This window comes from Streptomyces sp. P9-A4 (assembly GCF_036634195.1).
Taxonomy (GTDB): Bacteria; Actinomycetota; Actinomycetes; order Streptomycetales; family Streptomycetaceae; genus Streptomyces.
In genome coordinates this window covers 1399028-1455168 of the sequence record NZ_JAZIFY010000001.1, presented here as the reverse complement: position 1 = coordinate 1455168, position 56141 = coordinate 1399028, and the positions used below count along the sequence as shown (strand labels likewise).

Sequence of the window (56141 nt, the reverse complement as noted above, 5' to 3'; positions counted from 1 at the left end):
TCGCCAAGGTCCTCCAGCGGACCCCCCGCGAGGTCGCGGACGCCCTGCGCGAGCTGGCCGACGAGTACACCGTCCAGGGCCGCGGCTTCGAGCTGCGGCGGGTGGCCGGCGGCTGGCGCTACTACACCCGCGCCGAGCACGCCGCGGCCGTCGAGGCCTTCGTCCTTGAGGGCCAGCAGGCCCGGCTCACCCAGGCGGCCCTGGAGACGCTGGCGGTGGTCGCGTACCGCCAGCCGGTCAGTCGTTCCCGGGTCTCCGCGGTCCGCGGGGTCAACTGCGACGGCGTGATGCGGACCCTCCTGCAGCGGGGTCTGGTGGAGGAGGCGGGCGCGGAACCCGAAACAAGTGCGATCCTGTACAGGACGACGAACTACTTCCTGGAGCGGATGGGCCTGCGTGGCCTGGACGAGCTCCCCGAGCTGGCGCCCTTCCTCCCCGAGGCGGAGGCGGTCGAGCCGGACTCGCTGGAAGGGATCCCGTCGTTCGATCCGGATGCACCGGATCGTGAGGACGACGACGACAAGACGGAAGTTTGATGCGAAGCAGCAGCGGCAGGAACAGCAGCGGAAACAACGGCGGGAGCCGTGGTGGCAACAGCGGCGGCCGCGGCGGCAGCAGCGGCGGCGGTAGCCGTGGTGGCAGCGGCGGCGGCGGTGGCCGCGGCGGCGCCGGCGGCGGTGGCGGCTACCGGGGCGGCAGCGGTGGCGGCTCCGGCTCCGGTGGCGGTTACCGGGGCGGCTCGGGTGGCGGCTCCGGCTCCGGTGGCGGTTACCGGGGCGGCAGCGGTGGCGGCTCCAGCAGCGGTGGCGGTTACCGGGGCGGCAGCAGCGGTGGCGGCTCCGGCGGCGGTGGCGGTTACCGGGGCGGCAGCAGCGGTGGTGGCGGCGGCTACCAGGGCGGTGGCGGCGGCGGTGGCTACCAGGGCGGCGGTCGTGACGACCAGAAGCACCCGAGCAGCCCGCGCCGGCCTCGCCCCGAGGAGCGCTCCTACGACGTGAGCCCGCCCGCGGAGGCCCCGAAGAAGGGCCGCGGCTCCGCGGCCCGCGGTGGCGCCAAGGGCGGCCCCAAGTCCCCCCAGGGCGGTACCCCGCCCCGTCGCGGCCCGCACGGCCAGCGGCAGGCGCCGGCCCGCTCGCGCGAGCTCGAGGCGAAGATCGAGCAGCGCAACCGGGAGCGGTACGAGGGCCGCCCGGAGATCAAGACCCCGAAGACCTTCCCGGGCGCCGAGCAGGAGGGCGAGCGGCTGCAGAAGGTCCTCGCCCGCGCCGGCATGGGCTCGCGGCGCGCCTGTGAGGAGCTGATCGAGCAGGCCCGCGTCGAGGTCAACGGCGAGATCGTCCTGGAGCAGGGCAAGCGCGTCGACCCGGAGAAGGACGAGATCAAGGTGGACGGCCTGACCGTCGCCACCCAGTCGCACCTGTTCTTCGCGCTGAACAAGCCGGCCGGTGTCGTCTCCACCATGGAGGACCCGGACGGCCGCCAGTGCCTCGGCGACTACGTCAACAACCGTGAGACCCGACTCTTCCACGTCGGCCGGCTCGACACGGAGACCGAGGGCATCATCCTGCTCACCAACCACGGTGAGCTGGCGCACCGCCTCACGCACCCGAAGTACGGCGTGAAGAAGACCTACCTGGCCGCCATCACCGGCCCGCTGCCCCGCGAGGTCGGCAAGCGGCTCAAGGACGGCATCCAGCTGGAGGACGGCTACGCCAAGGCCGACCACTTCCGCGTGGTCGAGCAGACCGGCAAGAACTACCTGGTCGAGGTCACGCTGCACGAGGGCCGCAAGCACATCGTGCGCCGCATGCTGGCCGAGGCCGGCTTCCCGGTCGAGAAGCTGGTCCGTACGGCCTTCGGTCCGATCGGTCTGGGCGACCAGAAGTCGGGCTGGCTGCGCCGCCTCACCAACACGGAGGTCGGCATGCTGATGAAGGAAGTCGGCATGTAAGGCCCAGGCCTGCCGTACGCCGTAGGCCGTACGCGAGAAGCCCGTGACCGCCCCGGTGGTCACGGGCTTCTTCGTGTTCCGGGGCTCCGGGGTTTCCCGCCTCCGTCGCCCGCAGGTTTTCGGTCTTGTGGCCGGAGCCCGCCCCCTTTATAGTCAACGTGACTCTTAAGGAGGCGGGCGTGAGCCTCGCAAGCATGCTTGAACCCCTGCAACAGCCGCTCTTCACCGTCCTGGACACCCCGGTCAGCTGGACCGAGGTCCTCGGATTCGGCAGCGGCGCGCTCTGCGTCTGGCTCGTCGCCCGGCAGCACCTGGCCAACTGGCCCATCGGCATCGCCAACAACCTGTTCTTCGTCCTGCTCTTCACGCAGGCGGGGCTCTACGCCGACGCCGGCCTCCAGATCGTCTTCATCACCCTCGCCGCGTACGGCTGGTGGACCTGGACCCACGGGGGTGGACCAGGCTCCGACGCCCTCCCGGTGCGCCGCACCACGCGCACCGAGTGGACGTGGCTGCTCGCGGCGGGGGTGGTGGGGACCCTCGCGCTCACCCTGCTGCTCGACCGTGTCACCGACTCCACCGTCCCCTTCTGGGACGCCCTGACGACCGCGCTCTCCCTCATGGCGACCTACGGCCAGTGCCGCAAGCGCCTGGAGTCCTGGTGGCTGTGGATCGCCGCCGACCTCGTCTACGTACCGCTGTACGCGTACAAGGAGCTGTACCTGACCTCCCTGCTGTACGTCGGCTTCATGACGCTCTGCGTGCTCGGCCTGCGCGGCTGGACCAAGGACCTCACCGCGCGCCAGGCCCTCCCGGTGGGAGCGACCGCGTGAAGCGCTACGGACACGGCCTGGTCCTCGGCAAGTTCTATCCGCCGCACGCCGGTCACCACCATCTCGTCGAGACCGCCCGCGCGCGCTGCGAACGCCTCACCGTCCTCGTCTGCGCCTCCTCCGTGGAATCCGTACCCCTCGACGAACGCGTCGCCTGGATGCGCGAGATCCACCCCGACGCCCTCGTCGTCGGCGCCGTCGACGACATCCCCGTCGACCTCCACGACCCCGACGTCTGGGCCGCCCACATGGCCGTCTTCCGGGCCGCCGTACCCGAACCCGTCGACGCCGTCTTCACCTCGGAGCCGTACGGGGACGAACTCGGCCGCCGCTTCGGCGCCGAGTCCGTCTGCGTCGACCCCGACCGCACCCGCTTCCCCGTCTCCGGCACCGCCGTCCGCGCGGACCCCGTCGCCTGCTGGGACTTCCTCGAACCCCCGGTACGGGCCGCGCTCACCCGGCGGATCGTCGTCCTCGGCGCCGAGTCCACCGGCACCACCACCATGGCCCTCGCCCTCGCCGACCACTACCGGGGGCGCGGCGGGATCTGGGCCCGCACCCGGTACGTAGCGGAGTACGGACGCGAGTACAGCGAAATCAAACTCGCCGAACTCCGCGCCGAACGCCCCGGCGCCGACTGGTCCGACGTCACCTTCCACTCCTCCGACTTCCCCGTCATCGCCCAGCGCCAGGCCGAACTGGAGGAGGAGGCGGCCCGCGACGGCTCGCCCGTGCTCTTCTGCGACACCGACGCCTTCGCCACCACCATCTGGCACGAGCGCTACATGGGCACCGCCAGCACCGCCACGGGCGAGGTCGCCGCCCACGGCCGCCAGCACCTCTGGCTGCTCACCGACCACCGGGGCGTCGACTTCGAGGACGACGGACTCCGCGACGGGGAGCACCTGCGCCCCTGGATGACCGCTCGCTTCCTCACCCAGCTCGCCCACACCGGCCGCCGCACGGCCGTCCTCAGCGGCCCCCACGAGGAGCGGCTCGCGGCGGCCGTCGCCGCCGTCGACGGGCTGCTCGCCGAGGGCTGGGGCTTCACCGACCCGCTGCCGGAACGCCGATGAACGCCGACCGGAAGCCCCCGACGGCCCCTTCGCCGGCAACGCCCCCTTCGCCCCCGACGGCCGCGAGTCCCGAGGGGTACGACAAGTACGCCTTCGAGCCCTTCGCCGTCACCGTCGACCTCGCCGTCCTCACCGTCCGCGAGGAACGCCTCCACGTCCTCCTCGTCGAACGCGGTCAGGAACCGTACGCCGGCGCCTGGGCGCTCCCCGGCGGATTCGTCCTGCCCCACGAGTCCGCCGAGCGGGCCGCCCGCCGTGAACTCGCCGAGGAGACCGGGCTCTCCGAGGCCACCGTCGCCGGACTCCACCTCGAACAGCTCCGCACCTACAGCGAACCCGACCGCGACCCGAGGATGCGGGTCGTCTCCGTCGCCTTCGCCGCCCTCGTACCCGACCTGCCCGAGCCGCGCGGCGGCGGCGACGCGGCCCAGGCGCGCTGGACGCCGTACGACACGGTCGGGGGCCTCGCCTTCGACCACGACCGCATCCTCGCCGACGCCCGCGAACGGGTCGGCGCCAAGCTGGAGTACACCTGCCTCGCGACCGCCTTCTGCCCGCCCGAGTTCACCCTCGGCGAGCTGCGGCAGGTCTACGAGACGGTCTGGGGCGTCCCGCTCGACCGCCCCAACTTCCGGCGCAAGGTCCTCACCACCCCCGGCTTCGTCCAGGCCGTGGAAGGACCTCCGCGCCTCACCGGCGGACGGGGGAAACCGGCCGCCCTCTACCGGGCGGGCGGGGCCACCACCCTCCACCCGCCCCTCCTGCGACCGGAAGGACGCCCCGCATGAACCTCGCACACCCCGCCACCAAGCAGGCCGCGACCGGCTCCCTGATCGGACTGGCGCTGGGCGACGCGCTGGGATTCCCGACCGAGTTCAACGACGTGCCGGCGATCCTCGCCAAGGTCGGCCCCTGGCGGACGATGGCCCTGCCCGTCAGCGGCGGGAAGGCGTACGTCACCGACGACACCCAGATGACCCTCGCCTTCGCCCGGGGCATCCGCACGGCCATGGACCGGGGTGTGCTCGCCCCGCTGCGGCTCGCCAGGCCCGTCCGCGACGAGTTCGTCGACTGGTACCACTCCCCGGAGAACAACCGGGCCCCCGGGCGCACCTGCCTGGTCGCCTGTCAGCTGCTGGCGACGGACCGGCTCTGGCAGGACGCCGGCCAGATCCACTCCAAGGGCTGCGGCGCCAACATGCGGGTCGCGCCCATCGGGCTCGTGCCCGGACTCAGCGAGGAGCAGCGGGCGGGCGCCGCGCAGCTCCAGTCGGGCCTGACCCACGGGCACCCCACCGCGCTCGCCGCCTCCGACCTCACCGCCCGTGCCGTGTATCTGCTCGCGCGGGGCGTGGACCCGGCCGGGCTCGTCGGACAGCTGCGCTCGTACGCGTACGAGAACCGCGACCGCTACCACGAGCACTGGCTCGGCGACCTGTGGACCCGCTCCCAGGACCCCTCGGCCCTCTCCTTCATCCGGCGGGGCTGGGACGAGTGCCTGGCGGTCCTTGAGCGGCTGGACGCCGTCCAGCGCACGGCCGACCCTGAGCTCGACCCCTGCGAGTACACCGGCGACGGCTGGATCGCCGAGGAGGCCCTCGCGACCGGCCTCCTCTGCTTCCTGCTCTTCCCCGAGGAGCCCCTCACCGCCCTGCGCCGCGCGGCCTGCACCCGCGGCGACTCCGACTCGATCGCGGCCCTGGCGGGCGCCTTCGCCGGAGCCCACCTCGGGGCCGCGGCCTGGCCGAAGGAATGGGAGGAACGCATCGAGTACCGGAGCGACCTGCTGACCTTCGGCGCCCTCTGGGACGCTTGACCCATGACGCTCACTCCCGACCTCTCCCGGGGCGCGGACGTCTCCGCCGTCGTGGCCGAACAGCCCGACCCGAGGTGCTCACCTCCCACCACTACCGGGGCTTCGCCGGGACTCAGTGGCGGCTCTTCGAGAGCAGCGGTGAACTCAAGCCGCTGCTCTACACCTACCGGGCGCTGCTCACCGGCATCCATCTGATGCGTTCGGGCGAGGTGCAGGCCCATCTGCCGACCCTGGCCGAGGAGGTGACCGAGGCCCCGGCCCGGCTGCCCGACCTCGTCGCGGCGAAGGTGGCGGCGGAGCACGGGCTCGCGGACCTGGCGATCGAGGACGTTCGGGCGGAGACGGAGGCCCTGCACGGGGTCCTGGACGAGGCGCAGGCCGCGTCCGCTCTGCGGGAGACGGCCGTACGTGCCCACGACCTGCTCCACGACCTCGTCGTACGGGCCCGGCTGACGGGTCGCTAGGGAAGCACGTCCAGGGCCGAGGCGCGGCGGGCGTGGATCAGGAAGTCCTGTACGCGCGCGTGGTCCGGGGTTTCCGGGAGTGGGGTCGCGTCGTGGGCGCGGTCGGCCTCCTCGTGGAGGCGGTTCATCCAGGACTCGACCTCGGGCCAGGTCGCCTCGCCGCGCTTGACCGCGAGGAACCGGTCGCGCTCCTCGCCGACGTCGATCCGCAGCTCGCCCGTGCGGAGCAGGTCCCGGCAGCTGGTCAGGAGGCGCAGCAGGTGCATGGCGTGCTTCCAGCGCGGGTGGCCGTACTGGCGTACGTCCGCCTCCAGCTTGCGGCGCTGGCCGCCCGCGTACCGGACGAAGGTCTGGTGGGCCCGCCGGGACAGGAAGGCGCCGCGCAGTGAGAGCAGCTCGCGGCCCAGCTCGTCGGCGTGCCGGACGAGGGGGGAGTGGAGGGACTCCAGGACGTTCGGGTTGTTGCGCAGGGCCAGCTCGCAGAAGCGTTCCAGCTCCCAGCTGAACTGCTCCTCGCCGGGCCCCTCCACATGCGCCGGGGGCTTGTCGAAGTGCCAGAACAGCGGCGTCGGGGCCAGGTACACGCCCCGGACGTCCGTGTCGCTGTCCTCGGTCGCGAGGCCGAAGGCGCGCGAGCCCATCACACAGGAGTAGATCGTGTGCTCGCGCACCAGCTCGTCCGGAGTCATGCCGGGCAGGTTACGCGAGGGTGATCGTTTCCCCCGAGACGATGATCTGCTGGGCCGGCAGCGAGCGGGGAGCCGGTCCGGCCGCCACCGCGCCGTCCGCGACCCGGTACTTCGAGCCGTGGCAGGGGCAGTCGATGGTGCCGTCCGCGACCTTGTTCACCAGGCAGCCCTGGTGGGTGCAGACCGCGGAGAACGCCTTGAACTCCCCGGCCGTCGGCTGTGTGACGACGACCTTCTCCCGCGCGAAGACCGCGCCGCCGCCGACCGGGATGTCCGAGGTCCTGGCCAGGGCGGACCCGGCGGGGGACGCGGTGCCGCTCGGATCCGCGCTCGCGGTGCCCGTACCGCCGTCCGAGCCGCAGCCCGCCGTCAGGGCCGCCGTGGAGGCGATCAGGACGGTACGGCGATTCGTGGCGCGTGACGTCATACGGTCCAGCTTGGCGTCGTGCCGCGGCCGGTTCCCGCAACACGCCGCGCGGGCCGGGCGCGACTTTCCGGCCCCGCGAGCCCGGCATGATCCGGAAGACAGGCCCTAAGCCCAGGGGGCCAGCTCCCTCGCCCGGCCGTCCGCGTCCCGCCGTACCTCCAGGACCGAGGTCACCGCGTCCCGTTCGATCGGCCCGTACACATGCGGGAAGAGCACACCCCCCGAGCCCTCGTGGCGGACCTCGCCGCTGAGCCGGGTCTCGTCGATGACGAGCACCAGGAGCGGGCCCGCGGCGTCCCGGTAGTGGGCGTCGGCGATCGCGAGGGCCGCGGACTCGTCCGGGGAGCAGTGGACGAAGCCCTCGGCGGCGAGGGACGCGGGGGCGTAGGGGGCGTCCGGGACGGCGGGGGAGGCCGACCAGTCGGCCAGCGGTACGACGTGCAGCAACATGTCGACAGTTCTACCGCGCGGGGCCGGTACGGCGGCCCTTTACCCCGAGTGGCGGAACATGACAGTTCGGGTGACATTGGGCGTGCCTCCGTACCGGACGAAAGGCAGGACCATGGTGGGCGGTCGCTGCCGCAGGCCGTCGCCAAGCCGACCCCGAACGGCTCGGTGCCCCAGGGATCCCTGGAGGACCTGATCCGCCGGCAGCAGCTCTGACCGTCGTGAGGCGGCAGCGGCTCCGGCCGTCCGGGGCGCCCGCCCTCCGTCTCGGAGGGCGGGCGCCGCGACACGTCCTCCCCGGCGCTGACTAGGCTGAACGGAGCACTGACGCAGGCGAAGGAGCACGACGTGGCGGTACGAGCGGTCCGAGGAGCCGTCCAGCTGGAGCGGGACGAGGCCGGGCACATGCGCGAGCAGGTCGAGGAGCTGCTCACCGCCGTCCTCGGACGCAACGGGCTCACCGCCGACGACCTCATCAGCATCTGGTTCACGGCCACGCCCGACCTGCACAGCGACTTCCCCGCCGCCGCCGCGCGTGACCTGGGGATCGTCGACGTGCCCCTGATCTGCGCACAGGAACTCGACATCGAAGGCGCGATGCCCAGGGTCGTCCGGCTCCTCGCCCACATCGAGACCGAACTGCCAAAGTCCCGGATCGCGCACGTCTACCTCGGCGCCGCGGCCGCCCTGCGCAAGGACATCGCCCAGTGAGAACAGCGCTCGTCATCGGCACCGGACTGATCGGCACCTCCGCCGCGATCGCCCTCGCGGGCCGGGGCGTCACCGTCCACCTCCGCGACCACGACGCGGGGCGCGCACGCACGGCCGCCGCGCTCGGCGCCGGCACCGACGAGGCCCCCGAGGGCCCCGTGGACCTCGTCATCGTCGCCGTGCCCCCCGCGCACGTGGCCGGCACTCTCGCCGAGGCCATGAGCGCCGGGCTGGGCCGCGGCTACCTGGACGTGGCCAGCGTGAAGGGCGGCCCGAAGCGCGACCTGGAGGCGCGGGGCCTCGACCTCTCCGCGTACATCGGTACGCACCCCATGGCCGGCAAGGAACGCTCCGGGCCCCTCGCGGCCACCGCCGACCTCTTCGAGGGCCGGCCCTGGGTCCTCACCCCGACCCGGGACACCGACACCGAGGTCCTCAACCTCGCCCTGGAACTCGTCGCGCTCTGCCGGGCCGTCCCCGTCGTCATGGACGCCGACGCCCACGACCGGGCGGTCGCCCTGGTCTCCCACACTCCGCAGTTGGTGTCCTCCATGGTCGCCGCGCGGCTGGAGGAGGCCGAGGAGTCCGCCGTACGGCTCTGCGGGCAGGGCATCCGTGACGTCACCCGGATCGCGGCCTCCGACCCCCGTATGTGGATCGACATCCTCTCCGCCAACCCGGGGCCCGTCGCCGACGTGCTCTCCGGTGTCGCCGCCGACCTCGACGAGACCGTGCGGGCGCTGCGGTCCCTCCAGTCCGCCGACGAGGAGAAGCGGCGGGACGGCGTCTCGGGCGTCGAGGACGTCCTGCGGCGCGGCAACGCGGGGCGGGCGCGGGTCCCCGGCAAGCACGGTGCCGCCCCCACGGTCTACGAGACCGTCGCCGTCCTCATCAGCGACCGGCCGGGCGAGCTGGCCCGCATCTTCGCGGACGCGGGGCGCGCGGGGGTCAACGTCGAGGACGTCCGCATCGAGCACGCGACGGGGCAGCAGGCGGGTCTGGTCCAGCTGATGGTGGAACCGTCGGCGGCGCCGGTGCTGGGGGCGGCGCTGCAGGAACGGGGCTGGTCGCTGCGCACGACGTGAGGGGCCGCGGCCCGCTCGCCGCGGGCGCGGCCATGCCGCGGCGCCCCCGCGTCGCGCGCGCTGCCCCGCCGTCGCGTCCCCGCCCGTGCGGGCGGGGCCGAACGGGTGCCGTGGACTCGGTAACCTTGTGGGGGTCCCCGCATCCCGCCGGGCCCGCCGCACACCCCAGGAAGGTGTTCCCACCGTGGAATCCGTGATCGTCGCCATCGACGGGCCCTCCGGCACGGGCAAGTCCAGCACCTCGAAGGCGGTCGCCGCCAAGCTGGGGCTGAGCTACCTCGACACCGGCGCCCAGTACCGGGCGATCACCTGGTGGATGATCAGCAACGGCGTCGACGTCACCGACGCCGACGCCGTGGCCAACGCCGCCGCCAAGCCGGTCATCGTCTCCGGTACGGACCCGGCCCGGCCCACCATCACCGTCGACGGCGCGGACGCGGCCGGCCCCATCCGTACCGAAGAGGTCACCTCCAAGGTCAGCGCCGTCAGCGCCGTCCCCGAGGTGCGGAGCCTGATCACGGAGCTCCAGCGGTCCATCGCCCGCGGCGCCGAGAACGGCATCGTCGTCGAGGGCCGGGACATCGGCACCACCGTCCTGCCCGACGCCGACCTCAAGATCTTCCTCACCGCCTCGCCCGAGGCCCGTGCCGCCCGCCGCTCCGGCGAGCTCAAGGGCGTCGACGTCCACGCGACGAAGGAAGCCCTGATCAAGCGGGACACGGCCGACTCCAGCCGTAGGACCTCCCCGCTCGCCAAGGCCGACGACGCCGTCGAGGTCGACACCACGGACCTCACCCTGGACCAGGTCATCGAGTGCGTGGTCACCCTGGTGGACGAGCGGCGGGTGGCCGCCAAGTGACCCTGCCCTCCGCGAAGGGCGCCGTCGTCGGCCGCCGCATCGGGATCGGCCTGATGTACGGTTTCTGGAAGCCGCGCGTCCTCGGCGCCTGGCGGGTGCCGGCCTCCGGTCCCGCCATCCTCGCCGTGAACCACGCGCACAACATCGACGGCCCCATGCTCATGGGCACCGCCCCGCGCCCCGTGCACTTCCTCATCAAGAAGGAAGCGTTCGTCGGACCCCTGGGGCCCTTCCTGGAGGGCATCGGGCAGGTCAAGGTCGACCGCGACAGCACCGACCGCAACGCGATAGGCAACGCGCTGGGCGTCCTGGAGCAGGGCGGCGTCCTCGGGATCTTCCCCGAGGGCACCCGGGGCGACGGAGACTTCGCGTCGCTCCGCGCGGGCCTGGCCTACTTCGCCGTCCGCAGCGGCGCGCCGATCGTCCCGGTCGCCGTCCTGGGCAGCACCGAGCGCCGCGGACGGCTGGTCAAGGCGCTGCCTCCGCTGCGCGGCCGGGTCGACATCGTCTTCGGGGACGCCTTCGAGGCGGGCGACGGCTCGGGCCGCCGCACCCGCAAGGCACTGGACGAGGCCACCGTACGGATCCAGGGCAAGCTCACCGAGCACCTGGAAAACGCCAGGCGCCTCACCGGGCGCTGAGCGAGACTCCCAGTAGTGGGCCCCGCGGCCCGGGGACCCACCGACCACGAATGATCAAGGAACGGACTTCATGAACGACCAGCACGACCACGGGGCACTTGGCGACGCCGAGTACGCGGAGTTCATGGAGCTCGCCTCCGAAGAGGGCTTCGACGTCGAAGAGGTCGAGGGCGCGATCGAGGAGGCCGGCCACGGCCCGCTTCCCGTCCTCGCCGTCGTCGGCCGCCCGAACGTCGGCAAGTCGACCCTGGTGAACCGCATCATCGGCCGCCGCGAGGCCGTCGTCGAGGACAAGCCGGGCGTCACCCGCGACCGCGTCACCTACGAGGCCGAATGGGCCGGGCGCCGCTTCAAGGTCGTCGACACCGGCGGCTGGGAGCAGGACGTCCTCGGCATCGACGCCTCCGTCGCCGCCCAGGCCGAGTACGCCATCGAGGCCGCCGACGCCTGCCTCTTCGTCGTGGACGCCACCGTCGGCGCCACCGACACCGACGAGGCCGTCGTCAAGCTGCTGCGCCGCGCCGGCAAGCCGGTCGTCCTCGCCGCCAACAAGGTCGACGGCCAGTCCGGCGAGGCCGACGCCACCGTGCTGTGGTCGCTGGGCCTCGGCGAGCCGTTCCCCGTCTCCTCGCTGCACGGCCGCGGCACCGGCGACCTCCTCGACGAGGTCCTGAAGAAGCTGCCCGAGGCCCCCGAGCAGCGCTTCGGCAACGCCGTCGGCGGCCCGCGCCGCATCGCCCTCATCGGCCGCCCGAACGTCGGCAAGTCCTCGCTCCTGAACAAGGTCGCCAACGAGGAACGCGTCGTCGTCAACGAGCTGGCCGGCACCACCCGCGACCCGGTCGACGAGCTGATCGAGCTCGGCGGCGTGACGTGGAAGTTCGTCGACACGGCCGGCATCCGCAAGAAGGTCCACCTCCAGGAGGGCGCGGACTACTACGCCTCCCTGCGGACCGCGGCCGCGATCGAGAAGGCGGAGGTGGCCGTCATCCTCATCGACACCACCGACAACATCTCGGTCCAGGACCAGCGCATCATCACGACGGCGGTCGAGTCGGGCCGCGCCATCGTCATCGCCTACAACAAGTGGGACGAGCTCGACGAGGAGCGCCGCTACTACCTCGAGCGCGAGATCGAGACCGAGATGCAGCAGGTCTCCTGGGCGCCCCGGGTCAACGTCTCCGCCAAGACCGGCCGCCACATGGAGAAGCTGGTCCCGGCCATCGAGACCGCCCTCGCCGGCTGGGAGACCCGCGTCCCCACCGGCCGGCTGAACGCCTTCCTCGGTGAGATCGTCGCGGCCCACCCGCACCCGATCCGCGGCGGCAAGCAGCCCCGCATCCTCTTCGGCACGCAGGCCGGCACCAAGCCGCCCCGCTTCGTGCTCTTCGCCTCGGGCTTCCTCGAGGCCGGCTACCGCCGCTTCATCGAGCGCCGCCTCCGCGAGGAGTTCGGCTTCGAGGGCACCCCGATCCACATCTCGGTCCGCGTACGCGAGAAGCGCAGCCGCAAGAAGTAGCACCCACGAGGTGGCACCCATGTGGTGACACCCACGAGGTGACGAACGGCGGAGGGCCGGGGCGATCGCGCCCCGGCCCTCCGCCGTTCGTACCCCCCGGTGATGCCGCTAGACGCCCCTGCGGGGCCCCGGTGGCAGCGCGGCCCGCGTGGGGGAGTGCCGCGCCGACCAGGCCGTCGGGTACGCGCCCGCGTACCGGTGGCCCTGCCCGTTCCCGTACACCCCCGTGCTCGCCGCCGTGCCGAAGGCCCGGAAGCTCAGTTCCTCCTCGCCGCTGCGGTCACCCGGCAGCGTGCGGAACGACCTGCGGTACTCCGAGTACAGGGCGTCGTAGATCGGCGTGGGCGAGCCCGCCGTGACGTCCCGCGCGGGGCGCATCGCAGGGATCTGACTCGGATGCGGGGGGAGGAAGGGGTCGTATGAGTGCACGTAGGTGCCAACGACCCCGCCGCCCGTCGGATGCGGGCGGCTCTCCGAAAGCGGCGCCGACCTCGGCCGCGGCACGGTCGGAGCCCCTGTCCCGCCGGGCCCCGCGGCCGATGCCGGGGTACCGGGCGGTACGCCGGTGATCCGGGCCCGCCCTATGCCCGGGCGGCCGTCCTCCATCAGGTACCGGCCAGCGGCATCGCGGCGGCGACCAGGCGACCGTTCGCCGCGGCCTTCTCCAGCGCGTCGCGCAGCAGGTCCTCGCGCGGCTGCTGGCCGATCGAGCCCACCGGGGCCGCGAAGACCAGCACCGTGTGCGACTTGTTGGCCGCCGCGCGCCAGCCCTCGGTGACCTGGAGCGGCTGGTGCGCCTGCCACCAGGCGGCCTGCCCGGCGCCGCCGGGGCCCGGCTGGAGCACCGAGTGCAGCTGCCCCATGGCGACCAGGACCGACCAGCCCGGGAGCGCCGCCGGCTTCTGTTCGAGGTCCATGACCTGATGGAAGCCCTGCTCGGCGAGGAGCGGCAGGAACTCGTCGGTGAGGCCGTCCGTACCCGGGCGGGACACCGGGGCGGTCGGCTCCACGACCAGCGCCGGGTGCAGCTCGCCCTGGATCAGGACCAGACCGCTGGTGACGCCGAGCACGGCCTGCTCGGGGTGGGCGGCGGTGAGCGCGTCGGCGGTGTCCGCCGCCGTGATGGAGGCGACGGCGCCCTGGAGCTGCTCCTCGGCGACCCGGACGACCTGCGACGGAATGCAGCTGGCGTGGGCGAACGCGAGGACCGCGGTCTCGTCGCCGACGAACAGCACCGTGCTGGTGCGCTCCTGCTCGGAGTCTCCCGGCGTGCGGCATGAGGTGCAGTCGTAGCTGCCCGGGGCGTGGTCGCCGGCGAGCAGCCGGTCCGCTTCTTCGTCGCCGATCTCGGCGCGTACGTCCTCGCTGACGTCGAGCATGCGCGGCACGGGGGCTCCCTGGACTCGGTGCGGGTGGACGCCGGGCCGTTCCCGGGCGTCTCATGCCGAGTTCAACGGGTCAGGCTCGGCCGGGGTCACGCGTGGAAGCGAGGCAACTTGCCACCGGCTTGTGCGGCGGGGCCCGTCAGGGGCCGTGACTCCGACCGGGTGGGATGTGAACAGTGTTCCGCGCGGCACGGTCCGGGGCCGTCGGGGGGCTGCCTAGCCTGCCCCGATGTCGAAGATCCGATTCTGGACAGCCGGTTCCCTCGTGGCGTCGTCGGCGGCCGTGCTGCTGGCCCTTGCCGCCCCGGCGCCCGCCGTGGCCCGGGACGTGTCCGACACGTCCGCCGCCGGGGCGCCGGACGCGTCCACGGTGCTGCGGGACGTCTCCGACGGGCTTCGGGCGGCTGCCGCGGTGCCCTCGTACCCCTGCGCGGCCGACCAGTGGCCCTGGGGCTGCGTCGCGGAGTGCGAGAGCAGCGGCGACTGGCACGTCAACTCCGGCAACGGCTTCTACGGCGGGCTCCAGTTCTGGCAGCCGACCTGGGTCGAGCACGGCGGAGAGAAGTTCGCCCGGCGCGCCGACCTGGCGACCCGGCCGCAGCAGATCACCGTCGCCGAGGAGGTGCTCCGCACCCAGGGCTGGGGGGCCTGGCCCGTCTGCTCTAAGCGGTACGGCCTGAGCGGGCGCGTCCACACCGTCCGGACCGGCGACACCCTCAGCTCGATCGCCCGCCGCTTCGGCGTCAAGGGCGGCTGGCAGGCCCTGTACACGGCGAACCGGGACCTGATCGGGGCCGATCCGAACAGGGTCGTCGTCGGGACGATGCTGCGGATCGACCCGCTGTGAGGGCATCCCTTCCGGTCAGCCGAGTTCCGCCGGCTCCCCGCTGAACACGAGGGAGCCGCGCCGCAGCTCGTGCACGAGCGTCCCGGGCGGCAGCCCGCGCGGTACGCGCTGCTCGGCCAGGACCACCGCCGCGCCGCCCGCCACGGCGAGCGCCACCAGACTCCGGTACGTCCGTGCCGCGACCGGCGGGGCCAGGCCGAGCGCCGGTTCGTCGACCAGCACCACGCGCGCGCGTGGCGCGAGCAGCGCGCGGGAGAGGGCCAGCATCCGGCGCTCCCCGCCGGAGAGGGTTCCGGCGGGGCGGCCGAGGAGGGGGACGAGTTCCGGGTACGGGGCCGTGGCGCCGGGGGCGGTGAGGGCGAGGTTCTCGGCGACGGTCAGGCTCGGGTACACCGCCTCCAGGTCCGGTACGAAGCACAGCCCGCGCCGTACGCGCGCGTGGGCCGGGAGACGGGTGACGTCGGCGCCGCGCCACACGACCCGGCCCGCGGAGAGCCGTGCCGTGCCCGCGAGCGCGCGCAGCGCCGTCGTACGGCCCGAGCCGTTGCGTCCCAGGAGAACGGTGACCGTACCGGCCGGGACGGGCAGGTCCAGGCCGTGCAGGGCCTCCAGGGGGCCGTAGCGGACCCGTGCGGCGCGCAGGGCGATCTCGATGCTCATGACACGATCCGGCCGCCCTCCATGGTGTGCACGGTGTGGGCGATGCCCGCGACGAGGTCCGGGTCGTGCTCGACGACCAGGACGGTCAGGCCGTCGGCGGCGAGCGCGGCGAGGACCCGGGCGAGCGCGGCGGTCTCGGCGGCGTCGAGACCGGCGGCGGGTTCGTCGAGCAGCAGGGTGTGCGGCCGGCCCGCTAGCGCGCGGGCGAGCTCCACCCGGCGCAGGGTCCCGGTGGGCAGGTCCACCGCGCGCGCGTGCCGTACGGGTCCCGCGAGCCCGAGGAGGCGCAGGCTCCGCTCGACGGCGGCGGGGTCCCCGGGGACGTGTCCCCGCTCCTCGCCGACGCGGACGTTCTCCTCGACGGTGAGGGTGGGGAAGACGGCGAGCCGCTGGAACGTCCGGGCGATGCCGAGCCGGGTGCGGGCGTGGGCGGAGCGGGAGGTGATGTCGGCTCCGTCGAGGGTGATCCGGCCGTGGCGGGGCCGGAGGGTCCCGGCGAGACAGTCGAAGAGGGTGCTCTTGCCGGCGCCGTTGGGGCCGACGAGGGCGGTGACGCGGCCGGGGGAGAGGGCGAGGGAGACGCGATCGAGGGCGGTGACCCCTCCGGGGTGGACCAGGGTGAGGTCGCGGGCGCGCAGGCGGGGGGCGGGCGCGGTGGGTGCGGGTGTCGGTGCGGGCGGGCGCCGCCGCGTGACTCCGGTCCGTCCGGGCCGGTCGGTGCGCGCACCGACGGGCCCGTCGGTGGGACCGCCGCCGACCTCACGCGCAGCCGGGGCCGTACCTCCCGCACCCCCGCCGGGCAGCAGCTCCGTCAGCGGCGGGACCCGGGCCGTGAAGGCGGCCAGGAGGCCCAGGACGAGGGCCGCCACGCCGGCGTGCGGGCCCGCGTCCAGCGTGGTCAGGAGGGCCGCCGCCGCCAGCGGGGTCAGCAGGCTGTCGGCGCCCAGGACCAGGACCGCCGCGAACCAGAGCAGGCCCCGCACCGGGTCGTACGCCTCCGGGTCGAAGGCCCGCCCGCCCATGCCCAGGAGGCCGCCGCCGAGGGCCGCCAGGGCCGCGCCCAGGACGAAGGCGAGGAGTTTCAGGCGCGGCACCGGGACGCCCGCCGCCTCCGCGCCCGGCTCGTGGTCCCGCAGCGCGGCGAGCCCCCGGCCCGTACGTCCCCGGCGCAGGGCCGCCACCAGGGCGAGGCAGCCCGCGAGGACGACGAGTTCGAGGGCGTAGAAGGCGCGGTCGTCGGCGAAGCCCGCAGGGCGCCCGAGGGACAGGTCCGCCGTCGCGTACGGCTGGGTGAGGACGAAGCGGCTCACCGCCACCCCGGTCGCCAGCGTCACCAGCGCCAGCGCGAGCCCGTGGCGGCGGATCGCCGGTCCGCCCGTCAGGAGGCCGGCCGCGGCCACCAGCGGCACCGCCAGGCCGAGCGCCGCCAGACCCGGCACCCCCCGGGCGGTGAGCAGCGCTGTGAACAGGGCGCCCAGACCCGCGTACGCCGCCTGCCCCAGCGCGATCTGGCCGCCCCGCCCCGCCACCACGACCAGAGAGAGGAGGATCACCGACAGCGCCGGGACCTGGACGGCCGTGTGCAGGTCGGAGCCCGCGAAGCCGAGCGGCAGGAGGAACAGGATCCCCACCACCGGCCACACGCCCCCCGGCACCCGGCCCGACCGCGCCGGCGGCGGCAGCGCGTCCCGGCCCTTCCCGCCGATCCCCGGCAGGACGAGCGCGGCGACCAGCAGCGCCACCACGAACAGGTTCGCCCCGACCGCCTGGAGCAGCGGGCCCGCCCAGCCCTCCGGATGCAGCCGGGTCAGCTGTGCCTGGGTCACGCCGATCGCGAGCGCGGCGGCCACGGCCACCGGCAGCGACCGCATCCGGGCGATGACCGCGACCGCGATCACCTCCATGACGAGCAGCGGCATCCCGTACGGGTCGAGCCGTACGTACGGGGCGAGCAGCACCCCCGTGAGCCCGGCGGTGAACGCGCCGAACGCCCACCCCGCCGCCGCGACCCGGTCCGCGTCGATGCCCGACAGGACGGCGAGCGGGCGGTTGTCGACCACCGCCCGCAGCTTCCGCCCGAACCGGGTCCACCGGGTCACCGCCCCCACCAGGCAGGCCAGCGCCACCACTGTCGCCAGCTGGGCCCAGGGATCGTCCCCGAGCAGGACCGGAGCGTCGTCCCGCGCCCCGGGACCCCAGAGGACCACCGCCGCGCCCACCAGCAGTACGAAGACCCCGATGGAGGCCACCAGGGTCTGCGCCGGGTTCGCCTCGCGCCGCGCCAGCGGGCGGAACACCAGCCGGTCCAGGACGAGCCCGATGCCGGGGGCGACGACGAGGAGCGTGACGAGTGCGCCCGCCGGCAGCGGCCAGCCCCACACGACGACCAGCTGGCGGAGCACGTACGCGCAGATCATCGCCACCGCGCCGTGCGCCAGGTTCAGCACCCCCGTCGCCCGGTAGGTGACGACCAGACCGATGCCGGTGAGCGCGGCGGCGCTGCCGACCGCGAGGCCGGCGACCGTCAGCTCGTACGTCAGGGAGGCCACGGCTCACACACCGGACAGGGGGCCAGGGACGCCCCTCCCACCGCCACCGCCTCCGGCTTGTCCGCCACCAGGGGGCAGTCCGGCCGGTGCGCCAGCGTCCCGCCGGGGACCCGGAGGAGCGGACCGTCGGAAGAGGGTGCCGGGTCCTCCTCCGGCGCCGTCGGACGCCGCCGCTCCCGAGGGGGTCCGGGAAGCACCGCGCCCGCCACGACGAACACCGCGCCCGCCACGATCAGCGCCGCCCCCGGCACTGTGCACGAGGCCAGATAGGGCAGCTGCCGCTCCGCGAACCGCTCGCCGGAGATCCCGTACCAGCCGAGCGCGCAGAGCACCGCCCCTCCGGCGAGCGCCGCGAGACCGCTCCACAGCAGGATCCGGGATGTCGGCACGGTGGCCTCCCTCGTCTCTTCCTTGCACTATGCCCCGTTCCGTCCCACCCTGGAAGCAGTGGGCCGTACGGCCCGGAGGGACATCCGGTGGTGAGCCAGATGGTTTTCGAACGACGCGGCGGACACCTCCGAGCGGGGGTCCTCGCGGCTGCGGGCGTCCTGCTCCTCGCCCCCGCCCTGGCGAGCTGCTCCGACAACGGCAACAGCGGCACCGGCACGACCACCGCCCCGCCCACGACGACGAAGATCACGCCCCCCGTCGGCCGGCCCGCCGACCCCGTCGCCGCCAAGGCCGAGATCATCAGGAACTGGACCGCGTTCTTCGACCCGAGGACCCCGGCCGCCGAGCGGGTCAAGCTCCTGGAGAACGGCGAGCGGATGCAGCCCGTCCTCGGTGCCTTCGGCGGCGACAAGAACGCCGCCATGACCTCCGCGAAGGTCACCGGGGTGGAGTTCACCTCCGCCACCGGGGCGAACGTGACCTACGACCTGCTGGTCGGCGGGAACCCCGCCCTGCCCGGCGCCAAGGGCACCTCCGTCCTGCAGAACGACACCTGGAAGGTCTCCGTGAAGACCCTCTGCGCCCTGGTCGAGCTGAGCGGTGTCACCGTTCCGGGCTGCTGAGGCGGGAGCGGCGCTGCTCCTGGGCCTGCTGCTCCTTCTCCTCACCGCCTGCGGCAGCCGGCTCCCGGAGCGCGCCTTCGAGACGCGGCCCACCGCCCACCCCTCCGGCGGTGAGCCGCTCCGCGTCGGGATCATCACCAGCGCCACCAGCCCGGTCGGCGGCGACGCGTTCACCGGCCCGCGCGACGGGGCCCGCGCCTGGTTCGACGCCCTCAACGCGCGCGGAGGCCTCGACGGGCGCCGGATCGAGGTCGAGACCTGCGACGACGGCGGCAGCGGCGTCGGCAACAACGCGTGCGTGCACCGGCTCGTCGACGAACGCAAGGTCTTCGCCCTCGTCGCCACCACCGCCCTCGACTACGCCGGCGCGCCCCTCGTCGCCCGCGCCGGGGTCCCCGACATCGGCGGCCAGCCCCTCACCCCCGCGTACGACACGTATCCGCACCTGTACGGGATCTACGGCAGCTCCGCCCCGCGCACCGGGAAGGAACCCGGCTGGGGCGGGGTCCTGTACGGCGGCACCGAGGTCTACCGCTGGTTCGCCAGGGAGCGGGGCGCCAGGACCGCCGCCGTCGTCTCCTACAACCAGACCGCGTCCGCCGCGTACGCCCGGCTGGTCACCCGGGGCCTGCGCGCCGAGGGCTACCGGGTCGTCCAGGAGCAGGTGGACTTCGCGCTGCCCGACTTCCGGGCCGTCGCCGCCGATCTGCGGGCCCAGCACGTCGACGTCCTCTTCGACGCCATGGACACCCACGGCAACGTCCGCCTCTGCGAGGCCATGGAGACCCTCGGGGTACGCGTCGACGCCAAGGTGACCAACGTGCAGAACTGGTCCTCCTCCGTCGCCCGCGACTACGCCCGCGCCCCCGGCTGCCGGAACTCCCTGTGGGCGACCGCGTCCAGCCGCAACCACCAGGACACCGGGAACCCGGCAGTCCGCGAGTTCCGGGCGGCGATGGGGGACCGGCCGCTGTCCCAGTGGCAGCTGGAGGGCTGGGCGGCGGCGATGTGGTTCACCGACGCGGCCCGCTCCTGTCCCGCCGGCGACGGACTCACGCGCGCGTGCGTGGAGCGGTTCATGAACCGTCCGGAGCCGTACACCGCCCGCGGGCTGCTGCTCCCCGTCCGCTTCGAGCACCTGGCGCGCCCGCCCGCCACCCGGAACACCTGCCTGTCGGTGGCCCGGTGGCAGGACGGCAGGGGCTGGGTGAGCCAGGGCGAGATGACCCGGAACTGCGCGACCGTGCCCCAGCTCGGCTACCGGCCGTGACCTCCCCCGGCCACCGCCCGTAACCCCCGTCCGCCACCGTCCGTGACCCCGGCTCGGCCACCGGCCGTCAACACCGGCCCGTCACCGGCAGTACAGTCGGGCGACCGATCAACTGACCGGGGGGAACCGGCAGCGCGATGCGAATCTCCTTTCTGCTCCACAACGGCTACCACTACGGCGGCACGATCCGGACGACCTTCACCCTCGCCGAGGAACTGGCGGAGCGTCACGAGGTCGAGATCGTCTCGGTGTTCCGCCACCGCGACCACCCACTCCTCGGCCTGCCCTCCGGCGTGGTCCTGCGCCACCTCGTCGACCTGCGCAAGGACAGCCCCGGATACGACGGCGACCACCCCGACTTCCACCGCCCCGCCGAGGTCTTCCCGCGCGGCGACGGACGCTGGAAGCAGTACAGCGCTCTCACCGACGCCCGCATCGGGGAGCACCTGCGCGGAGTGGAGGCCGACGTCCTCGTCGGCACCCGCCCCGGCCTCAACGTGCACCTCACCCGGCAGGCCAGGCGCGGGCCGGTCCTCATCGGCCAGGAGCACCTGATCCTGGACGGCCACAGCTACCGGCTGCGCCGGGACATCGGCCACGAGTACGCACTCCTCGACGCCGTCACCACGGTCACCGAGGCGGACGCCCGCGCGTACCGGAAGCTCGGACTGCCCGGCGTACGGATCGAGGGCGTGCCCAACAGCGTGCCCGCGCCCTCCGGGCCGCCCGCCGACCCCGCGGCGAAGACCGTCGTCTCCGCCGGCCGGCTGACCCGCGTCAAGCGGTACGACGTGCTGATCGACGCCTTCGCCGAGGTCGCCGCCGACCACCCCGACTGGAAACTGCGGATCTACGGCACCGGGGACGCCGTCCAGGACCTCAAGGGGCCGCTGACCCGGCAGATCAAGGACCGGGGCCTGGGCGAGCAGATCTTCCTCATGGGCTCGGTGACCCCGCTGGAACCCGAACTGGCCAAGGGCTCGATCGCCGCCGTGACCTCGCAGCGCGAGTCCTTCGGCATGACCATCGTCGAGGCGATGCGCTGCGGCCTCCCCGTCGTCTCCACCGACTGCCCGCACGGGCCGGGCGAGATCATCGAGGACGGTGTCGACGGGTTCCTGGTGCCGGTCGACGACGTGGCCGGCTTCGCGCGGGCGTTGCGCCGGCTCGTGGAGGACGAGGAGCTGCGCGCCAAGACCGCGCGGGCCGCGCTCGACGCCTCCGAGCGCTTCGACCCCGCCCGGATCGCCGCCCGGCACGAGGCCCTGTGGACGGAGCTGGTCGAGCGGGGCGCGCGCGGGCGCAGTCACTCGCCGGGCCGGGCGGCGTTCCACCGGGCGACGGGCCGGGCCGTCGACGCGGTCTACACCCTGAAGGCGAAGGCCGGCCGGCTGGTCCGCCGCTTCCGCTGACGGCACCGAGAGCGGCGGACGAGGGCTCCGGCCCGCCCGACACCGGCACTACCGGCTCAGGCACACCCAGGGCCGTACGTCCGCGCATCGCGCCCATCGAGGACAGAAGCCGTCCGCGAGGGCTGGCAGACTCGGCGCCATGTTGGAGACCTCAGCACGGCTCTTGCGTCTGCTCTCGTTGCTCCAGGCCCACCGCGAGTGGTCCGGCGCCGCCCTCGCCGACCGGCTCGGGGTCACGCCCCGCACCGTCCGGCGGGACGTCGACCGGCTGCGGGAGCTGGGCTACCCGGTCAACGCGAGCCCCGGCACCGGCGGCGGTTACCAGCTGGGCGCCGGGGCCGAACTGCCCCCGCTGCTGCTCGACGACGAGGAGGCCGTGGCGGTCGCCGTCGGCCTGCGCGCCGCCGCCGGGCAGGGCGTCGAGGGCATCGGCGAGAGTTCCGTACGGGCCCTGGCCAAGCTGGAGCAGGTCCTGCCGGGGCGGCTGCGGCGCCGGGTGAGCGCCCTCAACGCCTTCACCGTGCCGATGCTGCGCACCCCGCGCGAGCGGATCGACCCGGCGGTCCTCACCGAACTCGCCCATGCCTGCCGGGACACCGAGCGGCTGCGGTTCGAGTACCGCGACCACGGCGGGACGGCCACCCGCAGGACCGTCGAGCCGCACCGTCTGGTGTGCAGCGAGCGCCGCTGGTACCTGGTCGCCTGGGACGTGGACCGGGCGGACTGGCGTACCTTCCGGGCCGACCGGATCGTGCCGACACCGCCGCACGGCCCCCGCTTCACGCCCCGCGAACCGCCCGCCGAGGACCTGGCCGCCTATGTGTCGAAGGGCGTCTCGGGCCGTGCCTACGCGGCGGAGGCGACGGTCCGGCTGTTCGTCCCGCTCGCCGAGGCGGCCGCTGTGGTCAGCCCCCTTGACGGGGTCCTGACAGCGGACGGCGAGGACGCCTGTCTGCTGCGGACGGGGGCACCCGGCCTCGACGCGATGGTGTTCCACGTGGCGTTCATGGGCTTCGACTTCGAGGTGCTCGACCCGCCGCAGCTCGCGGAGGCGGTGCGGGCGCTCAGGGACCGTCTGTCCCGGGCGCTCGATCGGCCGGGCGGTCCTCCTGCGGCGGGCCGGTGAGCCGCATCCGCTCGTAGGCGGCGAACTCCGGGTGGTGCAGGTCGAAGGCGGGTGCCTCGGAGCGGATGCGGGGCACGGCGGCGAAGTTGTGCCGGGGCGGCGGGCAGGAGGTCGCCCACTCCAGGGAGCGGCCGAAGCCCCAGGGGTCGTCGACGTCGACCTTCGTCCCGTACCGCCAGGTCCGCCACACGTTGTAGAGGAACGGCAGCGTGGAGCTGCCGAGCAGGAAGGCGCCGATGGTGGACACGGTGTTGAGGCCGGTGAAGCCGTCCGCCTGGAGGTAGTCGGCGTACCGCCGGGGCATGCCCTCGGCGCCGAGCCAGTGCTGGACCAGGAAGGTCAGGTGGAAGCCGACGAACAGGGTCCAGAAGTGGATCTTCCCGAGCCGTTCGTCGAGCATCCGGCCGGTGAACTTCGGCCACCAGAAGTAGAAGCCGGCGAAGGTCGCGAAGGCGACCGTGCCGAAGACCGTGTAGTGGAAGTGGGCGACCACGAAGTACGAGTCGGTGACCTGGAAGTCCATCGGCGGCGACGCGAGGATCACCCCGGTGAGACCGCCGAAGAGAAAGGACACCAGGAAGCCGACGGACCACAGCATCGGGGTCTCGAAGGAGAGCGAGCCCCGCAGCATCGTGCCGGTCCAGTTGAAGAACTTCACCCCGGTGGGCACCGCGATGAGGAACGAGAGCAGCGAGAAGAACGGCAGCAGCACCGCCCCCGTGGCGAACATGTGGTGGGCCCAGACGACCACCGAGAGGCCGGTGATCGCCATCGTCGCGGCGATCAGCGTCGTGTACCCGAAGATCGGCTTGCGGGCGAAGACCGGGATGATCTCGCTGATGATGCCGAAGAACGGCAGCGCGATGATGTAGACCTCGGGGTGCCCGAAGAACCAGAAGAGGTGCTGCCAGAGCAGCGCGCCGCCGTTCTCGGGCTGGAAGACCACGGAGCCGAGGCGCCGGTCCGACTCAAGGACGAGCAGCGCGGCGGCGAGGACCGGGAAGGCCATCAGAACCAGGATCGCGGTGAAGAGCACGTTCCAGGTGAAGATCGGCATGCGGAACATGGTCATGCCGGGCGCCCGCATCCCGATGATCGTCGCCAGGAAGTTCACCGAGGTGAGGATCGTGCCGAAGCCCGCGAGCGCGAGGCCCATGATCCACAGGTCGGCGCCGATGCCGGGGGTGCGCTCCAGGCTGTTGAGGGGCGCGTACGCGGTCCAGCCGAAGGCCGGCGGTCCGCTGGGCACCAGGAGCGAGCCGAGCACGATCAGCCCGCCGAAGAGGAACAGCCAGTACGAGAACATGTTGAGCCGCGGGAAGGCGACGTCGGGCGAGCCGATCTGGAGCGGCACCAGTTCGTTGGCGAAGCCGGCGAACGTGGGCGTCGCGAAGAGCAGCAGCATGATCGTGCCGTGCAGGGTGAACGCCTGGTTGAACTCCTGGTTCGTGACCAGCTGGAGCCCCGGGCGAGCCAGCTCGGCCCGCATCAGCATGGCCATCAGCCCGGCCACCAGGAAGAAGAGGAACGAGGTCACCAGGTAGAGGTGGCCGATCTTCTTGTGGTCGGTGGTGGTGAGCCAGTCGATCAGCACGCGCCCGTGCCGCTGTGGGGTCGATTCGACGGCTGCGGTCACTGTCCCGTTGCCCATCGCTGCCTCCGCCTCGCCGTCGACCCGGCTCCGCGTCTCCGGGCGTTCGGCAAGCGTAAGCATTGTGTAAGGGAAGAGTGAGTGACTCGCGCGCGCGTCGCCGACACAATTCGGGACGGGCCTGCGGGAAGAGGGAATTGCACGCGTTGAATCGCGGCTTCCGGGCCGTTCGTGCGAACTGGTGGGCGGCCTTCGGAATTGCTGGAGAAACGGCCGGAAACGGGCCCTCCGAGTAACGGAGGCCGCGCCGGGCACATGTCGAGAACTTGTGACACAAGCGTGACCGCCGAGGTACTAACGTGAGGCACATGGCACCCACATCGCGCACTCCCCAGCCGCCCCGCGACGCCCCCGAGTCCTATGTGGGCCTCGACGCGGAGGGCGCCGAGCAGCTCGCCAGGACGCGCGGCTGGAGCGCCGTCAGGTCCCTGCCGCCCGGCTCGATCATCACCATGGAGTACCTGCACGGACGCCTCAACTTCGAGGTCGAGGGCGGCACCGTCACCCGCTGCTGGGCCGGCTGACCGGCCGCACGCGCGCATACGGAAGGGCCCCGGCCGAGATCGGCCGGGGCCCTTCCGCGCAGCTGGGTGGTCAGCCCCGGGTCACCGGGGCGCGGCGTCCGCCGGCCACCCCCACGGGCTCCCTGACGGGCTCCTCGGACCCCTGCGGGCGCGGCGGGAAGAACCCGGGACGCGGACCGCCGGAGGCCACCGGCAGCGAGGGCACCAGACGGCGGCGGTCCCGCAGCCGCTCCCTGATCCGGTCGCGCGCGGCGAGGATCCACGACTCGGCCACCGCGAGGACCGGCTCGCACCAGGGCAGCGCAAGGAGGACGAGCAGCCCGGCGGCCCAGCCGAGCAGCACGTCGCTCAGCCAGTGCGTGCCCAGGTAGACGGTGGTGAGGCCGACGCCGAGCGCGACCACGGCCGAGAGCGCCGACAGATAGCGCCTGGCTCTCGGGGTGGTCGCCAGATAGGCGAGGATGCCCCAGGTCACGACCGCGTTGGCGGTGTGACCCGAGGGGAATATGTCGCCGCCCGCGAACAGCTCGGCGGAGCCGACCTGGGTCGCGTAGTGGGGGCCGAGACGGCCGAGGCCGAGCTTGACCGCGCCGACCGAGACGTTGAGCAGCAGGAGGGCGGCGCCGAGGCAGAGCAGGGGCCGCAGGGTGTGCTGGCGCCAGGAGCGCCAGCCCAGCCAGGCGGCCACCATGACGGCCGTGGGCCCGCGCTGGCCGAGGACGACGTAGTAGTCGAGGAAACCGTGGATCTCCGGCCACTGCTGGTAGGGCCGGAAGAGCATGATCTTCCAGTCGAGGGTCACCAGCCACGACGACAGCAGAACGGCGACGACCATGGCCAGATAGAACGCCGACGTCCCGCCGAAGAGGGCGAGACGCGTGCGGGTCATCCGCGGGACCTCTATCTTCGGCGGTTCCGGCTCCCGGTCCAGCCGGGCAAAGATGTCGGTACGCACCCAATCGACGTTACAGGGAGTGAGAAGCCGACCCGGTCGATCCGGTCCCTTCGTGATGTTGATGTGATGTGGAGTGGGTCTCAGCGACCGTCCTTTTCCCGGCATCCGTCGGGAAATCCGATGACCTTCCGCCCTATTGTCGCGAAGCTCATTCCGTATGAATGTTTGAACGCAGCGGAAAAGCTTCAAACGCATGTCCGTACGGAATTCCATGCGACGCGCGGCTCGACCCGAGTGGCGTACGCCACACCACGAGGCCCGCCGGGGTGAGAGCTGCACCACGCGCTCGACGCTTGAACTCGCGTACGCTGACGGCTCACTCGCCCTTCGATGCCGGGCCGCCCCAGGGCCATATCCCCTGGTCGGGGCCTGCCGGGGGCGAGAGCTTCACTGGGAGGTACGTACATGTCGCGGACGAACACGGCCCCAGCACGACCGCCCGCCGCCACCGGCGACGGAGCCAACCGCTGGGTCGTCCTCGTCGTCCTCTGCGTCAGTCTTCTCCTGGTCGCCCTCGACGCGACCATCCTCCATGTCGCCGTCCCCTCGCTCACCGAGGACCTGCGCCCCAGCTCCACCGCGCTGCTCTGGATCGTCGACGCCTACCCCCTGGTCTGCGCGTCGCTGCTGATCCTCTTCGGCACCCTCGGCGACCGGGTCGGCAGACGGCGGATCCTCCTCCTCGGCTACGGGCTGTTCGGCATCGCCTCGGCGGTCGCCGCGCTCGCCACCGAACCCTCGGTCCTCATCGCGGCCCGCGCGCTGCTCGGCGTCGGCGGCGCCATGATCATGCCCGCCACGCTCTCCATCCTCCGCGCGGTCTTCCCCGACCGCCGGGAGCGGGCCACCGCGATCGGCGTCTGGACCGCCACCGCCGCGATCGGGGCCGCCACCGGACCGGTGCTCGGCGGCTTCCTCGTCGAGAACTACTGGTGGGGCTCCGTCTTCCTCATCAACATCCCGCTGATGGCGATGATCCTCCCGCTCGGCCGCCGCCTCCTCCCCGAGTCCCGGGGAGCCGCCGACGGCCCCTGGGACGTCCTCGGCGCGCTCATGGCGGCGGCCGGAGTGCTGGGCTGCGTCCTCGGGGTCAAGCGCGCCGGGGCCGGCGACCCGCTGCTCGCCCTCCCGACCGCCGGGCCGCTGCTGATCGGCGCCGCGCTCCTCGTCCTCTTCGTACGGCGGCAGAAGCGGCGCCCGCACCCGCTGATCGACATGGGGCTCTTCTCCCGGGCCGCCTTCACCACCTCGGTCGGCTGCATCGTCATCGGCATGCTCGCCCTGGTCGGCCTGGAGCTCATCGCCGTCCAGTACCTCCAGCTGGTCCTCGGCCTCAGCCCGCTGGAGACCGGGCTGAGACTGCTCCCGCTCACCTTCGCCGCGATGGCCGCCGGCGCCACCGGCTCGTACACCCTGCGCCGGATCGGACCCCGCCGGATGGTCGGCTGGGGCTTCGTCCTCACCGCCGCCGCCGTGCTGCTGCTCGTCCTCATGGGGGAGCACGACCGGCCGATGCTGCTCACGGTGGGCTTCGTCCTGCTCGGCTTCGGCCTGCAGACCACGCTCTTCTCGGCGTACGAGTCGATGCTCAGCGAGGCGCCGGCGCGGAGCGCGGGGGGCGCGGCGGCGATCGGCGAGACCTCGTACCAGCTGGGCGCGGGCATGGGCATCGCGCTGCTCGGCAGTGTGATGAACGCGGCGTACGCCCCCGGGCTGGCCTCGGTCCCCGGGGTGCCCGCCGAGGCGAGCCGGGCCGCCGCGAACTCGCTGGGCGAGGCGTACCAGGTCGCCGGCCAGATCGGCGGCACGGCGGGTGAGGCCCTGCACCAGGCCGCCCGGCACGCCTTCGTGAACGGGCTGCACATCACGCTCTGCGTGAGCGCGGGACTGCTGCTCCTGGGCGCGGTGATGGCCCGGCGGCTGCCCCGGGTGATGGAGTGCCCGGCGGTGGACCCGGACGGGGCGGAGGCGACGGAGGCGGTCCCGGCGGCGGAGACGCTGGAGACGGCGGTGGTTCCGGCGGTGGTGCGGCCCTCCGTGGAGGCTCCCGGACGCCTGATGCCCGTGGAGTCCGCCGAGCCGCGGGTGCCCGCGACCCGGGAAGCGATCGAGTCGGCCGGCTCGGGGCGTCCGGCGCACTGACCCGATCCCTCGGGTGGGTGCCCCGGCCGGGCCGGGGGACCCGCTCAGCTCTGGTTGAAGAATCCGTCCTGGCGGCGCCGGCCCGTCTCGCCCGTGACGATCTGGGTGTCGGCCGGGGTCAGCAGGAAGACCCGCGTCGCCACGCGCTCGATCGAACCGCGCAGGCCGAAGGCGAGACCGGCGGCGAAGTCGACCACGCGCTTGGCGTCGTTCCCCTCCATCGCGGTCAGGTTCACGATCACCGGGACGCCGTCCCGGAAGAGCTCGCCGATGCCGCGGGCGTCCCGGAAGCCGTCCGGGGAGACGGTGGCGATCCGGCGGCCCCGATCCTCGGCGGTGTCCGTGGCCACCCGGACCCGGGGGTCCGTCACCCAGGCGTCGCCGCCCTCGGCACCGTCGGCGTACTCGTCGTCGTAGTAACGCTCGTCGTTGTCCTCGACGAGTCCCAGCCAGGCACTGGCCTTGCGCACCGATCCCATGGACGCCTCCTTTCAGCGCGGTCACTTGTGGTTCCGCAATCCCTATCGTCCTTCATGATGCGGATCGCGCGCCAAGTGGATAGTCGGCGCGCAGGGGATTCGTGACGGTACTGGTGCAGAACGTGAGCACCGTTTGCTGGCGATTCGTCAGGAAACTTGCGGTATGCGGGGCCTGAAGGAGGGCCATGCAGATGAAAATATGAAAGTCGTGCCGGAAGGGTGACGATGGGCGCGTACGGGTGAACGAACCCGCTCGCTACGATGCCGCGAGGCCGCCCGCCGGCCACGGAAATCGGCCAGACCCACGACTCACGGGGGAGTCCTTGTTCGGAATCGTCAGACCCTGCACCCATCGGCTCACCGACGGCCTGAAGGTCGAGTGGATGGCGCACCTCTGCGGCCTCTGCCTGGCACTTCGCGCCGACCACGGGCAGTTCGCCCGCGTCGTCACCAACTACGACGGGCTCATCGTCTCGGTCCTGACGGAGGCTCAGACCGGCACCGTGGCGGGCGGTCGCCGCACCGCGGGCCCCTGTCCGCTGCGTGGTATGCGGACCGCGCCCGTGGCCCAGGGGGAGGGCGCCCGGCTCGCCGCCGCCGTCTCGCTCGTCCTCGCCTCGGCGAAGGTGCGGGACCACGTCGCCGACCGGGACGGCCTGTTGGCGCGCCGGCCGGTCGCCGTGGCGGCCCGCCGCGTCGCCCGCTCCTGGGACCGGGCCGGTGCCAGGACCGGCCGCGCCCTCGGCTTCGACACCGCCGTCCTCGTCGACGCCGTCGACCGCCAGACCGGCATCGAGACCCTCGCGGGACTCGGCACCCCCCTGCTCACCGTCACCGAGCCGACCGAGACGGCGACCGCGGCCGCCTTCGCGCACACCGCCGTCCTCGCCGGCCGCCCCGGGAACGCGGCGCCGCTCGCCGAGGCCGGCCGGCTCTTCGGCCGGCTCGCCCACCTCCTCGACGCCGTCGAGGACCAGAACGCCGACGCGGCCGCCGGCGCCTGGAACCCGCTCACCGCGACCGGCACCTCCCGCGAGGAGGCCCGCCGGCTCGCCGACGACGCCCTGCACGGTATACGCCTCGCCCTGAAGGACGCCGAGTTCACCGACGGTAAGCTGGTCCACGTCCTCCTCGCCCATGAACTCCGCACCTCGGTCGACCGCGCCTTCGGCACGACGAGCTGTTCGCACGGAGCGCCGGGTGCGGGACAGGGACCGGTGCACGCCCATGGGCCGGGCAACCCGTACGCCCCCCAGGGTCCGGGACCCGTCCCCGGCAACCCGTACGCCCCCGGCCCCGGGGGTCCCGGCGGCCCGGGCGGTCCCTGGGCTCCCGGTCCCGGTGGACCCGGGGGCGGCGGCCCGCTCCCGCCCGGACCGCCGAACCGGCGCGGGCTGATCGCCGGATGCGCCCTCTGGGTCGGCCTGGCCTGCACCTGCCAGATGTGCTGCGGCACCTTCGAGGACCCCTGGAACCGTCAGCGGCGCGAGGGCCTCTGCCAGCAGTGCGACCCCGGCAACTGCTGCGACTGCTGTGACTGCTGCAGCAACTGCTCCTCCTGCTGCGAGGGGGACGGTTGTTGCGGGGGCTGCGACTGCGGCTGCGACTGCTGACGCCCCCGTCGGAGTTCCGTCGGCCGGAGCCCCCGCCGCTACTTCGTCGGCGCCGGGATCTCCGGCGGGGAGATCTCCGACTTCGCGATGCCCGAGCCCGTCACCCCCCACTTCCGGAGGATGCGGTCGTACGTCCCGTCCGTCTTCAGGCCGTTCACCGCGGCCTGGAAGGCGGGCGCGAGCGGGGTGCCCTTCCGGAACGCGAAGCCGACGTCGAGCCGCCGGTACTCGTTGAGGAACTTCACGTTCTTCTGCTGGGTCACCGCGTACCGCACACCGTTGATGGTGTTCATCACGACATCGCTGCGGCCCTGCTGGAGCGACATCCAGATCGCCCCGGTCTCGCTGTAGACGTTCACCTCGTACGGCGGCCTTCCGGCCTCCGCGCACCGGCCCTTGTTCTCCTCCAGGGTCCGTTCGAAGGTGGTGCCCGCGTTCACCGCCACCTTCAGTCCGCACAGCTGCGTCAGGTCGGTGACCGCCTTCAGCGAGCTGTCCGCCCGGCTCGCGAAGCCCTGGCCGTCGTTGACGTACGTCACGAAGTCGATGGCCTTGCGCCGCTCCTCCGTCACCCCGAAGTTCCCGGTGCCCACGTCGTACTTGCCGCTGCCCAGCGCCGGCAGGATCGCCTCGAAGCCGACCACCTCGCGCCGCACCTCAAGACCGAGGGCCTTCGCCACGGCCGCGGCGAAGTCGGCGTCCACCCCCACCACCGACCTCCCGTCAGCGAGATACGCCGAGCTGGGCGGGGTCCCGACCGAGGCGGCGAGGGTGAAGCTCCCCCGCTGCCTGACCTCGGCGGGCAGCAGCTTCGCCGCCGCCTCGTTCTTCCTGACCGCCGACACCACGTCCTCGGTCGGCAGCGCGCCCTTCGCCACGCCCGCCGCCCCGGCCGGGGCCGTCGCGGGCTCACCCCCGGCGCAGGCGGTGAGCGTGAGCGCGGCGGCGGTGATCAGCGCGAAGCCGAGGGTCGTGCGGGCGGTGCCGGAACGCGTACGCGTACTCATGGTCTCGGGGTCTCCAGGAATTTCTCGAACGGCAGCGGGCCGATCGACTCGGGGTCGGCGGACACGTCGAAGAGCGGGCGGTAGCCGCTCGCCAGATAGAGGCCCTTGGCCTCCGGCTGGCGCGGTCCGGTCGTCAGATAGAGGCGGGAGTAGCCGCGGGCGGCGGCCTCCCGTTCGAGCACGGTGAGGACCCGGCGGGCGAGGCCGCGCCTGCGGTGCGCCGAGTGGGTCCAGATCCGCTTCAGCTCGGCGGTCCGCTCGTCGTAGCGGCGGTACGCGCCGCCCGCCACGGGCCGGCCCTGCTCCAGGAGGAGCAGGAAGGCGCCGTGCGGCGGGGCGAACTCCGCCGCCGGATAGCGGCTCAGATCGTGCGCGGAGCCGTACCGGGTCGTGTACTCGTGCGCCAGCTCATCGAGGAGCGGGCGCGCCAGGGGGTCGGTGGTCGTGGTCCGGTGCACGGACAACGCGAAGGTCATGACGGTCCTTCAGGACGAAGGAGACACAGGGGAAGCGGGGCAGGGCGAGGGGAGGGGAGAGCTCAGGCACCCACGAGGGGACCGGATGTGAAGGCGCCGCGGAAAACAGCACGCGGGCAGGGTGCAACGGGCAGAGCGGGAGGTCGGCTCAACAGGAAGAGGACCACACGCGACCGAAGTCGATGTGGGAGCGCGTGACCAGCTGCTGCGGATGCATGGCCCCAGTGGAACAGGCATCCGTTCCCGCGTCAACCGCGATGAGACGTACGGCTCACAGTGCGGACACCCTTGACAGCGGGGCGTGTTGACCGCATAGCCTCGAAGGGCGGATCGGGCTGAGGGGCCAGGGTCCGCGGCTCAGCGTGTGAAGGCGCACCCCCGTGTTCGATCCGCCCTCTGGCATCCACGGAGCGTCCGCATGTCCGCGACCCTCGTCAAAGCCCCCTCCACGGCCCCGCCGGCCGCACCGACACCCCTCCGGGTCGTCCCCGCCCGCCGCATCGGGCAGTGGACCACCGCGGCCCTCGTCCTCGCCCTGCTCGCGCTCGGCCTCGTCTCGGTCGTCCGCAACAAGGCCTTCCAATGGGACGTCGTCGCGCAGTACTTCACCTCCGCGTCCGTCCTGCGCGGCCTCGGGCTCACCCTGTGGCTGACCGCCCTCGTGATGGCCCTGGGCTTCGTCCTCGGCACCCTGCTCGCCGTGCTCAGACTCTCCGCCAACCCCGTGCTACGGGCGGTGAGCTGGGGATACGTCTGGTTCTTCAGATCCACCCCGATCCTGGTCCAGCTGCTGTTCTGGTTCAACATCGGGGCGCTCTACCCGCAGATCCTCGGCGTGAACACGGTCAACCTCCTCGGCCCCGTCTCCGTCGCCGTCATCGGCCTCACCCTGCACGAGGCCGCCTACGCCGCCGAGGTCGTGCGCGGCGGCATCCTCTCCGTCGACCGGGGCCAGATCGAGGCCGCCCAGTCCCTCGGCCTCGGCCGGTGGCGCCGGCTCTCCCGGATCGTGCTGCCCCAGGCCATGCGCGCCATCGTCCCGCCCGCGGGGAACATGCTGATCGGCACCCTCAAGGGCACCTCGATCGTCTCCGTCATCGCGGTCCAGGACCTGCTCTACTCGACCCAGCTCGTCTACCACCGCACGTACGAGATCATCCCGCTGCTCCTGGTCGCCACCCTCTGGTACGTCGCCGTCACCTCGGTCCTCGGCCTCGGCCAGCACTACGTCGAGCGGCACTACGCCCGCGGAACGGCCGGTGCGCGATGAGCCGCCGCCCCTCGATCGTGATAGTCGGCGCCGGACCGCGCGGGACCGGCCTCCTCGAACGGCTCGCCGCCAACCTGCCCGAGCTGTACGGCGACGCCCCCCTCGACATCCACCTCGTCGACCCGCACCCGGCGGGACCCGGCCGCATCTGGCGCACCGAGCAGTCCCCGCTGCTCTGGATGAACTCCCGCGCCGGGGACGTCACGATGTTCACCGACGAGACCGTGGACCTGGCGGGACCCGTCCGCCCGGGACCCACCCTCGCCGCCTGGGCCGGCATCGACGGCCGCGCCTTCCCCACCCGCCCCCAGCAGGGCGCCTATCTGCGCTGGGTGTACGAGCGGGCCCGCGACGCACTGCCCCCCTCCGTCACCGTCCACGAACACCGCACCACCGCCCTGCGGATCGGCGGCCCCCGCGAGGGACACCAGCGGGTCTGGCTGGACGGCGAGGCCGTGCCGCTCCTCGCCGACCTCGTGGTCCTCACCGTCGGCCACGTCGACGCCCGGCCGGACGCCGAGCAGCGGGACCTGGCCGAGTTCGCCGCCCGCCACCGGCTCGTCCACCTGCCGCCCGACTTCACCGCCGACACCGACCTGGACGCCCTGCCCGCAGGCGAACCCGTCCTCGTCCGGGGCTTCGGCCTCGCCTTCGTCGACCTGATGGTGCTGCTCACCGAGGGCCGCGGCGGCCGGTACGAGGGCGAGGGCGACGCACTCGTCTACGTGCCCTCGGGCAAGGAGCCCGTGCTGCACGTCGGCTCGCGGCGGGGAGTCCCGTACCACTCCAAGATCGGCTACGAGCTCGACGGCGAACGGCCCCCGCTGCCCCGCTTCTTCGGCCCCGAGCAGACCGGCGCCCTGCTCGCCCGCGGCGGGCCGGTCGACTTCCGCCGCGACGTGTGGCCGCTCATCGACAAGGAACTCGGCTGGGCCCACTACCACCGGCTCTTCTCCACCCACCCCGAGCGGACCGCCCTCGCCTGGGAGGACTTCGAGCGGGCCTACGAGGCGGCGCCGCCGCGCGGGGCCGAACTCGCCGCGGTCGTCGCCGCCGCCGTCCCCGACCCCGCCGACCGGCTCGACCTGGACGCCCTCGACCACCCCCTGGACGGCCTCCGCTACGAATCCGCCGAAGCCCTCCAGCACGGTCTGCGCGACTACATCACCGAGGACCTGGCCCGCCGCCACGACCCCGCCCACAGCTCCGACGCCGCCGTCTTCGCAGGGCTGCTCTCCGTCTACGGCCAGCTCCTGCGCCTCGGCAAGCACGTCGACCCCGGCGCCTGGTGGCACGGCTTCTTCAGCTACCTCGCCTCCGGACCGCCCGGCCCCCGGCTGCGCCGGCTCCTCGCGCTCTCCCGGGCCGGCGTCGTCCGCTTCCTCGGTCCGCGGATCACCGTCGAGACCGACGAGGAACGCGGCCTCTTCCGGGCCGCGTCCGCCGCCGTACCGGGGGAGTGGACCGAGGCCCGCGCCCTCGTCGAGGCCCGCATCCCCGACCCCACCCTCGAACACACCGGCAGCCCGCTGCTGCGCGGCCTGTACGAGGAGGGGATCCGCGCCACCGCCGGCGGCCGCCTCGTCGTCGACCCCGTCGACGGCCGGCTCCTGGAGCACGACGGACGCCCCCACCCCCGCCGCTTCGCCCTCGGACCGCACACCAGCGTCCGCACCGACAGCGCCTTCACCCGGCCCCGTACCGGCGGAATCGTCTTCCGGCAGAACGACATCACGGCACGGGCCGCGCTGGGCTTCCTGCGCGCCCCGGAGTGTCGGCCCCCGGCCCTGCCGGGCGCCCTGACCCCCGCGTCGTAGCTCCGGCCCGGCACCTCCCGCGCCGCGTCTCCCGCTCCCCCCGAGTCCCTTCCGAGGAACCGCCATGTCTCTCACCAGCGATCCGCCCGCCACCCGCCCGGTCGGGAAGGAACCCGCCGCCCCGCCCCTGCCGCCGGCACCGGCCGATCCGGTGGTCGTCCCCGTGCGCCACCCCTGGCGCTGGGTGGCCGTCGTCGTCACCGCCGTCCTGCTCGTCCAGTTCGCCCACGGGCTGGTCACCAACCCCGGCTGGGAATGGGGCGTCTTCGCCGCCTTCTTCACCACCGAGACGGTCCTCCGGGCCGTCTGGGTCACCCTCCAGCTCACCTTCTACGGCACCGCGCTCGGCTTCGCGATCGGCATCGTGCTCGCCTTCATGCGCCTCTCCGCCAGCCCGTTCCTGCGGTCGGTCGCCTTCGGCTACATCTGGGCCTTCCGCTCCATCCCGCTCATCGTCCAGCTGCTCTTCTGGTTCAACCTCGCCTACCTCTACAAGGAACTGAGCATCGGCGTCCCCTTCGGGCCGAGCTTCCTCAGCTTCGACACCATGGGCCTGGTCGGCGAGATGAGCGCGGCCGTCCTCGGCCTCGCCCTGCACCAGGCGGCCTACGCGGCGGAGATCGTCCGCGGCGGTGTACTCGCCGTGGACGGGGGCCAGTCGGAGGCGGCGGCCTCCCTCGGCATCCCGAGGCTCCGGCAGGTCCGGCGGATCGTGCTCCCGCAGGCGATGCGCTCGATCCTGCCCAACGCCGCCAACGAGATCATCTCGCTCTTCAAGGGCACCTCGATCGTCTCCGTCATGGCGATCGGCGAACTCTTCTACCAGGTCCAGGTCGTCTACGGCCGCAACGGGCGGGTCGTCCCGCTGCTGATGGTCGCCACCGCCTGGTACGTCCTGCTCACCACCGCGCTCTCCGTCGTCCAGCACTACGTCGAACGCCACTACGCGAAGGGGAGCGTCCGATGAGCTCCGTCACCACCGCCCCGGCCGATCCGGCCACCACCACCGCCAAGGTCGAGATCCGGTCCGTCCACAAGCACTTCGGCGCGCTCCACGTCCTGCGCGGCATCGACCTCGACGTCCGGGCCGGCGAGGTCACCGTCGTCCTCGGCCCCTCCGGCTCCGGCAAGTCCACCCTGCTGCGGACCATCAACCACCTGGAGAAGGTCGACAGCGGCACCGTCAGCGTCGACGGCACCCTCGTCGGCTACCGCCGCTCCGGGAACAAGCTGTACGAGCTGCGCGAGCGGGACATCCTCAAGCAGCGCACCCGGATCGGCTTCGTCTTCCAGAACTTCCACCTCTTCCCGCACCTCACGGTCCTGGAGAACATCGTCGAGGCCCCCGTCTCGGCGCTCAGGCGCCGCCGCGAGGACGCCGAGGCCGCGGCCCTGAAGCTGCTGACCCGCGTCGGACTGGCCGACAAGGCGCGGGCGTACCCCAAGCAGCTCTCCGGCGGACAGCAGCAGCGGGTCGCCATCGCCCGCGCGCTCGCCCTCGAACCCGGCCTGCTGCTCTTCGACGAGCCGACCTCCGCGCTCGACCCGGAACTCGTCGGCGAGGTCCTCGACGTCATCAAGGACCTGGCCGCCTCCGGCACCACCATGATCGTCGTCACCCATGAGATCGGCTTCGCCCGCGAGGTGGCCGACACGGTGGTCTTCATGGACGAGGGCCGGATCGTCGAACAGGGCCCGCCGGCCGAGGTCCTCGACCGGCCGCGCCACGAACGCACCCGCGCCTTCCTCTCCAAGGTCCTCTGACCCCCTCTCTCCGTCTCTCCCTCTCTCTCGTGCACAGGAGTACCGCCATGAAGACCCGTCGCACCGTCCTCACCGCCCTCGCCTCGCTCACCGCCCTCGGGGTCCTCACCGCCTGCGGCGCGGGTGACGCCGCCGTCAACGAGATCAAGCCGGAGGGCCAGAAGGACACCGGCATCAACGTGGGCCCGGACCAGAAGCGCGTCCGCACCGCCGCCGTCGACGCCATCGCCGGCAAGCTTCCCGAGGCCGTCCGCAAGAGAGGCACCCTGATCCTCGGCGTCTCCGCCAAGAGCAACCCGCCGCTCACCTTCCGCGCCACCGACGACAAGACGCTGATCGGCGTCGAACTCGACCTGGCCGTCCTCGTCGCCGACACCCTCGGGCTGAAGCCCCAGTTCGAGCCGGTCTCCTGGGAGAACCTCTTCGTCGGCCTGGACAGCGGCAAGTTCGACGCCGTCTTCTCCAACGTCACCGTCACCGAGGAGCGCAAGGACAAGTACGACTTCGCCACCTACCGCCTCGACGACCTCGCCTTCGAGGCGAAGAAGGGCTCCGGCTGGACGGTGAAGGGCCCCGAGGACGTGTCGGGCAAGCGGATCGCGGTCGGCTCGGGCACCAACCAGGAGAAGATCCTCGTCGACTGGTCCCGGCAGAACGAGAAGGCCGGCCGCAAGGGCGTCGACATCAAGTACTACGACAACACCACCGACTACTACCTCGCCCTCCAGTCGGGCCGGATCGACGGCTACCTCGGCCCCAACCCCTCCGTCGCCCACCACGTGAACTCCGCCGGACAGACCGAGTCCGTCGGGAAGTTCTCCGGAGCGGGCGCCGGACTCCAGGGCAAGATCGCGGCCACCACGAAGAAGGACAGCGGCCTCGTCGCCGCCTACGCGGCGGCGATCGACCACCTCGTCGAGAACGGCACCTACGCCCAGGTCCTCAAGCGCTGGGGCCTGAGCACCGAGGCCGTGACGAAGTCGGAGATCAACCCGCCCGGCCTGCCCCGCACCGAGAACTGACCCTCTCCGGGCTGCCCGTACCGAGAACTGACCCTCTCCGGTCCGTCCCGCGCCGAGAACCGACCACCCCGGCCTGCCCCGCACCGAGAACTGCCCCTCTCCGGCTGCCCGTACCGAGAACCGACCCGCCCTCACCTGCTTCGAGAGAGACCGCATGACCACCAGCACCCGGCCACTCCACCTCGCCGCCGAGCTCGCCCCGGGCTCCGGCGGGGCCGAGCCCGGCCCGGACACCACCGCCCGTACGGTCGCCCTCGCCCGGCTCGCCGACACGGCCGCGCTCGACTTCCTCACCCACGACGACTCCTTCGGCCGGCCCGGCCTCGACGCGCTCGCCGTCCTCGCCCGGGTCGCCCCCGAGACCCGCTCCGTCGGCCTCGTACCGACCGTGACCACCACCCACACCGAGCCCTTCCACGTCCAGGCCGCCGTCGCCACCCTCGACTGGGTGAGCCGGGGCCGGGCGGGCTGGCGGATCGAGGTCTCCCCGACCGGGGCCGAGGCCCGGCTCTTCGGCCGCAGGCCGGCCCCGCCGACCGCCGAGCTGTGGCAGGAGGCGGGCGAGGTCGCCGAGGTCTCCCGGAAGCTGTGGGACAGCTGGGAGGACGACGCCGAGATACGGGACGTGGCGACCGGCCGGTTCGTCGACCGCCGCAAGCTCCACCACGTGGACTTCCAGGGCGCGACCTTCTCGGTCAAGGGCCCCTCGATCGTCCCCCGGCCCCCGCAGGGCAACCCGGTGACCGTCGTCGACGCCACCCGCCCGGCCGCCCGGGACACCGCCGCCCGCCACGCCGACGTGGTCCTGATCCGCGCCTCCTCCGCCGAGGAGGCCGCCGCCCTCCGCGCCGAACTGCGGGAGGGGGCCCGCGCCCACGGCCGGGACCCCGGGCAGCTGCGCGTCCTGCTCTCGGAGACCGTCGACCTCGACGCGTACGAGGGCGGGCCGGGGGCGCTCGCCGAGCTGATCGCCGGCTGGCACGGCGGCGGCGCGGTCGACGGCTTCCACCTCGTGCCGGCCGTCCCCGAACGGGACCTGGAGCGGTTCACCGGCGACACCGTGCGCCGGCTCGTGGACCGGGGCCTCTTCCGTACGGCCCACGAGGGAACCACCCTCCGCGACCATCTGGGACTCGCCCGGCCGGTCAGCCAGTACGCGACGACGGGAGCGACCGCATGAGCCGGGACAGGAAGCAGATCCACCTCGCCGCGCACTTCCCCGGCGTCAACTCCACCACCGTCTGGGCCGATCCGTGCTCCGGTTCGCAGATCGACTTCTCCTCCTTCGAGCACCTGGCCAGGACCGCCGAGCGCGGCCTGTTCGACTTCTTCTTCCTGGCCGAGGGGCTGCGGCTGCGCGAGCACGCGGGGCGGGTCCACGACCTGGACGTCGTCGGCCGGCCCGAGTCGATCACCGTCCTCAACGCGCTCGCGGCCGTCACCGACCGGCTCGGTCTGGCCGCCACGGTCAACGCCACCTTCAACGAACCGTACGAACTGGCCCGCCGGCTCGCCTCGCTCGACCACCTCAGCGCGGGCCGGGCCGCCTGGAACGTCGTCACCTCCTCGGACGCCTTCACCGGCGAGAACTTCCGCCGCGGCGGCTATCTGGACCGCGCCGACCGGTACACCCGGGCCGCCGAGTTCCTCGCCACCGCCCGCGAGCTGTGGGACTCCTGGACCCCGGACGGCGAGCGGCGGCCCTTCGCGCACAGCGGGCCGCAGTTCGGGATCGAGGGCGTGTTCACCGTCCCGCGCTCCCCGCAGGGGCACCCGGTCGTCATCCAGGCCGGGGACTCCGCCGAGGGCCGGGAGTTCGCCGCCTCGGGCGCCGACGTGATCTTCACCCGCCATTCGACCCTGGAGGCGGGCCGGGACTTCTACGCCGACGTCAAGGGGCGGCTCGCCCGGTACGGGAGGCGGCCCGGCGACCTGAAGATCATGCCGGGCGTGACGTACGTCCTCGGGGACACCGACGCCGAGGCGCGGGAGCATGCCGCCGAGATCCGTCGGCAGCAGGTCTCCCCGCAGAACGCGATCCTCGCCCTGGAGCAGATCTGGGGCCGCGACCTGTCCGGCCACGACCCCGACGGACCGCTCCCGGAGATCGACCCCGACCCCGAATCGGCGCTGGTCCAGGGCCGGGTGAGGGTCGCCGACCCGGTGGCGGTGGCCCGGAGGTGGCGGGCGCTCTCCGAGGCCAAGGGGCTGTCGATCCGTCAGACGGTCATCGAGTCCTCCAGCCGCCAGTCCTTCGTCGGCAGCCCGGCGACGGTGGCGGCGGCCCTGGAGGAGTTCGTCGCCGAGGACGCCGCCGACGGCTTCATCCTGGTCCCGCACCTCACCCCGGGCGGCCTCGACGGCTTCGTCGACCGGGTCGTCCCACTGCTCCAGGAGCGCGGGGTCTTCCGTACGGAGTACTCGGGCACGACGCTGCGGTCGCACCTCGGGCTTCCCGGGCCCGTATGGAAGGGTTGAGCACCATGAGTACGGATCACCGGCAGGACTGGCAGCACTGGCACGAACAGCGGGAGGCCGCGGTCTCCTCCTCGTACGGCCCGCTCTCCCTCACGGGCACCCACTGGCTCTCGGACTACCCGGAGGGGCGAATTCCGGCCGTTCCGGGGGAGTGGCGGGAGGACGGTGACGAGGTGCTCCTCAGTGCCCGCGCCGAGGACGGGGTCACCGTCGACGGCAAGCCCCTCGCCGGCACGGTCGGGCTCGGCGCCGACCACGGCCCGATCCACGAGTCCCGGGTCGAGTCGGCGGGCCGGCGGCTCGTGGTGCTGCGGCGGGAAGGGCACTGGGCGGTACGGGACTTCGACCCCGGCTCCGAGGCCCGCGCCGCCTTCCGGGGCATCGAGGCCACCCCGTACGACGAGCGCTGGGTGGTGCCCGGCGTCTACCGCCCGTACGGGGAGACCCGCAGCGTGCGGGTGGAGAACGCCGACGGCGTCGAGCGCGGCCTCGGGCTGGCCGGAGAGCTGGTCTTCGAGCTGCACGGCGGCGAGCACACCCTCCAGGTGGCCGTCGAGGAGGACGGCTCGCTGTGGGCGGTCTTCGCGGACGCCACCAGCGGCCGGGACAGCTACCGCTTCCGGTTCCTGCGCCCGGCGGCCCCGGCGGCGGACGGTTCGGTGACCGTGGATCTCAACCGCGCGCTGCTGCCCCCGTGCGCCTTCGCGGACCACTTCATCTGTCCCTTCCCGCCCCCGGGGAACACGCTCGACACCGCCGTGGCGGCGGGGGAGCGGCTGCTGCTCCCCTCCTGACCTGGGACGCGGTGTCAGAGCTACGGATGACGGGTGCCCCCGGCCGCGACGGCCGGGGGCACCCGTCCGTCCCGCGGTCTTGTGCGTCCGCTCCGAGGGGGCCACTATCGCTGGCGGTGCATGTCAGGGACACGACACCTGATGGCGCCTCACGGGCCCGTCACCCACGGGCCCCTCCGCTTTTCCCAGAAGGAGAATTGTGAGGAGCACAGTGAGGAACACCCGCACCCGTCTGCTCGCCCTCGCCGCCGGCATCGCGGCCGTGACGGCCATCGGACTTCCCGGCGCCCAGGCCGCCCCCGTCCCCGGCCCGGCCGCGGCGGCGCAGCTCGCCCGCGCCGACGCCGCCGTCGACGCCGCCGGGGTCGGCGGCACCGCCTGGTACGTGGACAGAGCGGCCGGCCGGGTCGTCGTCACCGCCGACGCCACCGTCACCGAGGAGGGGATCGCGAAGATCCGCGCGGCGGCCGGCGCCGACGCCGGAGCTCTCCGCGTCCAGCGCACCCCCGGCGTCTTCAAGCCCCTGCTCGGCGCGGGCGACGCCATCTACGGCGGCGGCTACCGCTGCTCGCTCGGCTTCAACGTACGCAGCGGGAGCACGTACTACTTCCTCACCGCCGGCCACTGCGGCAACATCGCGAACACCTGGTACACCAACTCCGCGCAGTCCACCCTGATCGGCGCCACCGTCGGGTCCAGCTTCCCCGGCAACGACTACGCGCTCGTCCGCTACGACAACGCCTCGCTGAGCCACACCGGAGGCTTCAGCGCGGCCGACGCCTACGTGGGGGAGTCCGTCAAGCGCTCCGGCTCCACCACCGGCACCCACGGCGGCACGGTCACCGGCCTCGACGCCACCGTCCACTACTCCGGCGGCGGCACCGTCCGAGGCATGATCCAGACCGATGTCTGCGCCGAGCCCGGCGACTCCGGCGGCGCGCTCTACGACGGCACCAAGGCGCTCGGCATCACCTCGGGCGGCAGCGGCAACTGCTCCACCGGCGGCACCACGTTTTTCCAGCCGGTGCCCGAGGCGCTCGCCAAGTACAAGGTGAGCCTGTACTGATCCGGCGATCGGACCATCAAGTCCCTTGATTTACTGGGGAGTTGATGGCCGCACGGCCGAAATGCGCCCTTGCGGCGTGAAGTCGTACGGCCCGAGACTCCCCCACAGCGCCGGCCCCCGGGCCGCGCCTCACGGGCCCGGCACCCCACGGCGGGCCCCCGATTCCCCTCGGGAGGAACGAGAAGTGAGGACCATGCGCACCACCCCCACGAGAACGATCCGGCTGCTCGCCGTCACCGCAGGACTCGCCGCCGCCGCGGCGCTCGCCGTCCCCACCGCGAACGCCGACTCCGCGCAGACGTTCAGCGCCACCCAGCTCTCCGCGGCGGGCGACGCCGTACTCGCCGCCGATGTGGCCGGCACCGCCTGGCGGGTCGACACCGCCACCGGCGCGGTGGTCGTCACCGCGGACTCCACCGTCTCCCCGGCCGAGATCGCGAAGATCAAGCGGCAGGCCGGAGCCAACGCGGGCGCCTTGCGCATCGAACGCACCCCCGGCACCTTCAACAAGCTGATCTCCGGCGGCGACGCGATCTACACGAGCGGCTGGCGCTGCTCGCTCGGGTTCAACGTCAAGGACAGCGCGGGGAACTACTACTTCCTCACCGCCGGCCACTGCACCGACGGCGCGGGCACCTGGTACTCCGACTCGGGCCGCGCCACCGTGCTCGGCTCCACGGCCGGGTCGAGCTTCCCGACCAACGACTACGGCATCGTGCGCTACACCAACAGCTCGGTGACCAAGTCCGGCACGGTCGGCAGCGTCGACATCACCAGCGCCGCCAACGCCACCGTCGGCATGTCCGTCACCCGTCGCGGCTCCACGACCGGCATTCACAGCGGCTCCGTGACCGGCCTGAACGCCACCGTGAACTACGGCGGCGGCGACATCGTCTACGGCATGATCCAGACCAACGTCTGCGCCGAGCCCGGCGACTCCGGCGGCCCGCTCTACTCGGGCAGCCGCGCCATCGGCCTCACCTCCGGCGGCAGCGGCAACTGCTCCTCGGGCGGGACGACGTTCTTCCAGCCCGTGACGGAGGCGCTGAGCGCGTACGGGGTCAGCGTGTACTAGGCCCCACCCGGCCGGAAGTCCTCTTGCGAATGCATTCGCAAGAGGACTTCCGGCCCCTCCCCGCAGGCCCTTTACCGCCCCTTCTCGCAGGTCACCGGGTGTCGAATGGAGACATCAGAGACAAAGGGACCGAAGAAGGAGTGCCTGCCATGGAGGCCAAGGAGATGGTGGACGGACTGGTGCGGGAAGCCCTCGGGGCGCTCGACCGGTTCGAGACCTTCGACCAGGAGCAGGTCGACCACATCGTCAAGAAGGCCTCGCTCGCCGCGCTGAGCGCCCACGGCGAGCTGGCGAAGCTCGCCGTCGAGGAGACCGGGCGCGGACTCTTCGAGGACAAGGCCGTCAAGAACCTGTTCGCCTGCGAGCACGTCACCCACTCGATGGCCGGCCTGAAGACCGCCGGAGTCATCCGCCGCGACGAGCTGAACGGCATCACCGAGATCGCCGAGCCCGTCGGTGTGGTCTGCGCGATGACCCCCGTCACCAACCCCACCTCGACCACGGTCTTCAAGGCGCTGATCGCCCTCAAGACCCGTAACCCGATCGTCTTCGCCTTCCACCCCTCCGCGCAGAACTGCTCGGCCGAGGCCGCCCGGATCGTCCGCGACGCGGCCGTCGCCGCCGGTGCGCCCGCCGCCTGCGTGCAGTGGATCGAGGAGCCCTCCATGGAGGCCACCGGCCTCCTGATGAACCACGAGGGCGTCTCCACCATCCTCGCCACCGGCGGGAACGCGATGGTCAAGGCCGCCTACTCGTGCGGCAAGCCCGCCCTCGGCGTCGGCGCCGGCAACGTCCCCGCCTATGTCACCAGGAGCGGCAGGCTCCAGCGCGCGATCCACGACATCGTGCTCTCCAAGGCCTTCGACAACGGCATGATCTGCGCCTCCGAGCAGGCCGTGATCCTCGACGAGGAGGTGTACGGCGAGGGCATCGCGGAGTTCGAGCGGCTCGGCGCCCATGTCGTCACCGCCGCCGAGAAGACCAAGCTGGAGGAGTACGTCTTCGGCACCACCGCCTACGCCACCAACTGCGGCGGCGCCAAGCTCAACGCGGCCGTCGTCGGCAGGTCCCCGCACTGGATCGCGGAGCAGGCCGGCTTCGAGGTCCCCGAGGACACCTCGATCCTCCTCGCCGAATGCGCCGAGGTCGGCGAGGCCGAACCGCTCACCCGCGAGAAGCTCTCCCCGGTCCTGGCCGCCCTCAGGGCCGAATCCACCGAGCACGGCCTCGACCTCTCCGCCCGTATGGTCGAGTTCCACGGCCTCGGCCACAGCGCCGCCATCCACACCGAGGACGAGGCGCTGGCCGAGGAGTTCGGCAAGCGGGTCAAGGCGGTCCGCGTCATCGTCAACGCCCCCTCCACCTTCGGCGGCATCGGCGACGTCTACAACGCCTTCCTCCCCTCGCTCACCCTCGGCTGCGGCTCGTACGGCCACAACTCCGTGTCCGACAACGTCACCGCGGTCAACCTCGTCAACGTCAAGCGGATCGGACGGCGCAACACCAACATGCAGTGGTACAAGGTGCCGCCGAAGATCTACTTCGAGCGCAACGCCATCCGCTACCTCGGCGAGATGGAGGGCCTGAAGAGGGTCACGATCGTCACCGACCGGACCATGGGGGAGATCGGCTTCGTCCAGAAGGTCACCGACATCCTCAACGGACGCGAGGAGCCGGTCACCATCCAGGTCATCGACTCCGTCGAGCCCAACCCGGAGCTCGCCACCGTGCAGGCCGGCGCCGCCGCCATGCGGGAGTTCCGCCCGGACACCATCGTCGCCCTCGGCGGCGGCTCCCCGATGGACGCGGCGAAGATCATGTGGCTGATGTACGAGCGGCCCGAGGTCGAGTTCGCGGACACCAAGGAGAAGTTCTTCGACATCCGCAAGCGCGCCTACCGCTTCCCGCAGCTCGGGAAGAAGGCCCGGCTCGTCGCGGTCCCGACCACCTCGGGCACCGGCAGCGAGGTCACCCCCTTCGCGGTGATCTCCGACCCGGAGGCCGCGCGGAAGTACCCGCTGGCGGACTACGCGCTCACCCCGGACGTCGCCATCGTCGACCCGGTCCTCCCGCTGAACCTCCCGGCCACGGTCACCGCCGACTCCGGCTTCGACGCCCTGACCCACGCCACCGAGGCCTACGTCTCCGCCTACGCGAACGACTTCACCGACGGCCAGTGCCTCCAGGCGATCAAGCTGATCTTCCAGAACCTGGAGACCTGTGTGACGGAGGGCGCCGAGGCGCCCGAGGCCCGCGAGAAGATGCACAACGCGTCCACCATCGCCGGCATGGCCTTCGCCAACGCCTTCCTCGGCCTGGTCCACGCCATGGCCCACACCCTCGGCAACACCTTCCACGTCGCCCACGGCCGCACCAACGCGCTGCTGCTCCCGCACGTGATCCGCCACAACGGCACCGTCACCCACAAGGCCGTGCCGTGGCCGAAGGCCGAGGTCTACCGGGCCCCGGAGCGGTTCCAGGAGATCGCGCGGATGCTGGGGCTGCCGGCCGCGACCCCGGAGGAGGGCGTGGAGTCCTACGCCCGAGCGGTCGAGGAACTGCGCACCCGGTGCGGCATCCCCGCCTCCTTCCAGGAGGAGGGCGTCGACGAGGCGGCCTTCCTGGCGGCCCTGCCGCAGCAGGCGATGAACGCCTACGCCGACCAGTGCGCCCCGGCCAACCCCCGGATGCCGATGATCGACGACATGAAGGAACTGATGACCCGGGCGTACTACGGCAAGTAGCCCGCGCACACGACGAGGGGCCCCCGCCGCGACGGGGGCCCCTCGTCGTGCGTCTCAGGCCTTGGCCTCGCCCACCTCCGAGGCGATCGGCTCCGCCTCCGGCTTCCGCTTCAGCGAGGACATCACCAGGGTGACCACCGTGCCGACGACCGCCCAGGCCGAGAGCACCAGCATCGAGGCGGTCATGTCGTTGCCCTTGAAGTAGGCGATCGAGCGCGCCGCCCAGGTGCCCGCGCCCGGTGGCAGGGCGGGGCCGATCGCCTTCCAGAACGGAGGCAGCATCGGCAGCGGGAAGGCGCCGCCCGCGCTGGGGTTGCCCGCGACGACGATCAGCAGGATCGCCAGGCCGATGCCGACGATCCCGAAGACCGACTGGAGGGCGAGGGTGGCGGCGCCGACGGCGAAGACCACCAGGGTGCCCAGGCCCCACAGGGCCGCGATGCTGCCGGGCAGCGCGCCCAGGATCGGGCCGACGATGATCGCGCCGCCGAGGCCGCCGAGCGCCGCGTAGAGCGCGAGCACCCCGAGCCGGATGATCGCCCGCTCCCGGTTGGCCGGCCGCGAACCGGCGCTGATCGCCAGGATCGCCGCGCAGATGTAGCCGCCGACGCACCAGCCCACCACGAGGTAGAAGGCCGAGAGTCCGTCGAAGTCCTCCGGCGACGCGGGGGCCACGTCGATCGTCAGTACGGTGCGCTGCTGGGTGGCCTCCACCTTGGTGAAGATCGTCTCCAGGGCGGAGGAGAGCACGGTGCCGCCGCCGGAGGCGACGAGCAGGGTGTCGGTGCGGCCGGGGTTGACGAGCAGGGCGCCGTCGATGTCCCGGTTCAGGATCTGCTTCCGGGCCTCGGCCTCGTCGGTGACCGTACGGGGGTCGAGCGGGTCTCCGGGCAGCTTCTCCAGCTGTCCGACGAGCCGCTCGGCGACCGGCTGCGGTGCGACGACACCGAAGGGGACGTCCGTCGGCTTGGGGTGGTGCAGGGCTCCGACGTACGAGGTGATGAACAGCAGCTGGAGGGCGAAGACGCCGACGACCAGCAGGGCGGCTCTGGGGGTGACGGCGCTTTTCAGTTCATCGACGAGACTCATGCCCCCCAGGTTCCGGGCCGGGAGGCGTTTGCGCAGGTGGGACACGCCCGAATGGCTGAACCTGGGGCCGTCGGGAGGGCGGCCCGTCTCGCTTATCGTACGAACGTTCGAAATGGGCTAAGGTGAGGAACAAGGGGGTGGGAACGTACGTACGAATTCGATGTGAGAGTGCGGTGAGGCGAGCCATGCCGGGATTCACGCACCTGCACACCGCGTCGGGCTACTCCCTGCGCTACGGCGCCTCCCACCCCGAACGGCTGGCCGCCCGCGCCGCCGCCCGTGGCCTGGACGCGCTCGCCCTGACCGACCGCGACACCCTCGCGGGCACGATCCGCTTCGCGAAGGCCTGCGAGAAGGAGGGCGTCCGCCCCCTGTTCGGCGTCGACCTGGCGTACGAACCGGCGGCGCGGGGCCCGGCCGGCGGCCCGCAGGACGTGCGCCGGGCGCCCGTCCGGGGCGGCGCGTTCATCGACGAGTCCGCACCCCGGGCCGTCTTCCTCGCCCGCTCCCGCACCGGCTGGGCCTCCCTCTGCGCGATGGTCACCGCCGCCCACGCCGGGGGAGGGGGCCGGCCCCTGCTGCCCTGGTCCGCCCTCCACGGCGACGTGTTCGTGCTGCTCGGCCCCGCCTCCGACATCGGCCGCGCCCTCGCCGCAGGACGCCCCGACCGGGCCGCCCGGCTGCTCGCCCCCTGGCGCGAGCGGTACGGCGACGCCCTGCGCCTCATGGCCGTCGACCACGGCCGCACCGGCACCGGGCCCGGCTCCCTGCGGCTCGCCGCCCGTACCGTCGGCTTCGCCGCCGAACAGGGCATCCGGCCCGTCCTCGGCAACGCCGTCCGCTACGCCGACCCCGGCCAGGGCCCGGTGGCCGACGTCCTCGACTCCGCCCGCCGGCTCGTCCCCGTCGACCCCCGCAAGGAACTCGACAGCGGCGAGGCCTGGCTCAAGGGGCTCGAAGGCACCAGAGGGCCCAAGGGCTCCGGGGGGTCCGAGGGCGCCGAAGGCATGCGGGCCGCCGCCGAACGGACCGTCGAGGCCGCCGGCTTTCGCCGGGACACCGCCCACCGGCTCCTCGAACAGACCGAAGCGGTCGCCGCCGCCTGCCTGGTCGACCCCGAGGACGACCTCGGCATCGGCTCCGCGCACTTCCCCGAAGCGCGCCTCGTCGGCGCCGGACACCGCACCGCACAGCGCGTCCTCGCCTCCCGGGCCGCCGCCGGCATGGTCCTGAAGGGGTACGAGAAACGGGGTGCCTACTGGGACCGGATGCACCGCGAGCTGGACATCATCGCCCACCACCAGTTCGCCACCTACTTCCTGACGGTCGCCCAGGTCGTCGACGACGTGCGGGGCATGGGCATCCGGGTCGCCGCCCGCGGCTCCGGCGCCGGCTCCCTCGTCAACCACCTCCTCGGCATCGCGCACGCCGACCCGGTCGAGCACGGCCTGCTGATGGAACGCTTCCTCTCCAAGCGCCGCACCGCCCTGCCCGACATCGACATCGACGTGGAGTCCGCCCGCCGCCTGGAGGTCTACCGGGCGATCATCGACCGCTTCGGCACCGCCCGCGTCGCCACCGTCGCCATGCCCGAGACCTACCGGGTCCGGCACGCCGTACGCGACGTGGGCGCCGCCCTCTCCATGGACCCCGCCGAGACCGACCGGATCGCCAAGGCCTTCCCGCACATCCGCGCCCGGGATGCGCTCGCCGCCCTCGACGAACTGCCCGAACTGCGCGCACTCGCGGGCGAGAAGCAGAAGTACGGAAAGCTCTGGGAGCTGGTCGAGGCCCTCGACGCGCTGCCCCGGGGCACCGCCATGCACCCCTGCGGGGTCCTGCTCTCGGACGCCTCGCTGCTCACCCGTACCCCCGTCGTCCCCACCAGCGGCGAAGGGTTCCCCATGTCCCAGTTCGACAAGGAGGACGTGGAGGACCTCGGGCTGCTCAAGCTCGACGTCCTCGGGGTGCGGATGCAGTCCGCGATGGCCCACGCCGTCGCCGAGGTCGAGCGGGCCACCGGCACCCGCCCGGACATCGACGCGGTCCCGGAGGGCGACCCCGAGACATACCGCCTCATCCGCTCCACCGAGACCCTCGGCTGCTTCCAGATCGAGTCGCCCGGCCAGCGCGACCTGGTCGGCAGGCTCCAGCCCGCGACCTTCCACGACCTCGTCGTCGACATCTCGCTCTTCCGGCCGGGCCCGGTCGCCGCCGACATGGTCCGCCCCTTCATCGAGGCCCGGCACGGCCGCGCGCCCGTCCGCTTCCCGCACCCCGACCTGGCGGAGACGCTGCGGGAGACGTACGGCGTGGTCGTCTTCCACGAGCAGATCATCGAGATCGTACGGATCATGACCGGCTGCGACCGGGCCGAGGCCGACCAGGTCAGGCGCGGACTCTCGGACGCCGGGTCACAGGGCCGGATCGAGCTCTGGTTCACCCGGCGGGCCTCGGAGCGCGGGTACGGGGACGAGGTCGTCGCCCGCACCTGGGAGATCGTGGCGGCCTTCGGCTCGTACGGCTTCTGCAAGGCGCACGCGGTGGCCTTCGCCGTACCGACGTACCAGTCGGCCTGGCTCAAGGCCCACCACCCGGCCGCCTTCTACGCCGGGCTGCTCACCCACGACCCCGGCATGTACCCCAAGCGGCTGCTGCTCGCGGACGCGCGGCGGCGCGGGGTGCCGGTGCTGCCGCTCGATGTGAACCGGTCGGCGGTCGCCCACCGTATCGAACTGGTGTCCGAGAACCCTGCGGTGTGGGGACTCCGGCTCGGCCTGACCGACGTCCACGGCATCGGCGAGACCGAGAGCGCCCGCATCGAGGCCGGACAGCCCTACACCTCCCTCCTCGACTTCTGGGAACGGGCCCGCCCCCGCACCCCCGTCGCCGAACGGCTCGCCCAGGTCGGCGCGCTCGACGCCTTCGGCGCCAACCGCCGCGACCTCCTCCTCCATCTGACCGAACTCCGGCGCGTCCACCGGGGAGCCGCCTCCCACGGCGGACAGCTCCCGCTCGCCCAGGGCGGGAAGACCGCCCCCGTCGGACTGCCCGACCTCGACGAGACGGAACGCCTCAGCGCCGAACTCGGCATCCTCGGCATGGACGCCTCCCGCCACCTCATGGACGACCACCACGCCTTCCTCCGCGAACTCGGCGTCGTCTCCGCACAGCGCCTCCGCGAGACCCCCCACGGCCGCACCGTCCTCGTCGCCGGCGCCAAGGCCGCCACCCAGACCCCACCGATCCGCTCCGGGAAACGGGTCATCTTCACCACCCTCGACGACGGGACCGGCCTGGTCGACCTCGCCTTCTTCGACGACGCCCACGAGCGCTGCGCCCACACCGTCTTCCACTCCTGGCTGCTCCTGGTCAGGGGTGTGGTGCAGCGGCGCGGCCCGCGCAGCGTCAGCGTGGTCGGCGCCGCCGCCTGGAACCTCGCCGACCTCGTCGAACTACGGGCGTCCGGCGGCCTGGGCGCGGTGGGGGACCTGCTCGCCGAGCCGGCGCCCGAGCCCGCTGGGTCCGCTTCGACCGAGTCCGCGACGGCCGGGGGGAAGGGCGACTCCGGCCGTCGCATCACCCTGTCCACCGGTTACGAGATGAACCCCTGGGCCGACCTGAAGCCGGCCGGCGAAGGGGTCCCCAAGGGGATGCCGGGCGGAAGGAAGCTGTGGCACAGCAGCCCGGGGAGCGCGGGGTGACGCGGGCTCAGAGGGTGAGCACGGGACGGGTGGAGAAGTCCTCGCAGAGGTCCTCGCCGTCCGGGCCGTACACGAACTCGGCCATGAAGGGATTGCGGTTGGCGGTCGCCAGGGGCAGCCACCCCAGCAGGGTGCCGTAGCCGCCGCAGACCGACTCGCCGCCGTCCCCGCCGTGGACGGCGGTGGTGTCGCTGGTCAGTTCCGCGCTGTAGGTGTCGTGGGCGATGCGCAGGCCGAAGGCGTTCGGCCGGGTCTGCGGTCCCTCCGGGTGCTCGTAGGGGGTGCGGTCGAGGGGGCAGTCGTCGCCCCAGCGGAACAGGGTCGTGGAGCCGGCCCCGCAGGCGTGCTCCCACTCGTCCGCGCTCGGCATCCGCAGACCGCGGGCCGCGAGCGCGGCCGGGATGCCGGCGGGCGGCCCGGTCAGGCTCTCGTCCTCCACGCCCATGAGCACCGTGGCCAGCGTGACGGTCCGGCGCGGGCTGAGGACCTGGGCGAGGTGGGCCCGGAGATCGGGACCGAAGCCGAAGCCCTGGTCCAGGCTCTCCGCGTAGTCGGCTGCCTGCTCGGGCGTCGGCCGCCAGGTGTCGGGGTCGAACCCGAGCGTCACCGTGCCGCCGGGTATCAGGGCGAACTCCTGGGCGCTCCGCTCGATCCGGACGCGGTGCAGCGGGGCGTCGAGGTGCTCCACGGTCTCGACGGAGGTCACTCGGCCGCCGACCGACTCCGCGGCCTCGTGGGCGACACGGCGTGCGGACGGCAGGTCGAGGGACCGCCACTGGTCGAGCGTGAGTGCGGAGAGAGACATGCGGAGCAGTCTGGCAGGGGGCACTGACACCGGCCTCCGACCTCGGCCTCCGACCTTGGCCTCTGGCGCCGGCCGTTGTGCGGTGCGGCGCGCGGTCAGGCGCGGTGGCCGGACGGCAGTACCGCCGTGTCGACGGACGCGTACGTCACACCGTGGTCGGCCAGGACCTCCGCGACGACCCCGCCGGTGCTGGTGAGCGCCAGGAGGATGTGCTCGTCGCCGATCTCCCGGTCCGCGCGGGCCAGCGCCACCCGGAGGGACTTCTCCAGGACGGTCTTGGCCTCCCGCGAGAAGGGGCGGCGGCCCGACCGCCGTCCGGAGTCCTTCCGGTCGCCGGCCAGCGCGCCCGCGCCGTGGGTCTCCTCCACCCGCGCCACGATCGCGCCGACGTCGATGCCGAGGTCCGCCAGGGCCTCCGTGTCCGCCCGGGACAGTCCCGCCCGGCGCCGGGCGTCGGCCAGGTCGGCGACCAGGGACGCGCGGCGGTCCGGCGGGCACAGCGTCCACAGGGCGTCCGCCGCCCGGGTGTCCTCCCGGTCGAGCAGGGACAGCAGCAGGTGCTCCTGGGTGACGGCCGCCGCCCCGCCCCGCTCCGCGTGCTCGACCGCCCCCTTCACCACGGCGCGCGCGGCCTTCGTGAACCGTTCGAACATCACTGCCTCCCGTACTTCTTGTGGACGGCCTGTCGGCTGACTCCCAGCTCGGTCGCGATCTCCTGCCACGACCAGCCCTGGTTGCGCGCGGCGCGCACCTGGACGGCTTCCAGTTGTTCCAGCAGACGCCGCAGGGCGGAGACGGCCCGTAGCCCGACCCGGGGGTCGCGGTCGCCGGCCCGTGCGGCGAGATCGGTCGCATCGGTCATGGTGTCAACGTACGTTGACAGGGCTCCCGATGTCAACCGCAGTTGACGCCGAACGGGCGCCCGTCATTCATTCGCACAAATATTCGAACATGTCCTAGGCTGGAAGGACAGGCACGAGGACGGGAAGGCGGGAGGCGGCATGATTCTCTGCGTACGGTTCCGCCTCGGGCCCACGGCTCCCCTCGCTCCCCCCGGAGGGGAAGAGGCCCTCTTCTCCCCGCTCGTCGACCTGCTCGGCGAGTTCACCCCCGTCGTCGAGGCCGCCCCGCCCCGCGAGGCACTCGCCGACGTGCGCGGTGCGCTGCGCTACTTCGGCCGGGGCCCGGCCGAGCTGGCCTCCGTGATCAGGGTCAGGGCGCTCGCCCTGTACGGCGTCGACTGCGTGATCGGCGCCGGGCCCAACCCGATGCTGGCCCGGATGGCGGCCGACGAGGCCAGGCCCGGAGTCACCCTGGTCGTCGAGGACCCCGCCGCCTTCCTGCGCGACCGGCCGGTCGTCGCGCTCGACGGCGTCGGCCGCGCCACCGCCCGTACCCTCTGCGGCTACGGACTCGACTCCGTCGGCCGCGTCGCGGACGCCCCGCTCGCCGTGCTCCAGCGGCTCGTCGGCGCGAAGGCCGGCCGTGAGTTGTGGGAGCGGGCCCGGGGCGTCGACCGCACCCCCGTCGTCCCCCACGCGGCCTCCCGGTCCGTCGCTGTCGAACGTGCCTTCCCGCGCGACGAGACCGACCGGACGGAACAGCGCCGGGCCCTCCTCTCGCTCGCCGGGGAACTGGGCACCCGGCTCCGTACGGAGGGCCAGGTGTGCCGCGCGCTCGCCGTCACCGTGCGGTACGCGGACCGGACCACGACCACCCGGAGCCGCACCCTGCCCGAACCCACCGCCCACTCGGCGGCGCTCACCGCCCTCGCGTACGCCGTCCACGACTCCTTCGGCCTCCAGCGGGCCCGGGTGCGGGGCGTCGCCCTGCGCGCGGAAGGCCTGACGGGCGCGGAGGGCGCGGCGCACCAGCTGTCCCTGGACCCGGCGGACGAGAAGGCGCGGCGGATCGAGGCGGTCGCGGACCGGGCGCGGGCGAAATTCGGCCCCAGGGCCGTCCTGCCGGGCTCGCTGGCAGCTGCCCGAGGGTCGTCCGAGGGCTGCCCGGCGGCCGTCCGACGGCCGCACCGGCGCCCTTCCGGGCTGTCGACGGCCGCTCCACCAGGGCGTTGTGACGACACATCAGTTTTTACCGACGCGTAACTTCCCAGTCGAGGCTACCCGTGCGTAGCTTGGCTGGAGCGCATCCCCACCGCGCCATCCCCACTTGTGGTCCGGACCGCAGGGCGTACCCCCACCTTCCCCTTGAGCCGCAAGGAGATCGCCCGATGCTGCCCCGGACCCCCTGGAAGCACGCCGTCAGAGCGCTGTCCGTCCTGCTGCTGACCGCCGCCGCCACCCTCGCCCCGACCACCGCCGCCACGGCCCAGGCCGACACCGCCGGCCGCGGCTGGAACGACTTCTCCTGCAAGCCGTCCGCCGCGCACCCGCGCCCCGTCGTCCTCGTCCACGGCACCTTCGGGAACTCCGTCGACAACTGGCTGGCCCTCGCGCCGTACCTGGTCAACCGGGGCTACTGCGTCTTCTCGCTCGACTACGGTCAGCTGCCTGGCGTTCCCCTCTTCAACGGGCTCGGCCCGATCGCCGCGTCCGCCGGACAGCTCGACACCTACGTCGACCGGGTCCTCGCCGCCACCGGCGCCCCCGAGGCCGACCTCGTCGGACACTCCCAGGGCGGCATGATGCCGCGCTGGTACCTCAAGTTCCTCGGCGGGGCCGAGAAGGTGAACACGCTCGTCGGGATCGCCCCCGACAACCACGGCACCACCCTGCTCGGCCTCACCGAACTGCTCCCGTACTTCCCCGGGGCCGAGGACGTCATCAGCTCCACCACCCCGGGGCTCGCCGACCAGATCGCCGGCTCGGCCTTCATCACGAAGCTCAACGAGGGCGGCGACACCGTGCCGGGGGTCCGCTACCACGTCATCGCGAGCCAGTACGACGAGGTGGTCACCCCCTACCGCTCCCAGTTCCTGACCGGCCCGAACGTCACCAACGTCCTCATCCAGGACAAGTGCGCGCTCGACCTCTCCGAGCACGTGGCGATCGGCACCGTGGACCGGGTCACCTTCCACGAGGTGGCCAACGCCCTCGACCCGGCCCACGCGACCCCGACCACCTGTCTGTCGGTGGTCGGCTGACCCGGCTAGCCCTGCGTACGGCGGCGGCGGGTGGTCCCGAAGAGCACGGCCGCGCCGACCGCCAGCACGGCGGCGCCACCGACCGCGAGATACGGGGTGGTGGCGTCGCCACCGGTCTCGGCCAGCTCCACACCGGAACCCGAACCGGCCGCGGGAGCCGGCGCGTTGGGCGACTGCGACGCGGGCGCCCCGGAGGACTCCGGGGCGGACCCGGGCGACTCGGGCGCACCCGCGTCGGGGGCGGCGGCCGTCTCCCCGGCACCCGTGGAGGCGTCGCCGTCCCCGTGCCCGCCGTGCTCGACCGAGGACTCGTCCTGACCGTCCTCGATCTGCTGGTCGCTCGGCGCGGACGCGGTCGGCGCCGGGGCCGTACCCCCGCTGTCCTTCCCGAACACCACGTCCGAGCAGGTGTAGAAGGCCTCGGGGGAGTCGGAGCGCTGCCAGATCGAGTAGATCAGGTGGCGGCCGGACTTCTTCGGCACCGTCCCCCGGAAGACGTAGTCACCGCTCTGCATCCCCGGGTCGGTCACCGTCGCGAACGGCTTCGCCTCCAGGTCCGACCACTTCAGCGGCTTCGACGGGTCGTACCCGTCCTTCGTCACATACAGCGCGAACGAACCCCGATGCGGGGCCGTCCCCTTGTAGCGGAAGGTGTGCGCCCCGGAGGCCATCGGGCTCGCCGGCCAGTCGGCCCGCGCCAGGTCGAGCCCCCGGTACTTGTCGTTGCCGGCGCTGCACAGCTTGCCGTCCGGGATCAACTGCCGGTGCTGACCGGCCGCGTTGGCGATGTTCACCGCGTTCCAGTCGTAGAACGCCTGGGCCCCACTGGCCGCCACCGCCGCCTTGCAGGCCGCCGACTTCGGCGCCTCGGGCCCCTCCGCGTAACAGGCCGAGACCCGGCTCACGGGATCGGTCATCGACCCGTGAGCGAAAGCGGGGGCGGCGGCGAACCCGGAGAGGGCCAGAGCGACGGTGGCGACGGCTGCGGCCGTACGGCGTGAGGTCATGGGGGGACAGCTCCTTCACGAGGGTGAGGTGGGGGGTTGCCCAGGAAACTAGCCGCCCGAATCCACGAAATCGCACGTGAGAAGGGGAAGGTGACGATCCTTAGGGCCGCTTTAAGGCGCAGGAAAGAAGCGGCTGAGGAACGGCGGAGCCGGGAGCCCCCGTCACCCCACCCGCCGGTACCGCCGCTCCGGTCGCCCCGTCCCTCCGTACCGCAGTGTCACCTCCGCGCGGCCCGTTTCCGTGAAGTACTCCAGGTAGCGGCGGGCGCTCACGCGGGAGAGGGAGCCGGCTTCCGCGCATTCCGTGGCCGAGAGGCCCTCCGGGTGGGCGCGGAGGATCGAGTCGACCAGGTCGGCGGTGTGGGCGGCGAGGCCCTTCGGGAGTTCCCGGGAGCCGCGCGGGCGGGTGCCGAAGATCTGGTCGACGTCCTCCTGGCGGGCCTCGTCCAGTTCGTCGAGGCGGCTGCGGAGCGAGGCGACATGGCGGAGCTGTTCGTGCAGCGCCGCCTGGCTGAACGGCTTGATCAGATAGTGCAGCGCCCCCGCCCGCAGCGCCTCGCGGATCGTGCCCACGTCCCGCGCCGCCGTGATGAACAGCGCGTCCGTGGCCAGGCCCGCCGCCCGCAGCTCCCGCAGCACCCGGATGCCGTCCATGTCAGGCAGGAAGACGTCGAGCAGCACCAGGTCGGGCCGGAGCCGCTCCGCCGCCCGCAGTGCCTCGGCGCCGCTGTGCGCGACCCCGGACACCGTGAAGCCCGCCACCGCCGACACATAGC

The 56141-nt window shown here is 72.9% G+C and carries 52 protein-coding genes and 1 pseudogene (2 of these 53 running past the window's edge); 34 read left to right on the top strand and 19 right to left on the bottom strand.

The window, feature by feature from the left end; translation table 11 throughout:
* From scpB to V4Y03_RS06485, 7 genes and pseudogenes are all read left to right on the top strand, one after another.
* Positions 1–536: the 3' portion of an SMC-Scp complex subunit ScpB gene (gene scpB, locus V4Y03_RS06515; RefSeq protein ID WP_443079863.1), read on the top strand. 34 nt of this gene lie to the left of the window's left edge; only the last 536 of its 570 coding nucleotides appear in the window; the start codon falls outside the window, past its left edge; the stop codon is at positions 534–536.
* On the top strand, positions 536–1951 hold the full coding sequence (locus V4Y03_RS06510; protein WP_332434303.1) for a pseudouridine synthase: 1416 nt from the start codon (positions 536–538) through the stop codon (positions 1949–1951). The genes scpB and V4Y03_RS06510 overlap by 1 nt, the downstream gene beginning before the upstream one ends.
* Positions 1952–2130: 179 nt before the next feature.
* On the top strand, positions 2131–2784 hold the full coding sequence (gene pnuC / locus V4Y03_RS06505) for a nicotinamide riboside transporter PnuC (RefSeq protein WP_317875849.1): 654 nt from the start codon (positions 2131–2133) through the stop codon (positions 2782–2784).
* Entirely contained in the window at positions 2781–3860 is a 1080-nt protein-coding gene (locus tag V4Y03_RS06500) for an AAA family ATPase (RefSeq protein WP_332434302.1), read from the top strand. Before pnuC ends, V4Y03_RS06500 begins: the two co-directional genes overlap by 4 nt.
* Positions 3857–4648, top strand: coding sequence for an NUDIX hydrolase (locus V4Y03_RS06495; RefSeq protein ID WP_332434301.1), 792 nt, complete (start codon positions 3857–3859; stop codon positions 4646–4648). Before V4Y03_RS06500 ends, V4Y03_RS06495 begins: the two co-directional genes overlap by 4 nt.
* On the top strand, positions 4645–5676 hold the full coding sequence (locus V4Y03_RS06490; RefSeq protein ID WP_317875846.1) for an ADP-ribosylglycohydrolase family protein: 1032 nt from the start codon (positions 4645–4647) through the stop codon (positions 5674–5676). The genes V4Y03_RS06495 and V4Y03_RS06490 overlap by 4 nt, the downstream gene beginning before the upstream one ends.
* A gap of 68 nt (positions 5677–5744) precedes the next feature.
* Positions 5745–6140, top strand: a pseudogene (locus V4Y03_RS06485) (DNA polymerase beta superfamily protein); the annotation flags it as partial.
* Here V4Y03_RS06485 and V4Y03_RS06480 read toward each other — a convergent pair.
* The 3 genes from V4Y03_RS06480 to V4Y03_RS06470 form a co-directional block, all read right to left on the bottom strand.
* Entirely contained in the window at positions 6137–6829 is a 693-nt protein-coding gene (locus tag V4Y03_RS06480) for a nucleotidyltransferase domain-containing protein (RefSeq protein WP_332434300.1), read from the bottom strand. The pseudogene V4Y03_RS06485 and the gene V4Y03_RS06480 sit on opposite strands and share 4 nt — an antisense overlap.
* 10 nt (positions 6830–6839) lie before the next feature.
* On the bottom strand, positions 6840–7256 hold the full coding sequence (locus tag V4Y03_RS06475; protein ID WP_332434299.1) for a Rieske (2Fe-2S) protein: 417 nt from the start codon (positions 7254–7256) through the stop codon (positions 6840–6842).
* Between the two features lie 105 nt (positions 7257–7361).
* Entirely contained in the window at positions 7362–7706 is a 345-nt protein-coding gene (locus V4Y03_RS06470; RefSeq protein ID WP_317875843.1) for a DUF952 domain-containing protein, read from the bottom strand.
* A 345-nt stretch (positions 7707–8051) separates the two neighbouring features.
* Here V4Y03_RS06470 and aroH point away from each other — a divergent pair, with 345 nt between their 5' ends.
* The 5 genes from aroH to der all read left to right on the top strand — a co-directional run bounded on the left by aroH (position 8052) and on the right by der (position 12518).
* A complete protein-coding gene (gene aroH, locus V4Y03_RS06465; RefSeq protein ID WP_317875842.1) occupies positions 8052–8414 on the top strand; it encodes a chorismate mutase in 363 nt (120 codons plus the stop codon).
* Entirely contained in the window at positions 8411–9499 is a 1089-nt protein-coding gene (locus V4Y03_RS06460) for a prephenate dehydrogenase (RefSeq protein WP_317875841.1), read from the top strand. Before aroH ends, V4Y03_RS06460 begins: the two co-directional genes overlap by 4 nt.
* Before the next feature lie 184 nt (positions 9500–9683).
* The gene (gene cmk, locus V4Y03_RS06455) at positions 9684–10358 is read left to right on the top strand and encodes a (d)CMP kinase (protein WP_332434298.1); all 675 of its coding nucleotides are present in this window, start codon (positions 9684–9686) and stop codon (positions 10356–10358) included.
* Between the two features lie 53 nt (positions 10359–10411).
* The gene (locus V4Y03_RS06450) at positions 10412–10999 is read left to right on the top strand and encodes a lysophospholipid acyltransferase family protein (protein ID WP_332437119.1); all 588 of its coding nucleotides are present in this window, start codon (positions 10412–10414) and stop codon (positions 10997–10999) included.
* A gap of 70 nt (positions 11000–11069) precedes the next feature.
* On the top strand, positions 11070–12518 hold the full coding sequence (gene der, locus V4Y03_RS06445) for a ribosome biogenesis GTPase Der (RefSeq protein WP_317875839.1): 1449 nt from the start codon (positions 11070–11072) through the stop codon (positions 12516–12518).
* Positions 12519–12626: 108 nt separating this feature from the next.
* On the opposite strand, the gene V4Y03_RS06440 is transcribed toward der, so the two are convergent.
* On the bottom strand, positions 12627–12896 hold the full coding sequence (locus V4Y03_RS06440) for a hypothetical protein (protein WP_317875838.1): 270 nt from the start codon (positions 12894–12896) through the stop codon (positions 12627–12629).
* Positions 12897–13123: 227 nt separating this feature from the next.
* Complete coding sequence (locus V4Y03_RS06435; protein WP_317875837.1) at positions 13124–13906, bottom strand: hypothetical protein; 783 nt, start codon at positions 13904–13906, stop codon at positions 13124–13126.
* 226 nt (positions 13907–14132) lie between these two features.
* Here V4Y03_RS06435 and V4Y03_RS06430 point away from each other — a divergent pair, with 226 nt between their 5' ends.
* Positions 14133–14750 (top strand): LysM peptidoglycan-binding domain-containing protein, encoded by a 618-nt coding sequence (locus tag V4Y03_RS06430; RefSeq protein ID WP_332434297.1) that lies wholly within the window; start codon positions 14133–14135, stop codon positions 14748–14750.
* Between the two features lie 15 nt (positions 14751–14765).
* Here the strand turns inward: V4Y03_RS06430 and V4Y03_RS06425 are convergent, their stop codons facing one another.
* From V4Y03_RS06425 to V4Y03_RS06415, 3 genes are read right to left on the bottom strand one after another with little or no spacing between them, the layout of a single operon-like run.
* Entirely contained in the window at positions 14766–15410 is a 645-nt protein-coding gene (locus tag V4Y03_RS06425) for an ATP-binding cassette domain-containing protein (RefSeq protein WP_332434296.1), read from the bottom strand.
* On the bottom strand, positions 15407–17959 hold the full coding sequence (locus V4Y03_RS06420; protein WP_332434295.1) for an ABC transporter permease subunit: 2553 nt from the start codon (positions 17957–17959) through the stop codon (positions 15407–15409). The genes V4Y03_RS06425 and V4Y03_RS06420 overlap by 4 nt, the downstream gene beginning before the upstream one ends.
* Entirely contained in the window at positions 17947–18348 is a 402-nt protein-coding gene (locus V4Y03_RS06415) for a hypothetical protein (RefSeq protein WP_332434294.1), read from the bottom strand. The genes V4Y03_RS06420 and V4Y03_RS06415 overlap by 13 nt, the downstream gene beginning before the upstream one ends.
* Before the next feature lie 99 nt (positions 18349–18447).
* On the opposite strand from V4Y03_RS06415, the gene V4Y03_RS06410 reads away from it, so the two are divergent.
* From V4Y03_RS06410 to V4Y03_RS06395, 4 genes are all read left to right on the top strand, one after another.
* A complete protein-coding gene (locus V4Y03_RS06410) occupies positions 18448–18972 on the top strand; it encodes a hypothetical protein (protein WP_317878259.1) in 525 nt (174 codons plus the stop codon).
* On the top strand, positions 18950–20242 hold the full coding sequence (locus tag V4Y03_RS06405; RefSeq protein WP_317878260.1) for an ABC transporter substrate-binding protein: 1293 nt from the start codon (positions 18950–18952) through the stop codon (positions 20240–20242). Before V4Y03_RS06410 ends, V4Y03_RS06405 begins: the two co-directional genes overlap by 23 nt.
* Positions 20243–20379: 137 nt before the next feature.
* Positions 20380–21654 carry a glycosyltransferase family 4 protein gene (locus V4Y03_RS06400; protein WP_332434293.1) on the top strand — a complete coding sequence of 425 codons (1275 nt, stop codon included), beginning with the start codon at positions 20380–20382 and terminating at the stop codon, positions 21652–21654.
* Positions 21655–21793: 139 nt separating this feature from the next.
* Positions 21794–22780 (top strand): helix-turn-helix transcriptional regulator, encoded by a 987-nt coding sequence (locus tag V4Y03_RS06395; protein WP_317877604.1) that lies wholly within the window; start codon positions 21794–21796, stop codon positions 22778–22780.
* Here the strand turns inward: V4Y03_RS06395 and ctaD are convergent.
* Positions 22719–24431: an aa3-type cytochrome oxidase subunit I gene (gene ctaD / locus V4Y03_RS06390; RefSeq protein ID WP_332437118.1), complete on the bottom strand. Its 1713-nt coding sequence runs from the start codon at positions 24429–24431 to the stop codon at positions 22719–22721. The two genes, V4Y03_RS06395 and ctaD, sit on opposite strands and share 62 nt — an antisense overlap.
* A 308-nt stretch (positions 24432–24739) precedes the next feature.
* On the opposite strand from ctaD, the gene V4Y03_RS06385 reads away from it, so the two are divergent.
* A complete protein-coding gene (locus V4Y03_RS06385; RefSeq protein ID WP_332434292.1) occupies positions 24740–24955 on the top strand; it encodes an I78 family peptidase inhibitor in 216 nt (71 codons plus the stop codon).
* A gap of 70 nt (positions 24956–25025) precedes the next feature.
* On the opposite strand, the gene V4Y03_RS06380 is transcribed toward V4Y03_RS06385, so the two are convergent.
* Entirely contained in the window at positions 25026–25844 is an 819-nt protein-coding gene (locus V4Y03_RS06380; protein ID WP_442809808.1) for a phosphatase PAP2 family protein, read from the bottom strand.
* 471 nt (positions 25845–26315) lie between these two features.
* On the opposite strand from V4Y03_RS06380, the gene V4Y03_RS06375 reads away from it, so the two are divergent.
* On the top strand, positions 26316–28052 hold the full coding sequence (locus V4Y03_RS06375; protein WP_332434291.1) for an MFS transporter: 1737 nt from the start codon (positions 26316–26318) through the stop codon (positions 28050–28052).
* 44 nt (positions 28053–28096) lie between these two features.
* Here V4Y03_RS06375 and V4Y03_RS06370 read toward each other — a convergent pair whose 3' ends face one another.
* A complete protein-coding gene (locus V4Y03_RS06370) occupies positions 28097–28531 on the bottom strand; it encodes a cell division protein SepF (RefSeq protein WP_317877600.1) in 435 nt (144 codons plus the stop codon).
* Positions 28532–28854: 323 nt separating this feature from the next.
* Between V4Y03_RS06370 and V4Y03_RS06365 the strand changes: the two genes are divergently transcribed.
* Positions 28855–30144 (top strand): DUF5685 family protein, encoded by a 1290-nt coding sequence (locus V4Y03_RS06365; RefSeq protein ID WP_332434290.1) that lies wholly within the window; start codon positions 28855–28857, stop codon positions 30142–30144.
* Between the two features lie 38 nt (positions 30145–30182).
* On the opposite strand, the gene V4Y03_RS06360 is transcribed toward V4Y03_RS06365, so the two are convergent.
* Together V4Y03_RS06360 and V4Y03_RS06355 are read right to left on the bottom strand one after the other, a co-directional pair.
* Positions 30183–31151 carry an ABC transporter substrate-binding protein gene (locus V4Y03_RS06360; protein ID WP_332434289.1) on the bottom strand — a complete coding sequence of 323 codons (969 nt, stop codon included), beginning with the start codon at positions 31149–31151 and terminating at the stop codon, positions 30183–30185.
* Positions 31148–31627, bottom strand: a complete 480-nt coding sequence (locus V4Y03_RS06355; protein WP_332434288.1) for a GNAT family N-acetyltransferase — start codon at positions 31625–31627, stop codon at positions 31148–31150. The genes V4Y03_RS06360 and V4Y03_RS06355 overlap by 4 nt, the downstream gene beginning before the upstream one ends.
* A gap of 418 nt (positions 31628–32045) precedes the next feature.
* Here V4Y03_RS06355 and V4Y03_RS06350 point away from each other — a divergent pair, with 418 nt between their 5' ends.
* The 11 genes from V4Y03_RS06350 (at position 32046) to adhE (ending at position 45657) form a co-directional block, all read left to right on the top strand.
* Positions 32046–32897 carry an amino acid ABC transporter permease gene (locus V4Y03_RS06350; protein WP_317876659.1) on the top strand — a complete coding sequence of 284 codons (852 nt, stop codon included), beginning with the start codon at positions 32046–32048 and terminating at the stop codon, positions 32895–32897.
* Positions 32894–34714, top strand: coding sequence for an FAD/NAD(P)-binding protein (locus V4Y03_RS06345; protein WP_332434287.1), 1821 nt, complete (start codon positions 32894–32896; stop codon positions 34712–34714). Before V4Y03_RS06350 ends, V4Y03_RS06345 begins: the two co-directional genes overlap by 4 nt.
* Positions 34715–34778: 64 nt before the next feature.
* Positions 34779–35681 carry an amino acid ABC transporter permease gene (locus V4Y03_RS06340; RefSeq protein ID WP_332434286.1) on the top strand — a complete coding sequence of 301 codons (903 nt, stop codon included), beginning with the start codon at positions 34779–34781 and terminating at the stop codon, positions 35679–35681.
* Positions 35678–36478 (top strand): amino acid ABC transporter ATP-binding protein, encoded by an 801-nt coding sequence (locus tag V4Y03_RS06335; RefSeq protein ID WP_332434285.1) that lies wholly within the window; start codon positions 35678–35680, stop codon positions 36476–36478. The genes V4Y03_RS06340 and V4Y03_RS06335 overlap by 4 nt, the downstream gene beginning before the upstream one ends.
* Before the next feature lie 47 nt (positions 36479–36525).
* Positions 36526–37500: an ABC transporter substrate-binding protein gene (locus tag V4Y03_RS06330; RefSeq protein ID WP_317876663.1), complete on the top strand. Its 975-nt coding sequence runs from the start codon at positions 36526–36528 to the stop codon at positions 37498–37500.
* 154 nt (positions 37501–37654) lie between these two features.
* The gene (locus V4Y03_RS06325; protein WP_332434284.1) at positions 37655–38680 is read left to right on the top strand and encodes an LLM class flavin-dependent oxidoreductase; all 1026 of its coding nucleotides are present in this window, start codon (positions 37655–37657) and stop codon (positions 38678–38680) included.
* Positions 38677–39978 (top strand): NtaA/DmoA family FMN-dependent monooxygenase, encoded by a 1302-nt coding sequence (locus tag V4Y03_RS06320; protein ID WP_332434283.1) that lies wholly within the window; start codon positions 38677–38679, stop codon positions 39976–39978. Before V4Y03_RS06325 ends, V4Y03_RS06320 begins: the two co-directional genes overlap by 4 nt.
* Before the next feature lie 5 nt (positions 39979–39983).
* On the top strand, positions 39984–40772 hold the full coding sequence (locus V4Y03_RS06315; protein ID WP_317876666.1) for a DUF1684 domain-containing protein: 789 nt from the start codon (positions 39984–39986) through the stop codon (positions 40770–40772).
* 199 nt (positions 40773–40971) lie between these two features.
* On the top strand, positions 40972–41838 hold the full coding sequence (locus V4Y03_RS06310) for a S1 family peptidase (RefSeq protein WP_332434282.1): 867 nt from the start codon (positions 40972–40974) through the stop codon (positions 41836–41838).
* Between the two features lie 193 nt (positions 41839–42031).
* Positions 42032–42913 carry a S1 family peptidase gene (locus V4Y03_RS06305; protein ID WP_317877869.1) on the top strand — a complete coding sequence of 294 codons (882 nt, stop codon included), beginning with the start codon at positions 42032–42034 and terminating at the stop codon, positions 42911–42913.
* Positions 42914–43062: 149 nt separating this feature from the next.
* Positions 43063–45657, top strand: a complete 2595-nt coding sequence (gene adhE / locus V4Y03_RS06300) for a bifunctional acetaldehyde-CoA/alcohol dehydrogenase (protein WP_332434281.1) — start codon at positions 43063–43065, stop codon at positions 45655–45657.
* A gap of 54 nt (positions 45658–45711) precedes the next feature.
* Here the strand turns inward: adhE and V4Y03_RS06295 are convergent, their stop codons facing one another.
* Complete coding sequence (locus V4Y03_RS06295; RefSeq protein ID WP_317877871.1) at positions 45712–46746, bottom strand: DUF3533 domain-containing protein; 1035 nt, start codon at positions 46744–46746, stop codon at positions 45712–45714.
* A 185-nt stretch (positions 46747–46931) separates the two neighbouring features.
* Here V4Y03_RS06295 and V4Y03_RS06290 point away from each other — a divergent pair, with 185 nt between their 5' ends.
* Positions 46932–50450, top strand: a complete 3519-nt coding sequence (locus tag V4Y03_RS06290; RefSeq protein ID WP_332434280.1) for a DNA polymerase III subunit alpha — start codon at positions 46932–46934, stop codon at positions 50448–50450.
* A 7-nt stretch (positions 50451–50457) separates the two neighbouring features.
* Here V4Y03_RS06290 and V4Y03_RS06285 read toward each other — a convergent pair whose 3' ends face one another.
* From V4Y03_RS06285 to V4Y03_RS06275, 3 genes are all read right to left on the bottom strand, one after another.
* A complete protein-coding gene (locus V4Y03_RS06285) occupies positions 50458–51255 on the bottom strand; it encodes a hypothetical protein (RefSeq protein ID WP_332434279.1) in 798 nt (265 codons plus the stop codon).
* Positions 51256–51350: 95 nt separating this feature from the next.
* Positions 51351–51908, bottom strand: a complete 558-nt coding sequence (locus V4Y03_RS06280) for a Clp protease N-terminal domain-containing protein (protein WP_332434278.1) — start codon at positions 51906–51908, stop codon at positions 51351–51353.
* Positions 51908–52117 carry a helix-turn-helix domain-containing protein gene (locus V4Y03_RS06275; protein WP_317875982.1) on the bottom strand — a complete coding sequence of 70 codons (210 nt, stop codon included), beginning with the start codon at positions 52115–52117 and terminating at the stop codon, positions 51908–51910. Before V4Y03_RS06275 ends, V4Y03_RS06280 begins: the two co-directional genes overlap by 1 nt.
* A gap of 139 nt (positions 52118–52256) precedes the next feature.
* Here V4Y03_RS06275 and V4Y03_RS06270 point away from each other — a divergent pair, with 139 nt between their 5' ends.
* Together V4Y03_RS06270 and V4Y03_RS06265 are read left to right on the top strand one after the other, a co-directional pair.
* Positions 52257–53360 carry a DNA polymerase Y family protein gene (locus V4Y03_RS06270; RefSeq protein ID WP_332434277.1) on the top strand — a complete coding sequence of 368 codons (1104 nt, stop codon included), beginning with the start codon at positions 52257–52259 and terminating at the stop codon, positions 53358–53360.
* Positions 53361–53485: 125 nt separating this feature from the next.
* Positions 53486–54358 (top strand): esterase/lipase family protein, encoded by an 873-nt coding sequence (locus V4Y03_RS06265; RefSeq protein ID WP_332434276.1) that lies wholly within the window; start codon positions 53486–53488, stop codon positions 54356–54358.
* Positions 54359–54363: 5 nt separating this feature from the next.
* Here the strand turns inward: V4Y03_RS06265 and V4Y03_RS06260 are convergent, their stop codons facing one another.
* Together V4Y03_RS06260 and V4Y03_RS06255 are read right to left on the bottom strand one after the other, a co-directional pair.
* Positions 54364–55365 (bottom strand): lytic polysaccharide monooxygenase auxiliary activity family 9 protein, encoded by a 1002-nt coding sequence (locus tag V4Y03_RS06260; protein WP_332434275.1) that lies wholly within the window; start codon positions 55363–55365, stop codon positions 54364–54366.
* Positions 55366–55527: 162 nt separating this feature from the next.
* Positions 55528–56141, bottom strand: the 3' portion of a protein-coding gene (locus tag V4Y03_RS06255; RefSeq protein ID WP_332434274.1) for a response regulator. It continues 55 nt past the right edge of the window; the window shows 614 of its 669 coding nt (coding positions 56–669); its start codon lies beyond the right edge, outside the window; its stop codon occupies positions 55528–55530.

Coding starts and splice junctions, on each gene's coding strand:
- der (WP_317875839.1), top strand. CDS start 11,070: ATGAACGACCAGCACGACCACGGGGCACTTGGCGACGCCGAGTACGCG.
- V4Y03_RS06370 (WP_317877600.1), bottom strand. CDS start 28,531: ATGGGATCGGTGCGCAAGGCCAGTGCCTGGCTGGGACTCGTCGAGGAC.
- V4Y03_RS06275 (WP_317875982.1), bottom strand. CDS start 52,117: ATGACCGATGCGACCGATCTCGCCGCACGGGCCGGCGACCGCGACCCC.
- V4Y03_RS06375 (WP_332434291.1), top strand. CDS start 26,316: ATGTCGCGGACGAACACGGCCCCAGCACGACCGCCCGCCGCCACCGGC.
- V4Y03_RS06385 (WP_332434292.1), top strand. CDS start 24,740: ATGGCACCCACATCGCGCACTCCCCAGCCGCCCCGCGACGCCCCCGAG.
- V4Y03_RS06430 (WP_332434297.1), top strand. CDS start 14,133: ATGTCGAAGATCCGATTCTGGACAGCCGGTTCCCTCGTGGCGTCGTCG.
- V4Y03_RS06480 (WP_332434300.1), bottom strand. CDS start 6,829: ATGACTCCGGACGAGCTGGTGCGCGAGCACACGATCTACTCCTGTGTG.
- V4Y03_RS06350 (WP_317876659.1), top strand. CDS start 32,046: ATGTCCGCGACCCTCGTCAAAGCCCCCTCCACGGCCCCGCCGGCCGCA.
- V4Y03_RS06290 (WP_332434280.1), top strand. CDS start 46,932: ATGCCGGGATTCACGCACCTGCACACCGCGTCGGGCTACTCCCTGCGC.
- V4Y03_RS06510 (WP_332434303.1), top strand. CDS start 536: ATGCGAAGCAGCAGCGGCAGGAACAGCAGCGGAAACAACGGCGGGAGC.
- V4Y03_RS06320 (WP_332434283.1), top strand. CDS start 38,677: ATGAGCCGGGACAGGAAGCAGATCCACCTCGCCGCGCACTTCCCCGGC.
- V4Y03_RS06475 (WP_332434299.1), bottom strand. CDS start 7,256: ATGACGTCACGCGCCACGAATCGCCGTACCGTCCTGATCGCCTCCACG.
- V4Y03_RS06325 (WP_332434284.1), top strand. CDS start 37,655: ATGACCACCAGCACCCGGCCACTCCACCTCGCCGCCGAGCTCGCCCCG.
- V4Y03_RS06410 (WP_317878259.1), top strand. CDS start 18,448: ATGGTTTTCGAACGACGCGGCGGACACCTCCGAGCGGGGGTCCTCGCG.
- V4Y03_RS06400 (WP_332434293.1), top strand. CDS start 20,380: ATGCGAATCTCCTTTCTGCTCCACAACGGCTACCACTACGGCGGCACG.
- V4Y03_RS06345 (WP_332434287.1), top strand. CDS start 32,894: ATGAGCCGCCGCCCCTCGATCGTGATAGTCGGCGCCGGACCGCGCGGG.
- V4Y03_RS06295 (WP_317877871.1), bottom strand. CDS start 46,746: ATGAGTCTCGTCGATGAACTGAAAAGCGCCGTCACCCCCAGAGCCGCC.
- adhE (WP_332434281.1), top strand. CDS start 43,063: ATGGAGGCCAAGGAGATGGTGGACGGACTGGTGCGGGAAGCCCTCGGG.
- V4Y03_RS06335 (WP_332434285.1), top strand. CDS start 35,678: ATGAGCTCCGTCACCACCGCCCCGGCCGATCCGGCCACCACCACCGCC.
- V4Y03_RS06285 (WP_332434279.1), bottom strand. CDS start 51,255: ATGTCTCTCTCCGCACTCACGCTCGACCAGTGGCGGTCCCTCGACCTG.
- V4Y03_RS06270 (WP_332434277.1), top strand. CDS start 52,257: ATGATTCTCTGCGTACGGTTCCGCCTCGGGCCCACGGCTCCCCTCGCT.
- V4Y03_RS06440 (WP_317875838.1), bottom strand. CDS start 12,896: ATGCGCCCCGCGCGGGACGTCACGGCGGGCTCGCCCACGCCGATCTAC.
- V4Y03_RS06450 (WP_332437119.1), top strand. CDS start 10,412: ATGTACGGTTTCTGGAAGCCGCGCGTCCTCGGCGCCTGGCGGGTGCCG.
- V4Y03_RS06355 (WP_332434288.1), bottom strand. CDS start 31,627: ATGACCTTCGCGTTGTCCGTGCACCGGACCACGACCACCGACCCCCTG.
- V4Y03_RS06340 (WP_332434286.1), top strand. CDS start 34,779: ATGTCTCTCACCAGCGATCCGCCCGCCACCCGCCCGGTCGGGAAGGAA.
- V4Y03_RS06280 (WP_332434278.1), bottom strand. CDS start 51,908: ATGTTCGAACGGTTCACGAAGGCCGCGCGCGCCGTGGTGAAGGGGGCG.
- V4Y03_RS06490 (WP_317875846.1), top strand. CDS start 4,645: ATGAACCTCGCACACCCCGCCACCAAGCAGGCCGCGACCGGCTCCCTG.
- V4Y03_RS06305 (WP_317877869.1), top strand. CDS start 42,032: ATGCGCACCACCCCCACGAGAACGATCCGGCTGCTCGCCGTCACCGCA.
- V4Y03_RS06260 (WP_332434275.1), bottom strand. CDS start 55,365: ATGACCTCACGCCGTACGGCCGCAGCCGTCGCCACCGTCGCTCTGGCC.
- V4Y03_RS06380 (WP_442809808.1), bottom strand. CDS start 25,844: ATGACCCGCACGCGTCTCGCCCTCTTCGGCGGGACGTCGGCGTTCTAT.
- V4Y03_RS06360 (WP_332434289.1), bottom strand. CDS start 31,151: ATGAGTACGCGTACGCGTTCCGGCACCGCCCGCACGACCCTCGGCTTC.
- V4Y03_RS06315 (WP_317876666.1), top strand. CDS start 39,984: ATGAGTACGGATCACCGGCAGGACTGGCAGCACTGGCACGAACAGCGG.
- V4Y03_RS06265 (WP_332434276.1), top strand. CDS start 53,486: ATGCTGCCCCGGACCCCCTGGAAGCACGCCGTCAGAGCGCTGTCCGTC.
- V4Y03_RS06330 (WP_317876663.1), top strand. CDS start 36,526: ATGAAGACCCGTCGCACCGTCCTCACCGCCCTCGCCTCGCTCACCGCC.
- V4Y03_RS06395 (WP_317877604.1), top strand. CDS start 21,794: ATGTTGGAGACCTCAGCACGGCTCTTGCGTCTGCTCTCGTTGCTCCAG.
- V4Y03_RS06495 (WP_332434301.1), top strand. CDS start 3,857: ATGAACGCCGACCGGAAGCCCCCGACGGCCCCTTCGCCGGCAACGCCC.
- ctaD (WP_332437118.1), bottom strand. CDS start 24,431: ATGGGCAACGGGACAGTGACCGCAGCCGTCGAATCGACCCCACAGCGG.
- V4Y03_RS06425 (WP_332434296.1), bottom strand. CDS start 15,410: ATGAGCATCGAGATCGCCCTGCGCGCCGCACGGGTCCGCTACGGCCCC.
- V4Y03_RS06470 (WP_317875843.1), bottom strand. CDS start 7,706: ATGTTGCTGCACGTCGTACCGCTGGCCGACTGGTCGGCCTCCCCCGCC.